The following is a 57,671-nucleotide window of genomic DNA, read 5'->3' as shown; positions in this document are numbered from 1 at the left end:
ACCAATATCGCCAGCGTGGATAATATGCGCCACCCCGGCAAGCCCTTGCTCAGCCTCGGGCCGCAGGAGCCCGTGGGTGTCCGAGACGATTCCAATCCGCAGCACTGTAGCATCCATCGATGCGCGCCGAACGGCATGTCCGACTAACTGGATCTCACATACTACGCCCCACTTCTGAGAGCCGGGTGACTTTGGCTGTCGCTGGATCTTTCTTGATCTCTCGGTGCACACGTCGTGCACACGCCGCACTCTTATCGATTGAAAAACTTGAACTTCTCGGTCCAATCCATCATGGGCGCCACAGAGAAGAGATAATCTCGCGATTTCAATTGGTTACCCCATCACCTTCCTCGCCCCCTATACTATTTTCGCGAAAATAGTATAGTCGGCAGGCGCGCGCGTGATCGTCTGGCCGTCCGTGACCGCGGCAGTACCCCCCACAAGGAGTCTCCAGGCCCAACTCCTCACGTCGCTGGCAGAGGGCATCGCCATTCTCCCCCGATCGACCCAGAACGCCCGATGCATTTGCGCGGGATCGCTGCGCATTGACGTCATTATGGAGGAACGGCAATCGAAAGAGCGGTGTCGATGAGGAGTGAGTCGGATTTCGACACCCCTATCCGATCGGACTTCTCCGCTACAGCGCGTAACCCACTATTTCGGAAGTCCTGCTTTCTTCTTGGAGGGCAGCGTGGCCGGCTCAGCAGCGCTTTGATAGTCCGCCAAACGCCGCCCTGTTGTGAAGCATTGGATCAACCTCCTGGACCCGGAGCTTCGCTGAAGAACTTGTCGAACTTTCCCTCCGCGCCTTCTGCTCGATGAGCCCTTCGGCGCCCTGGATGCGCAGACACGGGTCATCATGCAGCAAATCCTTACCAGCATGTGGCAACGGCTGAAAATCTCGGTCCTGTTTGTGACACATGACATCGACGAGGCGATTTTCCTGTCCGACCGCGTCTACTGCATGACGGCCCGGCCCGGCTCAATCAAGGCGGAAATTCCCATTCCACTTGAGCGGCCTCGCCAGCAATCGACGATGATGTCGTCGGAGTTTCTTGCGCTGAGACGCGGCCTGATGTCGTTGATTCGTGAGGAAAGCCTGAAAGCCATGGGGGCGAAATCAGTGACCAGGGTTTGCAGGGGCTCAATATTGACCTGCACGGGCAGTCCTTGGCTGACGTACTTTGAATAGTAGTTCCTAAAGAGAACCGTTCAGCGATCGAAAGCGCGGCGCACGGAGCGCCGATTGCCAAGTGCAGCGCGCCTATTTTATTGGCACGGCGCGTCATTCACATTTCGCACCCAAGCACAAGAATTGCATGGAACTGCCTTGGCTGGAGAGCGAGCGGGATAATGAACCTGATCAATCTGGACATACGGATGCTGCGTTCGCTGATGTCGGTCGTCGAGACCGGGAGCATCACGGAGACCGCACGGCGGCTGGGCCGTACACAACCCGCAATTACGCTTCAATTGCAACGGCTTGAGGAACTTACCGGAAAGGCCATCTTCATTCATGAAGGCCGGCGGCTGTTCCTGACGGCCGAGGGTGAGATGGTTCTGAGTTACGCGCGCTCCATCCTCGGATTTCACGACGAACTGCTGTCGCAGCTCACCTCGCCTGACATCGAGGGTCACGTTGTGCTTGGCACGCCCGATCTCTATGCGGCCTTCATGCTACCGTCGATCCTCAAGATCTTTCGCAAGGCCTTTCCGCGTGTGCAGCTCGAACTGAACTGCTCGCTTTCGACCCCGCTGGTCGGATGTGTGAAGCGCGGCGAAGTCGATATCGCCCTGGTCACCCGCATGAACGATTTTACCGGCGGACAGGTGGTACGTCAGGAGCAGTTGATCTGGATGACCGGCGAGCAATCCACGGCGCATAATGAAAAGCCGATCCCGCTTGCGCTGCTTCCGCCGGGCAACATTTTTCGTGACCATGCGATCGAACGGCTGGAAGCCTCGAAGCTCAGATGGCGCATCGCCTGCGTCAGCCACAGCGTCGGCGGCTTGCAGGCCGCGGCTTTTGCCGGCATGGCGGTGACCGTGCTGGGCCGCTCGGCGCTGGTTCGCAACATGCGCGAAATAGGCGCTGATGAAGGCCTGCCGCCGCTGCCGAAGGTCGATCTTCTGCTCTATAAATCGCCGAAGGCGACGTCCAAGGCTGCGAACGCCCTGCACGACTACCTCGCACATTACCTCAATCTCGATGACGAGCTGCTGCTGGGCAAAGAGCTCCCGCTATCCGCAGACGACAGCAGCGAAAGCCGGTCAACACATTTGGGGACGAAACTGAGTCCAGGGTCGCGCCCGCTCGAAAGCGGCCGCGATGCGCACGATCAGCCCCTCGTCGAGCCACGGCGCGATAATCTGAAGCCCAATCGGAAGCCCGTCGCTGTCGAAGCCGCAAGGAATCGTGGCGGCCGGCAGCCCGGTCAGATTTATCGGCCAAGAGAACGGCGACCAACCTAGGTGACGGTCGACGGCAACGCCGTCGATTTCATCGACTCCAAGTGCACCGGCCGGAAATGCCGTCACCGCAACCGTAGGCGTGACGATCGCATCGAGCTTGTCGAACATCTCCAGGAACGACGCACGCAGGCTGTTGCGGCGATAGCCGGCCTCGACATATTGGACGCCGCTGTAGGTTGCTCCCTTCGCCACGACATCGCGGTAGTCGCTATCTGATCCTGCCAGCGCGCCGGCATCGCGGGCCGCGACTGCTGCAGCCTGCTCCGTGTAAGCGATCGGCTTCAGAATCCGTTCCAGCATGTCAGGCTCGAAGTGAACGCAATCAGGAACGATGTTGGCGCCCAACGAAGCGAGTGTGTCGACCGCCGAATGAAAGGCGGTGCGCACGTCGGGTACCACCGCCGCATAGCCGAAGTCGGCGCTGCTAGCGATCCTGATTCCGTCGAGCCTGACCGGGGTCGCATCAAAGCTGCGCGCCGGCACCGGCAAACTCGCAGGATCGCGCAGATCGTGGCTCGCGATCACTTCCAGAAGCAGGGCTGCGTCGGCAACCGTGCGCGCGATCGGCCCGGTGTGCGCCAAAGACGCCCACGACGGTGGCGAGAAGCCGGGCGCTCTCGGGACCAACCCGAAGGTCGGCTTGATGCCGACCACGCCGCAAAACGAGGAAGGCACACGTACCGAGCCGACCCCGTCGGTGCCGATCGCAAGCGGACCGCATCCGGCGGCGACCGAGGCCGCGGCGCCGCCGCTGGATCCGCCGCTGGTCCGCTTCGTGTTCCAGGGATTGCGGGTGACGCCGGACACCGGACTGTCGGCCGTGAGTTTATAGCCGGATTCGCAGGTCGTGGTCTTGCAGGTGACGATCGCACCTGCCGCCTTGAGCGCTGCGACGACGGCGCCGTCGACGGTCGGCACTAGATCCTTGTTGGCAGGCGCGCCGCCAAGCGCGCGAACACCGGCGACATAGACGAGATCCTTGATGCTTACCGGCACCCCAGTCAATTTCCCCTGCGGTTGTCCGGAGGACCAGGCCGCCGTGGCGCGGTCAGCGGCGGCACGCGCCTGTTCGTATGCCGGGGTCACGACCACGTTGCAGGACGCATTGGTCAGCTCCAGCGCTGATATCACGTCCTCGATGACGTCTCGCGGCGTGAACCGCCTGGCGCGATAGCCCTCCAGCAATTCAACGGCCGACAGCCTCGCCAACGCATTGCCTTCCGTGGCGCCGTCGGCGCGGGCGCTTCCTGTCTTCACGGCAGCCTCACAAGGTCTGAAGAGCGGCCATCACGGCCTTCTTTGCCATCACTGTCACAAGATGCGCGCGGTATTCCGCGTCCGCATGAATATCGGAGCTGAGGTTTTCCGAACTCACCTTGATGACGGCGATTGCATCTGGCGTGAACGAACTTTCGAGTGCGGCTTCCATCGCGCCGATGCGAAATACGCCGGGGCCCGCTCCGGTCACCGCGACCCGGATCTTGCCTGCCTTCTGCGCCACGCAGACCCCGACCAGCGCATAGCGCGACGCGGGCGATTTGAATTTTGCGTAGCCGCCGGCAGAGGGAACGGGAAAGCGAACCGCGGTGATGATTTCTTCTGGTTCAAGGGCGGTCGCAAACAGTCCTTTGAAGAACGCATCTGCAGCGATCTCTCGACGATCGGTCACAATGGTTGCGTCGAGCGCGAGCACGGCGGCAGGATAGTCGGCCGAGGGATCGTTGTTGGCGACTGAACCACCGATCGTACCGCGGTTGCGAACCGCGGGGTCTCCGATGCCGGCGGCGAGACTGGCCAATAGTGGTACCTTGCTGCGGATTTCAGCGGACTCGGCAACGTCGACATGCCGCGTCATGGCGCCGATTGTCAGGACACCGTCTGTCACGGCGATGCCGAACATTTGCGGAATCTTCGACAGATCGACAAGCGCGGCCGGCGCGGCGAGCCTCTGCTTGATGGTCGGCAGCAGCGTCATTCCGCCAGCAAGCGGCACGCTATCGATGACACCGCCGAGCAGAGCCGACATTTCATAGAGTGTATTTGGCCTGTGAAATGCAAAGGACCTCATTGTTGCTTCCTCCTATTCCGCCGCCCGCGGCATGGCCGCATTCTGGATGACGCGCCAGATCCGGTTCGGCGTCGCCGGCATATCGACGTGCTGAACGCCAAGATGCGACAGCGCATCGACAACGGCGTTGATGACGGCCGCGGGCGAACCGATCGTGCCGACCTCGCCGCACCCCTTCACGCCCATCGGCGTGTGGGTGCACAGCGTAGAGTGGGTCTTGATGGTCATGTTAGGCAGATGATCGGCACGTGGCATGGTGTAATCCATGAATGACCCTGAAAGGAGCTGCCCGGAGATATCGTCGTAGACAGCATTCTCATACAGCGCCTGGCCGATGCCCTGGACGATGCCGCCATGCAGTTGGCCTTCGACAATCATCGGGTTGATCACGGTGCCGACGTCGTCGACCGCGGTATATTTCTCGAGCGTCACGGTGCCCGTCTCGGGATCGACCTCGACCTCGGCGATGTGACAGCCACCGGGATAGGTGAAATTGACCGGATCGTAATAGGCCTGCTCTTCCAGCCCAGGCTCCAGCACCTCCAGCGGATAATCATGCGGCACGTAAGCGGCACCGGCGATTTCCTGAAAGGTCTTTATGCGGTCGGTGCCCGCGACCGAGAACACTCCGGCCTTGAACTGGATATCCTGCTCGCCCGCCTCAAGCAGATGCGCGGCAATCTTCTTGCCCTTCACGACCACCTTGTCGCTGGCCTTTGCCAGCGCCGCTCCGCCAACCACCAGCGACCGCGAGCCGTAGGTGCCCATGCCGAACTGAACGCGGTCGGTGTCACCAAAAACGATGTCGACATTCTCGAAGGCGACGCCAAGTTTTTCCGACACGATCTGCGCAAAGGTGGTCTCGTGCCCCTGCCCGTGATTATGGGTTCCGATCAAAACCGTCACCTGCCCGGTCGGATGAACTCGGACGGTGGCGCTCTCGTAGAGGCCGCCGCGGGCCCCGAGGCGGCCTGCGAAGCGCGACGGCGCAAGGCCACAAGCCTCGACATAGGTGGAAAAGCCAAGACCGCGGAATTTGCCGTCGCGCTCCGACTTGGCCTTGCGTCCGGCAAATCCAGCGACATTCGCCGACGCAAGCGCGTCCTCAAGACAGCCCATGGGATCGCCGGAATCATATTCGACCAGCACGGGTGTCTGGTACGGATAGGATTCCTTGGGAATGATGTTGCGACGGCGCAGTTCGACGCGGTCGATCCCCATTTCCGCGGCCGCAACATCGACCAGACGCTCGACCACGAAGGTCGCTTCCGGTCGGCCCGCGCCGCGATAGGCGTCGACCGGCACGGTGTTGGTGAATACGACCTTCACATTGCAGTAGATCGCGGGCGTCATGTAGACGCCACTCAACAACGGACCATAGAGATTGGTCGGAATGTTGGGGCCAAACGTAGAGAGATAACCGCCCATATTGGCAAAGGTGACGACCTTTAGCGCCAAGAACTTTCCGTTCTGGTCGAGCGCTAATTCGGCCTCTGTGACGTGATCGCGGCCGTGCCGGTCGGAGACAAAACCTTCCGAACGATCCGCCACCCATTTCACCGGGCGGCCAACTTGCCTGGCGGCCCAGGTGATGACGGCCTCCTCGCCATAGTGAAACTGCTTGACGCCGAACCCGCCACCGACATCGGGGGCCACCACCCGCATTTTCTGCTCGGGGATTTTCAGCACCAGCGCGCTCATCAGGAAACGCACCACATGCGGAAACTGGCTGGTGGTCCACAGTGTGTAGTGGCCGGTTCCGCCATTATACTCGGCGATCGCCGCGCGCGGCTCCATCGGGTTGCCGATCAGGCGATTGTTGACGAGGCTGAGGCGCGCGACATGCGCCGCCCTCTTGAACGCGGTTGCGACGGCGGCCTTGTCACCGAGCTCCCAGTCGCAACACAGGTTGTTCGGCACGTCATCGAACAATTGCGGCGCGCCGGGACGAACGGCTTCAAGCACGCCGACCACTGCCGGCAGCACCGCATAGTCAATTACCACCGCTTCAGCGGCCGCGCGCGCTTGCTCCAGCGTATCGGCAACGACGAAGGCGATCATGTCGCCGACGAACCGTACCTTGCCCTGCGCCAGCATCGGAAACGGCGGCTCCTTCATCGGCAGGCCGTCGGCGCCGTGAATGCCCCAACCGCAGGGCAGCGACCCGAGCCCGTCCGCGGCAACGTCGTCGCCGGTCAGCACGGCCTGCACACCCGGCAGCGCCAGCGCTGGCGCCTTGTCGATGCCGCGGATCACCGCATGGCCGTGCGGGGAGCGGATGAATACGCCGAACGTCATGTCGGCCCGCTTGACGTCCGCGACATAATTGCCCCGGCCTGTCAGAAAGCGGAAGTCTTCCTTGCGGCGGGGTGCTGCGCCAATTCCGATCACGTTCGACATGGCTATTCTCCGATACCGGGCGCATGCATTGCAGCAGCGCCGGCCAGGACGGACGCCACGATGTTCTGATAGCCGGTGCAGCGGCAGATGTTGCCCTCGAGGCCGTGGCGGACCTCCGCTTCCGTCGGCGCCGGATTTTTCGTCGCCAGCGCCACCGCCGTCATCACCATGCCCGGCGTGCAGAAGCCGCATTGCAGGCCGTGATTTTGGTGAAACGCTTCCTGCATCGGATGCAGAGCGTTCGAACCACCCGGTCCCGACAGGCCTTCGATCGTCGTCAACATGCCCCCGTCGAGCATCGGCGCGAGCAAGGTGCAGCTCTTTACCGCCTCGCCGTTGAAGAGCACGACGCAGGCGCCGCACTGGCTGGTATCGCAGCCGACATGGGTTCCCGTCAGATTAAGGTTCTCGCGCAAGAGATCGGCGACCAGCGTCGATGGCTCGATGTCAACCGTCCGCGAGCGGCCGTTGAGCGTGAAACTGACTATCATGGGTGACCTCCCGTCATAGGCGACATCAGGCGAGAACACGGGCGCGGCCCGCCGACCACTTGGCCAGCAGGACGTCGCCCACATTGAAGGGATCGCGGAAAAAGGTTCGTTCCGGAACGTAGGCGACGAAATCCTCGTCAGGCACCGTGTCGAGCATCACCTTGACGAACGAGCCCTGATATTCGATTGCGGTTACCCGGCTCGGCAACGCCGTCGCGCCGTCGTCGGGGTTGTCGGCGTCGGCGCGCACCAATTCGATATCGTCGCGCCGCACCGCCAGATCGATGCGGTCGCCCACGGCAACCCGCACCTGGGCGCCCAGCCGAACCTGGATTCCGCTGCGGCTGGGCTGAGAGAGTACGACAAACCTGTCGCCGACCTTTTCGACCTTGCCCGAAAGCACATTCTGCCCGCCCAAGAACTCAGCAACATAGCGGTCGTGCGGATAGGCATAGACGTCGCGCGCCGGCCCGGTTTGCTTGATCTTGCCTTTTTCCATCACCACGACGATATCGGCGAGCGCAATCGCCTCGAGCTGGGTGTGCGTGACGTGAATGAAGGTGATCCCGAGCTCGCGCTGCATTCGCCGCAGCTCCTGCCGCATCTGCACGCGAAGCTGCTCGTCCAATGCGGACAGCGGTTCGTCGAGCAGCAGCACCCGCGGTTCCGTGATCGCCGCGCGCGCCAGTGCCACGCGCTGTTGCTGGCCGCCCGACAGATTGCCGGGCAAACGGTCGGCCAGTTCGGTCAGCCGCACCCTCTCCATCATGAGGTCGGCGACCTTATAGCGCTCGGCCTTCGACTGCCCGCGCACCCGCAGTGCAAATGCGATGTTGTCGCGAACGGTGAGATGCGGAAACAACGCGTAGGACTGGAACATCATCGCGGTGCGCCGCTCGACCGGCGCCATTCCTGCGACGTTCTCGCCGCCGATCACGATCTCGCCGGCGGTCGGCTCTTCGTGCCCGGCAATCATCCGCAGGATCGTGGTCTTGCCGCAACCGGACGGTCCAAGAAAGCAGCAATAGGCGCCGTCAGGAATCTTCAGATTGACGCCGTCGACCACGTTGGTGACGCCGTCATAGCTCTTGCAGAGACCTGCCAATTCGATATCGCCGGCCCCAGCGCGCATTCCAGACCTCAATGACCCGTCGCGCGCATGCCGCGGCGCTTGTTGATGACAATGATGGCGCCGATGCAGGCACCGATGATGATGAAGGACACGATCGTGGTGACAGTGCCCAGCGCATAGAGCGACGGCGAAGTGACGTTCAGCGTCATGCTCCAGATCTCCAGCGGCAAGGTATTGAGCGAGCCCGCGGTCTGCAGTGTGCGGGCGAATTCATCATAGGAGAGCGTGAAACCGAACAACGCGACCGCGACAAGGCCCGGCGCCAGCACAGGGATGACCACCAGCCTGATGATTTGCCAGCGGCTGGCGCCCAGGTCTCGCGCCGCCTCCTCCCATGCGCTGTTGAAGCGGGACATCACGGCGAACATCACGAGCACGCCAAACGGCAGCGTCCAGGACAATTGCGCACCGAGCGCGGACGTGTACCAGCTCGGGCTGATGCCGATCCACTGGAACAAGAGGCCAATGCCGAGGCCGAGCACCAATCCGGGCGCTACAAGGCTGCCGATCATCAGGTAGAACACTACCGTATCGCCAAGAAAGCGGCGGCGAAACGCCAGGCCGGCCATCAGTGAGACCACGAGTGTGATCACTGTGACCAGCGCCGCAAGCTTGATCGAGCGATCGAACGATCCCTTGACGTCGCCGGTGCGCACCTGCGTGAACAGATCGATGAACCAGTGCAGCGAGTGGCCCTTCATCGGAAACACCAGGCCGCCGCGGATATCCTGGAACGACAGGAGGTAGATGCAGATCATCGGGCCGTAGAGGGCAGCGACGTAGAGGATGAAGACGGTGGCGAGCGCGTAGAAGGTCCAGGGGTGACGGTCGCCGCGCGCGACCGCGGAAATCCGCCGCCTTCTGATCATTGGCATGTCAGCCTCGCCGAGAGCGACCGTCATTGCGTGATCTCCCGGCGGATATCGACGACGCGCAGGATGAGGGCGATCATGGCAATGAGAACGAGGGTGAGCAGCACGGCGCTCGCCGCCGCGGCCGGATATTGCAGCACGCCGACATTTTCGTAGAACGCGCTGACCACCGAGGCGGAACCGCCGCCGGACATCACCTTGACCACGAAGAAATCGCCCATCACGATCGAGATCACGAAGGTCGATCCGAGCGCAATGCCGCTCTTCGACATCGGAATGATGATATAACGCATCACGTCGAGCCGGCTGGCGCCGGCATCGAGCGCCGCCTCGACCACCCGCTTGTCGATGCGCGCCAGCGAATTGAAGATCGGCACCACCATGAAGATCGTCAGTTGGTGCACATAGGCGATGACGACTGCGAGCCCTGAATAGAGCAGCACTTCAAGGGGCTCCCGGATGACGCCGATGCCGAGCAGCGTCGAGTTGACCAGCCCTTCCTTTCCCAGCAGCGGAATCCAGGAAATCATCCGGATGATGTTCGACGTCCAGAACGGGATCGTGCAGATCAGAAAAAGGCCGATCGCGAGCAACTGGCTCCTGACGTGAAAGACCAGAAAGTATGCGACCGGGAATCCGATGATCAGCGTGAAAAGCCAGGTCAGGATCGCAAATTTGAGCGTCGTCACATAAAGAAGGAAGGTCTGCGCCGATGTGAGCACGTCGACGTGGTTCGATAGCGTAAGCGTCGGCAACAACCCACCGAAGCCATCGGTCTCGAAGAAGCTCGCGACCAGCACGACAAGGGTCGGCAGCAGGAAAAAGGGGACCAGCACCAGCATCAGCGGCGTGACGTATAGCCATGCACTCAAATTTGGTCGCTGCATCACCTGGCCTGACTGCTCTTCATTCTGGAACTCCGAACAACATTTTCCGCGCCGCCGACGCCCGTCCGGCGCCGGCAGGCCGATTGGCCTCAAGCGATCTTGAAATCGTTCCAACGCTTGTTCATGTAGGCCGCTTCATCCATCAGCGTGTTCCAGCAAGAGATGTTCTTGACCCGATCGAGGAATGAACCGCCGTCCCGCTTGGTGCCGGCCTTCTCCATCGGCACGCCATAGGGATCGTTGATGACCGATGGCGCAGGCTTGCCGTCGTACCAGAAGTCCCACTCCGCCGCGGTCAGGAACTTCTTGGCTGTCGACGGCACCGGGCTGTAATAACCGTAGCGGCCGACGAAGCCACCCTGCCAGCCCGACAGATACCAGTTGAGATATTCGTAGGCCGCATCGAGCTTCTTGCCGGTCAGGTGCTTCATCAGGCCCATGCCGTTGCACCAGCCGCGATAGCCTTCCTTGCCATTCTTGACGTTGACCGGCGCGTAGACACAGGGGATTTCCTTGACGCGGACAGCGGCAACCGCCGGTGACCACATCGACTGGATTACGACCTCGCCCGCCGCCATCAACTGCACCGACTGGTCGAAGGTGGTCCACGTCGCGCGGAACTGACCCGCCTTTTTCAGTTCAATCAGCTTGTCGCAGGTGAAATCGATCTCCTGCTTGGTCATGTTGCCTTTGTTGCCGTACTTGATCAGGCCGGCACTTTCGAAGCAGAGCGCAGCGTCCATGATGCCGATCGCCGGGACATCGAGGATCGCCGCCTTGCCCTTGAATTTCGGGTCGATCAGATCCTTCCATTCGGTCACCTCGCGACCGACAAGATCGGAACGATAGCCGATCGAGTCGGCGTTATAGACTTGCGGCAGGAAGGTCGCCCATTCAGTAACGCCATCATGCAACTCGGTTGCGTTAGGCTTTGCGATATACATCGCCTCATAGGGAGAAATGCCCTGCCGCGGAATCTTGTGGCCGTCGATTTCGCCCTTGGTGAAGATCGGCAGGATGTTGTCGAACTCCTTGATCTTCTTCACCTCGATACCCTGGATCACGCCGCGCTTGGCAGCGAGCTTGGCCTGCCATCCCTCGAGGTCGGCGATATCGACCGAGTCGGGCTGGCTGATGAAACGGTTGATCGCAGCCGACGTGTCGAGGTTCTGCATCGTGACCTTGAAGCCAAGGTCTTTTGCAGCCTGGTCGCCGATTGCCTTGACCACTGAATAGGAAACACCGACGTGCCGGAGTTCGATATCCTTGATCTCCTGCGCCCAGATGGTCGGAAATCCGCTGATAGCTTCGGATCCGAGCGCCACACCCGTCGCAGCCGCTCCAGCCTTGAGCAGCGCGCGTCTTGAAATGCCTTTCTTCTTCGCCGAGAGCGTGGGCGAAGAGCCTTTCGCGGCGCCATTGTCGTCATCGAACATCGTTTTCTCCGTTCGCGTTCATGGACCAGCTTGCTCTTCCAACCGGCTCGTTCGTTGCGCGACCGGGTTGATGACGAAGCGTAGCGACGGAGAAATCAGATTGTAAAATCGGAAGTTAAAATGCCGGGCATAAGGACGACTAATGGAAATCACAGCCTGCCCAATGTGGCGGCATGCCGATCTACAATTTGACCTTTACTTTGGAAGTACGGCCGGCCGCAGCCAGATCCAGATCCGACCCCGACAGAGGTATCTGCGACTCCCAGGACCTGGAGTGTCAGTAGTTGCTCCTTCTTCTTTCGATTGCGGGGACTGGCAGCGCCATATACTGGTGATTGTCTCTCAGCGACTTAAATGGCAACGTTTCTGCAGGAGTGACGTGCGTGACTGATATCTCGGCGACCAAGGATAGAATTCTCGATCCCCGGCTGAACTGGGCTGCGCTTTCCCAAGCGGAGCGCGACGCCGCCTATGATAACAATGCGGCGGTGAAGAACAGCGCAGCACTGATCGCGGAAAGAAACCAGTTGTCCGAAGCGCTTCGCGCCAGCCGTAGATCGTTTCTGGATCTGACGTATGGCGACCGCGAAAAGACGAAGATCGATCTCTATCCAGCCGCCGAGATGACAGCACCCTGCTTGGTGTTCCTGCACGGCGGTTACTGGCAGCGCAATTCGCGCGAAGTGTTTGCCATGCTGGTCGAAGGCGTCGCAGCGCACGGCTGGTCGGTTGCCATTCCCGGATATTCGTTGGCTCCCGACGCTTCGTTGACTGAGATCGTGACGGAGATATCCCTGTCGCTCGATTGGCTGGCCGAAAACGGAGCATCATACGGCATCGCCGGGCCCATCGTGCTCTCGGGCTGGTCGGCCGGCGCCCATCTCGTCGCAATGGCGCTCGATCACCCGCGCATCACGGCGGGACTGGCAATTTCCGGCGTATACGATCTCGCACCTATCCGCGATACGGGGCTGAACAATGCGCTGAAGCTGACCGACCAGGAAATCGCAAGTCTTTCGCCGCTTCGCCTGCCCGCCGTTCACAAGCGCCTCGACATCGCCTATGGCACGGCCGAACTGCCGGCACTGGTTTTCGATTCAATCCAGCTTCATGAAACTCGCGTAGCCGCGGGCGCGCCAGGCAGGCTTTGCCCGATCGAAGGCGCAGATCATTTCAGCATCCTCAGCGAGCTGCGGCGTCCTGACGGCGCGCTTGTCGATATCGCCCGCAAGCTCGTCCTATAGCCATTGCCTAAGTCATGGGCGACTTGATCGCGCCTGCATCCATCCAGACCTGGTCGTCCCTGATCTGGACCGGGTATAGCCGCAACGGCCGGCTCGGCCAGCCGTAGGAAATCTGGCCGTTACGGAGATCGAACGAGGCTGCGTGACGGGGACAGAACAGGCGTCCTCCTGACAGGTGTCCGAGACTGAGGTCAGCCTGTTCGTGCGGACACATCCGTTCGCAGGCTACCGCGCGTCCTTCGCTCCAGATCAGGATCAAATCGACGCCGGTCACGCGGATACAGACAATCGTTTGTGAAATCAGCCGACTAAGCCCGCAGACCGGCATCCATTGCTCGTTGCCTGACAACGCCGCCGTTTCGGGCCGCTCACCCGCCAAGATAGGCCTTTCGCACGTGCTCGTTCTCGATCATGTCGGCCCCTGATCCGGACAGAACGATGCGGCCACCTTCCAGCAGATAGGCGTGGTCGCACATCTCGAGCGCCGCAAACGCGTTCTGCTCCACCAGCAGCACCGTCGTTCCGGCATCGCGGATGCCGCGAATGATGGCAAAAGTCCGCTCGACGATGTTGGGCGCAAGCCCTAGCGAAGGCTCATCGAACATGATCAAGCGCGGCCGTGACATCAGCGCCCGGCCGATCGCCAGCATCTGTTGCTCGCCACCAGACAAGGTGCCGGCCGCCTGCCGCTTGCGGTCGGCGAGGCGCGGAAATTCGGCATAGATCCGGTCGCGGTCTGCCGATATCTCGGCGGCACTGCTGCGCAGATAGGCTCCCATGTCGAGATTTTCCTCGACCGTCATATGCGGAAATACCCGCCGTCCTTCCGGACAATGTGCGATCCCTGAGGCCACTACGCGCGGCGGCTTGGCGCCCGCAATGTCCTTGCCCTCGAACAGCATCGATCCCGAACGCGGCGCAACGAGCCCGGAGATCGCGCGAAGCGTGGTGCTCTTGCCGGCGCCGTTGGCGCCGATCAGGGCGACAAGCTGCCCAGCCTTGACCTCCAGCGAAATGCCGCGGAGAGCCGTGACCCCGCCATAGCTACACACCATCTCGCGGATCTCAAGCACGTGTCGCCCCCTGCCCGAGATAGGCTTCGATGACAGCCGGGTCGTTCCGGATCACGTCCGGCGGTCCCTCGGCAATGATCCGGCCGTAGTTCAGCACCACTATCCTATCCGAGACGCTCATCACCATCGGCATGTCGTGCTCGACCAGCAGGATGGTGACGCCGCGATCCCTGATGTTGCGGACCAACTGCACGAAGGTGTGAGTTTCCGAAGCGTTCATACCGGAGACAGGCTCGTCGAGCAGCAGCATCGATGGCTCGGCGGCAAGCGCAAGCGCCACGCCGACGAGACGCTGCTCGCCATAAGACAGCGAGCCTGCAAGATCGTGGGCGCGGCGTTCGAGACCAACCCATTCGACCAGTTCGCTGGCGCGCTCCCGCAAACGCCGCTGTGACGACAGGGCGCGCGGCAGGCCCAGAATGGCCTCGAGAAGGCTCACCTTCCCCTGGCGATGCAGCCCGATCAGCAGATTGTCGTAAACGGTGTCGTTCGGAAACACGCTGGTGCGCTGGAAGGTACGGATCAGTCCGAGTTCGGCGATCTGATGCGGCTTCCGTCCATTGAGTGCCGTCCCGCGATAGCTCACGGCGCCGTGGGTTGGATCCAGGAAACCGGTGACGACGTTGAAAGCCGTCGTCTTGCCGGCGCCGTTAGGCCCGATCAGGCTGACGATCTCGCCCTCGCCGACCGTAAAGTTCATGTCCGAGAGCGCAACGAGCCCGCCGAAGTGTACGGCAACCTTTTCTACCTTCAATGCGGTCGCAGCAGGCGTCATCACGCGTGCTCCTTGACGCTTCGCTCGGAAAAGGCGACCGGAGCAGCCTTTTCGGGCCGGCTCCGCCGTTTCGCAAATCGTAACGCCAGCGACGGAACGATGCCGCGCGGCAATACGAACAGGATGACGATTAGCACGCCACCATACGCGATCCATTGCGCCTCCGGTGCCATGATCGGACGCAGGAATACAGGCAACAGTCCGAAGATCATGCCGCCGACGACGGGACCGGCGAGCGACCCCTTGCCGCCGGTGATGACCATGATCACCATCGTCACCGTGTTGATGAAGGCGAACACCTCGGGATCGATGATCCGGATGTAGTGCGCGTAAAGACTGCCGGCTGCGCCCGCGATCCCGGCCGAGATCACCGCCGCCAGCGTGAGTGTCCTTGTCACGTCGATGCCAACGGATACCGCCAGCGTTTCGTTTTCCATCAGCCCGCGCATGGCGCGGCCGAAATGCGAATGGACCAGTCGCGAGATCAGCACGTAGGTCACGACCGCGACGGCAAGCACGAGGTAATAGTTCTGCAGCTTGGTGCGGAGGGTCAGATCTCCGAGACCCGGCAATCCGATCGTCATCAAGGGAACGTTGGTCAGCGCCAGCGGGCCCTGCGTCAGCTCAACCCAATTCAGCGCCACTAGGCGGACCACTTCGGCAAAGGAAATCGTCACGATCACGAAATAGGCGCCGCGAACGCGAAACGAGAGCAGCCCCACGAGATATCCGCATAATCCCGCAACGACGATGGCCAACACGAAGCCCACGATCGGCGGCCAGGGAGCGTGAACAATGCGAAAGCCGAAGGGCAAGCCCACATCGAAACCAAGTGAGGTCAATGCGCTGACATAAGCGCCAATGCCGAAGAACGCGATGTGACCGAGGCTGAGCTGACCGGTGAACCCAAGCAGCAGATTGAGGCTCATCGCTCCGATGATGAAGATGCCGGTCGTGATCAATGCGTTCATGAGATACGGATCGCGCAGCCAGAACGGCACCGATGCAAACGCGACGACCGAGAGAATGGCGAGTGCTGACTTCATCCGACGCGCTCCGAACGCGCGAAAAGTCCAGTCGGCTTGAAAATCAGAACCGCGATAATGATCAAGAAGCCCATGGCGTCGCGGTACCCCGACGAAACATAGCCCGCGCCCAGTTCCTCCGCCAAAGCCAGGATGAAGCCGCCAATGACCGCGCCGGTGATGTTGCCGAGCCCGCCGAGGATCACGATCGCGAACGCCTTGACGGCGGCGAGATCGCCCATCTGCGGGAAGATCACGTAGACGGGACCGAGCAGCGCGCCTGCCGCGGCGGCAAGGCTCGAACCGATCGCGAAGGTCGAAGTGTAGATCAGGTCGACATTGACGCCCATCAGCGAGGCGGTGTCCTGATCCTGAAACGTCGCCCGCATCGCACAGCCGAGCTTTGTCCTGTTGATCAGGAGATAGGTGACGACGATCAGCATCGCCGCCGCTGCGAGCACGAACAGCCGCAGCCAGGATACCGAGACCGGTCCCAGCACCAGCGGCGCCTCGGGAAACGGCGTCGTCACCGATTTGGCCACGCCACCCCAAATCCACAGCGCTCCGGACTGCATCGCGATCCAGGCGCCGATCATAACCAGCATGGTCGTGTCGATGTCGGAGCCGCGCAGCGGCCGCAGCAGGGTCAGCTCGATCGCCGCGCCAAGAAGCCAGCCGGCCAACACGGCGAGCGGCAGTGCCAGGAAGAAGTTAATCCCGAGCTGATGCACCACGATGAACATAATGTAGGCGCCGAACGTGTACAGCACCCCATGCGTGAAATTCACGACATTCATGATGCCGAAGATCAATGTCAGTCCGATGCCCAGCAGCGCATAAGTGCCGCCGAGCACCAGCATGTTGATCAGATGTTGCAAAAACTCGCTCAAGGTGGCTCCCGGATCCCTATGCCGGCGAGGGCCGCGGTCTGCCGCTGCCCCGCCGGTCAGTAACGTGACGTCAGAGCGTCTTCATGCCGATCTTGCCGTCGGTGATTTCGATGAGATAGACGTTGGGCTGGCTCTGGCCGCTTTCCTTGCCTTCGGGACCGGACTTGCGGAACACGATGTCGCCGTTCAGGCCCTTCACCTTGATATCCCACAGAGCCGCCTTGATCGCCGCAGGCTCCGCCTTGCCCGCCTTTTCGATCGCCGCTGCCGCGGTGCGAATACCGTCATAGCCACGAAAACTCTCGGTGCAGCCGGCGAAGTCGTAGCCGCGCTTCTTCCATTCGGCGATGAAGTAGTTGGTCGCTTCCGGGTTCGGCGTCTTGTCTGGGAACCAGGGCAGGAAGGTCGTCAGATGCATGGTACCGTTGGCCGCAGCACCGGCCTGCGCGATGATCTGATCCGGATTTTGCGAGCCGCCGGTGGTGATGATGCGCTTCTTGAGGCCGAGTGCGGCGGCCTGCTTGAAGATCAATGTGAGCTGGTCCACCGCTGTGGTCACGATGATGGTTTCGGAATCGGTGCCCTTCAGCTTGGAAAGCTGCGCGCTCATATCCTGGGCGCCCTGGTCCATGGTCTCGATGGCCCCGACCGCGATCCCCTTTTCCTTCATCATCTTGCTGAAGTCTTCAGCGGTGCCGCGACCCCAGTCATTGTTGATGACAAGGAAATCGACCTTCTTCAGTTCGAGCTTATCGACAATCCCCTTGAACGCCGCGGCCTCGATCGCCGACGGCGGCGAGATACGGAAAATATAGGGATTGCCGGTCGTGGTAATCTTGCCTGACGAGGAAGTCTCGACCACCATCGGCGTTTCGTATTCCATCAGCTTGGGCATCACGGCGAGCGTCAGGCTCGAGCCCCACGCCCCCATCAGGACCGGCACCTTGTCGCTGGTGATCAGCTTTTCGGCGACGGCGGCTGCTTCCGTTGGATTGCTCTTATTGTCCTCGATGACGAGCTCGAGCTTCTTGCCGAGAATGCCGCCCTTTGCGTTGATCTCATCGGCTGCGATCTTGGCTCCGTTGACGACGTAGGTACCGGACGCGGCGAATGCGCCGGTGAGCGGTTCATTAACACCAATTTTGATGGTTTGAGCTTCGGCGGCACCACTCAGCAAGGCGACCGCCAGCGCAATCGTTGGAACTAGTCTGAAAGTCGGTGTCATATGTTCTCCAATCTCACGCTGTTCATCTATTTGCAGTCCAAACCTCGTCGTTTCCGCATTGCGCGGAGACTTCGATCCATCACGTTGCTCCGTCATTCCTGGACGAAAAACGACCAACCCAACGCGCCACCTGCGCGCGCAAAAGACTGAAAATTAGCGCCATGCCGTTCAGCTCGGCCGCCGTGGCGTCGTCTGGTGACGTACCCGACAGGCGGCGGTCGAGATTGGCGGCGAACTCCGCGATCAATCGCGCCGCGAGATCGCGCACCAGCCCCGGCCTTCCGACCTGCGCCAGCATGCCCGTCAGCGTGTACCCGATGGAAAGATCGACCCGCGTTCCCTGCTTGATCGGCACCAGCCGATAGCGAATTTCGCCCTGCGTCGAGGACCGGCTGCGCCGGTCGCTGCCGATGCCGACGATGCGGCCGGACATATCGGTCGGATTTCGTTCGACGCGCGCGGCACCCAGAAATGTCGCGGCGATCGGACCGATCCTGACCCGAATCGCACCTTCAACGCGCTCCGGCTTCGGGGGCGTCGTCAACGACGCGCCGGGAAGGCACGCTGCGACGGCTGCGATGTCGTCAAACATCTCAAATACCTGCTCAGGCGGATGCGTGACGCTAAACTGTTGGTTCAGAACGGTGGCCGGGACGAAATCCGAAATCGAAGAAACCGAACGGGCCGCTTCAGGCGACGCTTGTTCGCTTGCTGCCGGCCAGACGCGTTCGGCGCGGTCCGCGCCATGATGCACGCTTCGACTCGAACCCACGGGACCCAGGATCTTACAGCCGCCGTCCGGTTCGGGCGCGATATCGCGAGCGCGCCGCGCTTCGATCACGGACTGCACCGCCCGCACGATACCGACATAGCCGGTACATCGGCACAGATTGCCGCTCAATCCGACGCGGATCAGGCGCTCGTCGGCTTGCGGCAGGCGCAGCACCAGATCGCGCGCGGAGACCAGCATTCCCGGCGTGCAATAGCCGCATTGCAGCGCATGCTCGCGGGTGAAGGCCGCGCGCAGTTCCGCCGTAACCTCGTCCTCATCGAGTCCTTCGATCGTGGTGACCTCTGCCCCTTCGCAGGCCACCGCATAGGTGATGCACGAACGCGCCGGCACGCCGTCGAGCAACACGGTGCACGCCCCGCAGACGCCGTGCTCGCAACCAAGATGGGTGCCGGTCAGATCCAGCTTCTCGCGAACGAAGTCTGCGAGGTGGGTGCGCGGCTCCGCAAGAGCCCGCACCGCGCGTTGGTTCACGGTGAGTGCAATCATGTTCATGCGGCGGCCTCGCTGACCGCTCGCTTGAGCACGTTCACATGAATATGCCGATGCGCAGCATTCGAGACGCCCGCTTTTGCCAGCAGGACATCAGCGACACGCGCATCGAAGCGACCCTTATAATCGCCGGCAATGCGTCCGCCGAACAGCTCTGCCGCACTTGTGATGACGATCGGCGCCGATTCGATCGCACCGATCACGACGCGGGCGGTCGCAGCGCTCGGATCGATCAGGATTGCGCCGATCGCATGCGCGAATTCGCCTGTCTTGCGACAGCTCTTGGCGTAGCCCCAGTGCGCCGATGCCGGCATCGCCGGGACGTGGATGGTCTCGACCATCTCGCCATCGCGTAGCGCTGATTCGAGCGCACCGACGATGAAGTCCTCCATCGTCACCATGCGCGCGCCTGAAAGGCTTCGCAGCGTCAATCGCGCACCCAGCGCCGAGAGCGCGGATACCCAGTCTGCCGCGGGATCGGCATGGCTGAGAGATCCGCCGACCGTGCCGCGATTACGCACGGCGCGGTAGGCGATGTTGCCGGCGACGCGCTGCATGGCGCCACGCGTGACGTCCGGAATACGTCCGTCCTCAATGTCGGCATGGGTGACACAGGCCCCAAGCACGAGTTCGTCGCCACGACGTTCGACCTGCTTGAGCTCGGCGAGACCGGAGATGTCGACGATCAGCTGCGGCTCCACCAGCCGCAGATTGAGCATCGGACCAAGCGACTGACCGCCGGCGATGATCTTGGCAGAAGCCTTGGCCTCGCCGAGCACGGCAAGTGCCGCCTGCAAGTCGCGTGGGCATTCGTAGCCGAAGGGCGCCGGTTTCATGCCGCCGGCCTTTCTGCGTCGCGCGCGGCCAGAACCGCCTCGACGACGCGATAGGGTGTAATCGGCGACTGCATCAGCTCAACGCCGAGCGGCCGCAGCGCGTCGTTGACGGCGTTGGCGATCGCGGCGGGCGGAGCGATCGCGCCGCCCTCGCCGATGCCCTTCACGCCGAACTGCGTATACGGCGACGGGGTCTCCATGTGATCGAGACGCGGCGTCGGCACTTCGGTGGGACCAGGCAGCAGATAGTCCGCGAGCGTCGTCGCCAGCGGCTGACCGGCGGCGTCGAACGGCATCTCCTCGTACAGCGCGGTGCCGATGCCCTGGGCCAGACCGCCATAGATCTGGCCGTCCACGACCATCGGATTGACGAGAACGCCGCCGTCCTCGACGATGACATAATCAAGGATCTCGACCTCTCCGAGATCCGGATCGACCGCGACGATCGCGGCATGCGCGGCATAGCTGAAGGTTCCGGTGTCGCGCTGCGGCTTGTAGCCTGCCGTGACCTCCAGTCCGCCGGGATCAACGTCAGCAGGCAGATCCTGCGGGCGGCGATACCAGGTATGGGCGATTTCCTTCAAGGTGACGCTGCCGTTGACGCCGCGAACTTCGCCGTTCTGCAGCACGACCGCAGCCGGATCGTGCTGCAACAACTTGGCACCGATGCGTCTGGCGCGCTCGCCCAGCTCACGACAGGCGGTTGCGACGGCGCCGCCCGCCATCACCATCGAGCGCGAGCCCCACGTGCCCGTGGAGTACGGCGTCATCGCCGTGTCGCCGAGGATGATGCGTACTTTGGCGACGTCGACACCCAGCATCTCATGAGCGACCTGCGCGAGCGTCGTCTCCATGCCCTGCCCATGCGAATGCACCCCGACCCGCAGTTCGAGGCCGCCGTCCGGTGTCAGGCGCGCGGACGCCTGTTCATGGCCGGGCACCATCGGGATGCCCCAGCCGGAATAGACCGACGTCCCATGCGCGGCCTGCTCGCAATAGATGGAGACGCCGACGCCGATCCGGCGTCCATCTGCCTCGCCCTTGCGCTGGCGTTCGCGCACGCCTTCGACGTCGATAGCTGCTAGGGCGCGTCGCATCGCCTCGGGATAATCGCCGCTGTCGAAGTGCTTGTTGGTGATGTTGTCGAACGGCATCTGCTCGGGCTGCACCAGATTGCGCAGCCGCACTTCGCCGGGCTCCAGTCCGGCTTCCGCGGCGACCAGATCGAGCATCAGTTCCAGCGCGAAGCAGACGCCGGTGCGGGCCACGCCGCGATAGGGCAGTATCGGACACTTGTTGGTGGCGACCGAAAACGTCCGGCAGCGATAGGCCGGCATCAAATAAGGTCCAGGCAGGATGCTGGCGACCTGCGCCGCCTCAAGGCACGCCGAGAACGGATAGGACGAGTAAGCGCCGGAATCGACGGTCGCTTCGCAGTCGATGCCCCGCAGCCGGCCGTCACGATCGGCATAGACGGTGATCCTGTAATGGTGCTCGCGACAGTTGGAGCTGGCGATGAGATGCTCGCGGCGATCCTCGGTCCAGCGCACCGGATGGCCGCGACGCATCGTTAGCCACGAAAGACAGACTTCTTCCGGCAGCAGGATTCCCTTGTGCCCGAAGCCGCCGCCGACATCAGGCGAAACGATCCGGATTCGGCCCTGCTCCATGCCGAGGCATTCGGCAAGGCCGCTGCGCGTGATGTGCGGCATCTGGGCCGAGGAATAGAGCGTGAGCTGGTCGAGACGGTGATCGAAGGTCGCGACCACGCCTCGCCCCTCGAGCGGCGACATACACTGCCGCGCAGTCGATATCTCGCGCGACACCTTGATCGGCGCATCGAGCGCCCCGGAGATGTCGACCTCGAAATTGGTTTCGAGAAAGACGTTGTCGCCCCAATGCTCATGCACCAGAGCCGAACCCGGCTCGCGCGCCCGTCGCATGTCGTGGACCGCGGGAAGCTCTTCGAGATCGAGCATCACCGCCGCCGCGATGTCCTCGGCTTCGGCGCGCGTCGGCGCCAGGCACATGGCGACGAGTTCTCCGACTTGACGCACTTTGCCAGTGGCGAGCACCGGCTGCTCGGAAATTTTGAAGCCCGGCAACCCTGAAACCGCGCGGATCGGATTGACGCCGGCGAGATCCGCCGCAGTGAAGACACTGCCGCGAAAACGTTCCGGCACATGGATGCCGCGGATCAGCGCATGCGCCAAAGGGCTGCGCACAAAAGCGACGTCCTGCAGCCCGGCAAGGCGAATGTCGGCCACGAACTGGCCGCGGCCCCGCATCAGCCGATCGTCTTCCTTCCGCGGCAGACGCGCGCCGACGCCTTGTCCGGCGCCCGCTCCGCCTGCGGAAGGAAACTCGCGCTCACTGCGCACGGTGACGTTCTCCCCGATCGAACTGGCGCTGACCTAGCTACGCCGCAACGGCCTGCGGCAGAATTGGCGCCACAGCGTCGTATCGCGCACCGGCGCGCAGGCAGAACTCAGGCTGCAGCAGACGCTCGGCGATGACTTCATTGTTCTCGTTGTCGCGAAGGACAAATCGTCCGGTTCGCTCCGTGATCACCGAGACGTCGGCGTCCCTGCCAACTTTGAGAGCGCCGATCTCGTCAGCACGGCCGAGCATCCTGGCCGGGTTGGAGGTGACCATCGGCACGACCTGTTCAAGCGTGAGCCCGAGCGCCATCATCGAACTCATCGCCTGGACCAGGCTAAACTTGGCCTGGCCGGCGAAGGGATGATTTTCGTCGTCCTCGTGTTGGTCCGGGGTGCCGGCAGGCGCCGGCACATGGGTGTTGTAACCGTGAATGTCCGCGCCGAGCGTGGTGGGAATAATTCCGGCGGCGATCGCTTTTTTGGCGAGACGATAGGAGAAATGACTGCCGTGACCGACGTCGACCTTCAAGCCGCGATCGAGCGCCGCCTGAATCACCGGATGCACTTCACCCTCACGGTTGACGAAGCCTCCCGGATGACGCGTGAACGGATGCGCCAGCACATCGCCTTCGCGCAACAAAGGAATTACGCGCGCTAAAATCGTATCGACGTCTTCGCCGTTGGTGCCGCTTTCGGGCAGGCCCCAGAGCTGGCCGAAATGCACATAGACCGGCAGATCGGCGCGGCGTCCGATCTCGGCCGCCATTTCGATGACGCGAATGCCCCAGCGCGCGAAACCGCCGATTTCCGCATGGGCCTTGATGCCGCGAACAATGTCGAGATTGGCCGTCGCCGCCTTCACTGTGGCGTCGATATCGACGCCTTCAGGACTATAGAGTTGCGGATAGTAATGACCCTCTAGCCCGCCCACCAGATAAGCCGACAGGAAGGCATAAACGCGCGACCTCGCAGGTTCGGCGACGAAGTGTCGGAAGCCCGGCAACGTCATGCAGGACGGACCGCCCTGATCGACCAATGTCGTCACGCCGGACTGCACGCCCACCATGTCGGCATTCATGCCGAAGCGGCCGGTGACATATTGATAGACATGCGCGTGGGTATCGATGAGGCCCGGCAATACCAGCTTGCCGCTCACGTCGATCACCTCTCTGGCGCTGGTCGGCAAAATGTCGCTCTGCACCGCCGCGATCTTGCCATTGCGAATGGCAACGTCCCTGATCCCGTCGATGCCGGAGGCCGGGCAGATCACGCGGCCGCCGCGCAGAAGCTGGTCGAAGGTGGCGCTGATCGACATGAACAATCTCTCCTGTCTTCGCCGGCGGCGTTACCCCGCCCTCACCAGAATACGAAGCATACTTCGTATTTTACAAGAGCAAACTTCATGCCATGATCTTCCCGTGGCGAAGGCCATCGAATCGAGCTAATCGCATCGATGTTCCGAGGCGGGGAGAGTGCGTTGCGGAAAGCAAAAAAGCGTCGTGGCGAGACCAGACATCGCCCCTGGCCGCTGTCAGAACGACCGGGCTTTCTGATCCGGCGGCTGCATCAGATCCATGTCGCGCTATTTCAGGAAGCATGCGGTGAATTCGAGATCACACCACTGCAATACAGCCTGCTTTCGGCGCTTGCGGTGCGGAAAACCGCCGATCAGACCACATTGGCGGCCGATATTGCGCTGGACAGGACGACGACGACCGGAGCGCTCAAGCGGCTGGCCGCCCGCAATTTCGTCGAGAGGGCCGTGGATGACGAGGACCGCCGCGCGCGGCTCTGTAAATTGAGCCCGGCAGGAGCGGCGCTTCTGGCAAAAATCGAGGCCTCGGCGCGGGCCGCGCACCGCGCAACGCTCGATAATTTAAGTGAACGGGAGCAAGCCGTATTCATCGACATGATGCAGCGCATCGTCGCGGCACACTCCAATCGCGAAAGCGCTACTGCCCTATTCGATTGAGTGCCACGGCATCATCTGCCGCCTTTTTAACTCGATCTGCATAATTTGTAATCACCCGAGACATGGCGCTGTATTCCATTGGACGACGCAGCGTAACGCCGCTGCAACCGATCGATCGAAAGCGGCTCTTGCGGGCCTCGTGGCAGTCATCAGGTCGCGAACGCAGCCAGCTCCGGCTCGATATGCGGCACAGCTTCGACCAGCTCGCGCGTGTAAGCGGTTTTCGGATTGTCGAACATCGCCCGGCTCTCGCCCTGCTCGACGATGCGGCCGTTTTGCAGCACGATGGTCCGATCGCACATCATGCGAACGACGTTGAGGTCGTGGCTGACAAAAAGGAAGGCCAAGTCATCCTCGCGGCGCAACCGGTCGAGCAGTTGCAGCACCACCGCCTGCACCGAAACGTCGAGCGCCGCCGTCGGCTCGTCCAGCACCAACAGGCGCGGCCGGCACGCGATGGCGCGGGCGATGCCGACACGGGCCTTCTGGCCGCCCGAGAGTTGATGCGGAAAGCGCGTCAGCAATTCGATCCCGAGTCCCACGCGCTGCGCGCACTCCTCCACCCGCTGCCGCAATGCGTCGCCCGGGCGCATGCCGCCAAGCCGCAGCAGCGGATGGGCGATGCAGTCAAAGGCGGTGAACCGCGGGTTGAGGCTGTCATTCGGATCCTGAAAGACGATCTGGATGTCCTTGCGAAACGACGACCGGTGAAAATCGCGGGCCGGGATATGGCCGATCGACTGTCCCTCGAACGCGATCTCCCCCTCGCTTGGATCGATTAGCCGGCAGATGATCCGCGACGTCGTGCTCTTGCCGGAACCGGATTCGCCGACCAGACCGACGCTCTCGCCGGCGCTGATCGTCATGGAAAAGTCTGCTACCGCCGCGGCGCCCTGATCGAACCGCTTTGCGAGTTTCTGCACCTCCAGCAGGGGAGGCGTACCCGGCGCAGGCCGCGGCCGGGACGCGACGTGCATCACAAGGTGCCGCCCCCGCTCCTCTTCCGGCACCAGGTCTGCGATCCGTGAATTCGCCGTGGGCGAAGCCGCCACCAGACGTCTGGTGTAGGGGTGCTGTGGTGCGCGGAAGAGAGTCTTCGGTTCGGCCTCCTCGACAAGCCGGCCCCGCTCCATCACCACGACGCGACGACAGTAGCGGGCGGCCAGACCGAGGTCATGGGTGATCAGGATCGTCGCCATGCCGCGCTCGGCCGCAATCCCGGTCAAAAGATCCATCACGACCTTTTGCGTCGTGACGTCGAGGCCGGTGGTCGGTTCGTCGGCGATTAAGAGCGCCGGGTTGCAGGAAATCGCCATGGCGATCATCACGCGCTGGCACATGCCGCCGGAGAGTTCGTGGGGGTAAGCGGCCATCCGCTTTTCGGGATCGCGAATTTGCACGGCGCGCAGCAGCTCCAGCGCCTGCGCGCGCGCTTCACCGCGGGGCATTCGCTTGTGGGCCGTGATCGCGTCGGCGATCTGGTCCCCGACGGCACGGATCGGATTGAGCGCTGCACGCGGGTTCTGGAAGATCATCGCCATCGCCGCGCCATGCAGATGGCGGAAATCACCCGCCGATATCCGCGTGATGTCCTGCCCGCGAAATCGGATGTCGCCCGCCGTGATCCGCCCGGCCGCATCGAGCAGGCGCGTAATCGCAAAGCCGGTGACCGATTTGCCCGAGCCGCTCTCGCCGACGAGGCCGAGCATCTCGCCCTCGCCGAGCGACAGCGTGACGCCGCGTACCGCCTCGACAAGCCCACGCCGTGTCGAGAAGGTGACGTGCAGGTCGCTTAAGGCCAGCAGCGATTTGGTCATGTTCGCATGCGGGGATCGAGAATATCGCGCACCCCGTCGCCGAGCAGGTTGAAGCACAGCACGGTCAGCATCAGCGCCAGGCCCGGAAAGGCGACCAGCCACCATTTGCCGGTGGAAATGAAGCGCGCGCCCTCCGCAACCATGATGCCCCATTCCGGCGTCGGCGGTTTGACGCCGAGGCCGATAAAGGAAAGTCCGGCGGCATTGAGGATCGCCCAGCCGAGATTGAGCGAGATCTGCACCGCCATGGCCGGCAGCACGTTCGGCAGCAGGAAGCGCAGCACGACCGAGAGGTGGCTGTCGCCGCAGGCGCGCGCCGCTTCGACCCAGCCGACATTGCGGCGGACATTCACCTCCGCCCGCGCAAAACGGATGTAGAACGGCAGATTGATGATGGCGGTCGCGATGACGATGTTCTCGACTCGATTGCCGAGCGCCGCGACCATCGCCATGGCCAGCACGAAAAGCGGGAAGGCCATCACGACGTCGACGAAGCGGCCGACGCCGCGATCGAGCCGGCCGCCGGTGTAGCCGCAAATCGCGCCGATGACGGCGCCGATGGCAAAGGAGATTCCGACTGCCGAGAGGGCGATGGTGAGATCGAGCCGTGCCGCGACGATCAGGCGGCTGAACACGTCGCGGCCGAGCTGATCCGTGCCGGCGATGTGCGCCGCGCTCGGCGGCATCAATGCTTGCGACACGTTCGAGACGATTGGATCATACGGCACGATCCACGGCCCGAAAATGGCGATGAGCGCAAGCAGGAAAACGCCGGCAGCGGCAACGGCGGTGAGCGGGTTTCCGCGCAGAATCCAGCCGGCATGGCGAAGCGACGCTGAGGTCATCCGATTGTCACCCGTGGATCGGCGATGCCATAAAGGATATCCACCAGCAGATTGACGATCACAAACACGGTGGCCATCAGCAGCACAAAACCCTGCACCGGGGCATAATCAGAAGAGAGCAACGCATCGAGCGCGTAGGAAGCGACGCCCGGCCAGGAGAACACTTTCTCCACCAGAACATTGGCGCCGAGCATGGTCGAAAACACGATGCCTGCGATGGTGATGACCGGCAGGATGGCGTTGCGCAGCGCATAGGTGACGACGACCCGCCACCAGGGAAGGCCCACGGAATGCGCGGTGCGTACGAAATCGCTGCCCAGTGAGACCAGCATCGAGGCCCGCGTGATGCGCGCCAGCGGCGCCACCACGAACAGCGCCATGCTCAGCGCCGGCAAGATCAGTTGCCTGAAGGCGGCCCACCATCCATCGAAGTCGCCGGCGAGCAGGAAGTCGATCAACAGGAAGCCGGTCCGCCTCGGTGGCAGTGACGCGAAGATATCGACCCGGCCGGTCGGGTCGGGCGCAAGCCCGAGCAGGTAATAGAAGACATAGATCAGCAACAGGCCCGAAACGAATGTCGGTACGCAGACGCCGAGTGCGCAGAAAAACCGGACGCCATGGTCGATGATGGAGCCCGGTCTCAGAGCTGCCAGCACACCGAGCGGCACAGCCGTCACCAGTGCGATCAGCAGCGCCGTCAGGGTGAGTTCCAGCGAGGCCGGCAGCCGCTCGCGGAGATCTTTGGTGACCAGTTGTCCGGTCATCATCGATCTGCCGAGATTGCCGCTGCCGACATCATAGAGATACAGCATCAGTTGTTCCGGCACCGGCTTGTTGAGGCCCATCTGCTTGCGGATGACCTCGATCTCCTCCTTGCCGGCATTCGGCCCGGAAGCGAAGAACACCGCCGGATCGCCCGGCAGCACCCGCATCAGCAGGAAGGTGAAGACGAGCACGCCGAAGAGCGCCGGCAGCGAGGACAGGAAGCGCCTGCCCGCCCGTATCACCGTTGCTCCAAACGCCGCCATGATACTGACCGTTATTTGCGATTGAGATCGCGATAATCGACCTGACGGTGGAACTGGTAAGTGTAGCCTTCAACCGAGGGCGCCATCACAGCGTCCTGGCTGGGCTGCCAGAGCGGTATCTGCGGTATCTCGCTGAAATGGATGGCGTTGAGCTTGATGCCGTCTTCCTCATACGTGGCGGCATCGGGTTCGAAACGGGCTTTCTGCGCGATCTCCACCAATTCCGGATTGTTGATCGATGAGTAATTCCAGCGCTGATTGCCGGTGTAGAAGTTGCGGTAGAAATAGTCGGTCGACGGCAGCCACGCGACAATGCCCTCAGTGAAGAAGGGAAGCTTCTTCTCATTGATCTGCGTCGACATCTGGGCGTCCGGCAGCTTCTGGATATCGACTTTGATGCCGATCTTGGCCAGCGATTCCTTCACCAGTGCCGCCATCGGTTCTGCGGTCGAGGCCTGGCCGACATTGAAACTGAACGTCGTCGAGAAGCCGTCAGGCAGGCCTGCTGCCTTCAGATATTCCTTGGCCTTTTCGAGGTCGAGCTTCACCGGCTGTGCGATTGGATAGGCGCCGCTCGATGGTTTGCCGTCCGCCCATGTCGCTCCGAACAGCGGCGAGCCGCGGCCGAACAGTGCCGCCTTGAACATGTCGTCGTAAGGCAAAGCAAACGCGATGGCGCGACGCACATTGACGTTGTCGAAGGGCGGGATCTGGTTATTCATCGAGACGAAGGTGACCGCATTGTATTGGGGCGTCGAGATCACCTTCAGCTTGCTCTTGGCCTCGAGCGATTGGACGTCGCTCGCCTGCAGATCGATGACGAGATCGGCGTCGCCGCGCTCGACCAGGTTGGCGCGCGTCGCCGGCTCCGGCACCGACTGCACGATCACGCGCTTGAAGAACGCCGATTTGTCGGCCGTGCCACGATTCCATGCCGCGTTGCGGCTCATGATCACCTGCTCGCCCGGCTTGAACGTTTCGATCTTGTAGGCGCCGCTGCCGGCCGTGTGCTCCTTCAGCCACGCCATGGCCCAGGGATCGTCTGCCGTCGCATGTTCCTTGGCGACCTTGGAGTTGATGATGATCGGATAGACGGTGGCGAGATTGGGCAAGGCCAGCTTGTCCGGCTTCGGCAGCGTTACCTCAACGGTCAGGGGATCGATCACCTTGAACTGGTCGGCTGACGTCATTGACCCCGTGAGGAGTTGTGCCTTGCCGAGGACCGGCGCCGTGACAACCCGGTCAAGCGACCATTTGACGTCTTCCGCTGTGACCGGCGTGCCGTCCTGGAACTTGGCATCCTTGCGCAGGCGAAATGTCATCTTCAGCCCGTCCGGGCTGACTTCATAGGATTCCGCCAACTCTCCCGTGATCTTGCTGAGGTCAAACACCCATTTGCCGTTGAGTTGTTTGCGGCCGAAGGAAACCAGCCGGTCATAGGTGCTGAGACTCACCGCAAAGGCTTCGCGGGTCGAACCCGGAATATTGGGATCAAGCGTGTTGACCGATGCTCCGGTCACGTAACGCAACGTTTCAGCGCGCGTTTGCGCCTGCACCGATCCAGCCGCCAATGAGAACACGATGGAGGCAACCAGCGAAAGCAGACGCCGGGATCCTGTAACGCTCATCGGACTTATCCCTGTTTTGCCAAGTTTGTTTTCTGAATGAGAACATCAACTTAAAAGCAAGGGATATGCCAACCGGACCCGCCGGAAGCACAAGCATAGTAGGTATGAGCCAAGCTCCCCAGCGTGATTCGAAGATCGTTCACCGTTTCTCGCGCGCGACCGGCGTTTGCCGCGCGACGACCGCCTGAGGCACGTCATACGCCTTGAACGACGCCCAATGCCGCTCGATGTCCGCGCGAAACAGCCCGCGCGTCAGCCCATGGATGAGCTTGGGCACAGCGGTGGTCATCGCATTGATCGACGAGCCTGAAGCACCGAAGCTCATGGTGGAGGCAATCGCGAAGACATGGATGTCCGCAATCCAGGGGGTTTCGCCGGCGACGCGCTCCATCAGCGCGTAGTCGTCAGCAAGATAGGGAAAACGCCCGAGACGCGGGCTGCGCTCGTCCGGCGGCGGCTGGTAGCGATCTGCCCAGGTCGCGATGTTGGCGTCACAGTTTTGCAGTTCGGGCCGGCCCGCAAAATTCATGTCGATTCCCGTGCCGCAAATCACGAAGTCGGCCGCTAACACACCCCGCGGCGTCTGCAATTCGACGCCGCAAGCCGTTTCCTTGACGGTTTCAATCGGCGCCCCCTCCTGCAAATGAAAGTTGGGGTGGCGGGCACAGCGATCGTAGGTCGCTTGCGGAAAACCTTCCCGCAACTCCAGGACGGCGCGCATGAAGCGCCAACGCCAGCCATCATCCAGATCACAAAAATGTCTAAGGAAGCCACGAAAGGTGAGCCAACGGTAGGGCTGGATAACCTGGATCTCGGCCCTGCGGCAAAACAGATGCACTTCAGCTGCGCCAGCCTCCAGTGCGGCCGCGGCATTGTCGAAGGCCGAGGCGCCGGCGCCGACCACAGCAACCCGCTTTCCGCGCAAGCCCGCGAGGTCGATCGGCTGCGCCGCGTGCACGCACACTGACGATGGCAAATGGCGCAACGGCTCCGGAACGGTCCAGTCGCCCATGCCTTCCTGTCCCGTCGCCAGCACAATCTTGCGCGCAAAGACTATGCCGGTGCCGTCGGCGGTCTGCACCTTGGCAGCGAGCAATCCACCGGACGCAGGCGAGATCTCGATAACCTCACAACCATTGCGCACCGGCAGGTCCAGAATGCGCCTGAACCAGAGCAGATATTCGGCCCAAAGCTCGCGCGAAATCAGGTCGAGATTTTGCCAATCCTCCTCGCCGAACCGTGCCTCGTGCCAGGACTGGTAGGTCAGGCTGGGAATATCAAGATCAGGCCCGGTGAAATGCTTCGGGCTACGCAGCGTGTGCATGCGGGCATAGGTGAGCCACGGACCTTCCCGTCCCTCCTCGGATTTGTCGAGCACAAGGATGTTGCTTACTTGCGAGCGCATCAGCCCAAACGCTGTTGCGAGACCCGATTGGCCGGCGCCTACCACGAGCACATCCAGTGCTGGTCTGTCGTCCGGCCCCAGCCTGGGTGTGAGCCACGCGGCATTCGGATGCGCAGTCTTCGCAAGATCAGCGCGAACCTGGGCTTCCAGAGCGATCAGGGCGCTATTCATGCCGCGAGCCAACCGCCATCGACCACCATCACGGTGCCGGTCGTAAAGGACGACGCATCGCTGGCAAGATGGAGCGCGGTCTCGGCCACCTCCTCCGCCCTGCCAAAGCGTTTCATGGCATGGCGGTCGCGCGATGCTTCGCGCACCAGCTCGGGATCGGCGTGGCGGGCGAAACTTCGCCGCAGCATCGGTGTGTCGATGGCGCCCGGCGCTATCGCATTGACCCGAATTCCATCCGTGGCGAAATCGAGCGCCATTGTCCGGGTCAGGCTGATGATCGCCCCCTTCGCGGCGATATAGGCGCTGTTGCCCCTGCCGCCGGCGATTGCGAGCTGCGATGCCAGCGTGATGATTGAACCGCCGCCTTGCCGCTGCATCTCCGGCACCGCCGCGCGCGACCAAAGCCAGGTGCCGCCGACATTGGTGCGGAACACCGCATCCCAATCGGCGGGATCGGTGGTCAACACTGTACCGCCGCAGGAAAAGCCGGCAGCAGCCATCAGCACATCCAGCCGGCCCCGTCGCGCCATGACACCGCCCACGGTGTCCTTCGCGAAATCGGCTTCGCTGACATCGCCGACGTGCATCGACGCTTCCCCTTTGGCGCCTTCGATCGCCACCAGTGTCTCCTGCAAGCCCGTGCGATCACGATCGACCAGCCCGACAAAGGCGCCTTCTTTCGCAAACAGCACCGCGCTGGCACGGCCGATGCCGGAGCCGGCGCCGGTCACGATCGCGGTCCGCCCTGCAAGTCTCATGTCAGGCTCCCCCTCGATGCGCCGTCCACCAACGGCTCAGATCGGCAGCCGACTCCGTGCAGCCGAACCGCGCGCGCCAGCCGAACTCTTTTGCTAAGCGCGCGACCGATAGCGGTGCCCGGTCGGCCGGACTATGTAGGTCGACCGTTGCCGCCTCGCCGGCACTAGTCAGGCGACAAACAAAGCCTGGATGCAACGCGGCAAGCTCCTGGCCCCATTTCAACGCCGGCCATTCCATGCCGGATGAAATGTTATAGAGCTGATGCTTCGGCTTCGCGGCCTCGATCAGCAATGTCACGGCCTCCGCAACATCCACGGCGTAGATCCAGTCCCTGACGCCCGGACGCGATAGCACGGCCTCATACCCCCCTTGCATCGCGGCGAGAATCTGCGCTTGCGGGCTTGGCGTGTCGCGCACGTCGTTGTTCCGCTCCCAGGGCCCGAACACGGCGCTCAGCCGCACGCTGATGATCTCCTGTTGCCAGAGACCGGCCAGGCGCGCAGCGACCTTCTCGGAAGCGAACTTGGTGATGGCGTAGAGTGAGGTCGGATCGCAGGGAGTCTCTTCATCAAGCAGCACGTTCCGGAATGCGCTCGTACCGTAGGCCGCCGCGGACGACAGATTGATGATGCGTCTGATACCAAAGCGCCGCGCTGCGATCAGGATCGGCGTCTGAGCCAGCAGGTTTACCCGCAGAATGGTCTCGGGATCGCTCGCCTCACGCGCCGGTCCGGCGGTGATCGCAGTCCCCAGAACGATGGCGTCATAACCAGTGGCGATTACCTTTTCCACGGTTTGACTATCCGTGACATCACCCTGGATAGCCGTCAGCCGGTCGCCGTGAGAGGCGAAATCTTTCCTTGCGTCAGGCGGCAAACCCGCGCGGTCGAACAACGTGACTGCATGACCGCGCGCCAGCAGTGCCGCGGCGATATTGAGCCCGACGAAACCGGCGCCGCCGAAGACAAGGATTCTCATCGTTCAATCCGACATTGCGGCGGACGGATCACAGCAGGCTCGCGCCAAAATTCTGCTCGGGATCCATGTCCGGCATCAGGCGCCCGGTCGGTTTCGCGGCCTCGCCCCCCGTGCGTGCGAGGAAACGCCCCGAGCCTGCTTCGACCGAACGCTTGCCATCTGCCACGATCACGCTCCCGCGCGACAGCACGGTGACAGGCCAGCCCCGCAGCTTGCGGCCGGAGAACGGCGTATAGCCCGCCAGATCATGCATTATCGCGTCGCTCAGCGTAACCTCGCGCGCCGGGTCCCAGATCGCGATGTCAGCATCGGCACCGACCGCGATCGAACCCTTGCGCGGATGCAAATTGTAGATCTTTGCCGGCGCGGTCGCGGTCAGTTCGACGAATTTTTCGAGGCCCAATCGGCCCTTCGAAACCATCGCGTCGAACAGCAGCGGCAAGCGGACTTCGAGGCCTGGCAGGCCATTCGCCACTTGCTTGAAATTAGGATTGGGGCCGGCGCGCAATTTACCCGTCTCGTCGAACCGGTACGGCGCGTGATCGGACGAAACGGTCTGGAGATCGCCGAGCGCAAGCGCCTGCCACAGCGCTTCCTGGTCGGCGGCGCGGCGCGGCGGCGGGCTGCACATCCATTTGGCGCCTTCCACGCCGGGCTTGTCGAGATCGTCGGCGGTGAGAAAGAGGTATTGGGGACAGGTCTCCGCGAACACCTTCAGCCCCTGCCCGCGTGCCTCGCGGATCACCCTGGCGCCTTCCGCCGTCGACACGTGAAAGATCATGATCGGCTGGTCGATCAGCGCGGCCATGCCTATCAGCCGGTTGAAGGCCTCGGCTTCCGAGACGCGGGCATGACTGATGGCGTGATATTTTGGATCGGTGTAGCCGCGCGCCAGCAGCCGCTTCACCATCCAGGAAATGATACCGTGGTTCTCGGCATGCGCACAGAGCATCGCGCCGCCCTCGCGCGCCGCGAGCAGAATGTCCAGAAGCGGCTCGTCGTCAATTTTCAGGCGATCATAGGTCATGAAAATCTTGATCGAGCCATGACCCTGCTTGATCAGCGCCGGCAGATCCGCTTCCAGCGTTTCCCTGGTCGGATCGGCGATGATCATGTGGAAGGCGTAGTCGATCACGGCACCCTTTCTCGCGAGCGCATGATACTCCTCCAGCACCTGGGGCAGCTTCATGCCGACGTGCTGGGCCGCGAACGGGATCACGGTGGTGGTGCCGCCGAAGGCCGCCGAGACAGTCGCGCTCTCAAACGTATCGGCATTGACAATGCCGGCGGCCGAAAGCTGCTCGATATGAGCGTGGCTGTCGACACCGCCGGGCAGAACCAGCTTGCCCCGCGCGTCGATCTCCCGCCGTGCTCCGGACAGCCCGCGTCCGATCGCGACGATCGTCTCGCCGGAAATCGCGACGTCGGCCTCGAACACGTCGCTTACGGTCGCGACGCGTCCGCCGCGAATGAGAAGGTCGTAGGCGGGCTCGGTCATGGCAAACTCCACAAGTATTGAGTCCTGAATCCTAAGTCCTGCGTTCACCGGATGAAAGCACAGATCGTGCCGTTACACTCCCTTGCGCTTTCGCAGCAGACAGTGGACCATGCATTGCTGGATGGCATGGTCATTGCTTCCATTGTCGTCTTGTTGCTCGCCGGTCCCGCTAGCTCGACCGACGCGTTATCCCGCGAGGAAAACATGATGTCCCGGCCGCGCATTCTCGTCATCAATCCCAATTCCAACCAGCTCGTTACGCAGGGCCTGGAGCAAGCCTTGAAGCCGCTCGGCTTTGAAGGCGGCCCGGAGATCGTCTGCGAGACGCTGACTGAGGGCCCTTACGGGATCGAGAGCCAGGCCGACGTCGATGGCGTGGCGATCCCGCTGCGCCGCCGCGTCGAAGGTGACAACCAATCGGCCGCCTTCGTCATTGCCTGCTACAGCGATCCGGGTCTGCATGTCTGCCGCGAAGCAACCGATCGGCCCGTGTTCGGCATCGCCGAATGCGGCGTGCTGACGGCGCTCGCGCGCGCTGAAACCTTCGGCGTCATTGCGATCGCACAGCGCTCGATCCGCCGCCACATCCGCTACCTCAGGCAGATGGGCTTGATGGATCGCCTGGCCAGGGAACGGCCACTCAACATGAGCGTGGCAGAGACAGCGTCCGGCGAAGGAACGCTCGCGAAAATGATCGAGGTCGGGCGCGCGCTCAAGGACGAAGATGGATCCGGCGCCATCGTGATGGGCTGTGCCGGCATGGCGCGTCACCGCCGGCCGCTGGAGCAGGCGCTCGGAATTCCCGTGATCGACCCGACCCAGGCGGCCGTGACCATGGCGCTGGGCACCGTGCAGTTTTCGCATCACTGACCTTGGCGGGGCGGTTCGGTCGGCGGAAGGAGATGCCGGACATCTAGTTTTCCGGAGGCGGCACCGCGCCGGTGCGGCTGGTAATCAGGCCGTAATGCTCAATGCGGCGGTGGAGCGCGAAATTGAAGATCGTGTTCTTGGCGAAAATGGTCGCGTCGAGATCGCAGGGGTGAACCAGGAGTTCGTCCTCTTCGGTCTTGGCCTCGACAACGATCTCGCCGTCAGGATCGACAATCAGGCTGCCGCCGATCAAGGGGTGGCCGTCCTCGACGCCAGCCTTCGCAACGCACACGACCCAGGTCGAGTTCTGGTAGGCACCGGCCTGCGCAGAGAGCCGGTTGTGGAACAGCCGCTTCGTCGGCCCCTCCTCGGGCTTCTCGGCATTGACCGAAGGCGTGTTGTAGCCGATCAGCACCATCTCGACACCTTGCAGGCCCATCACGCGATAGGTCTCCGGCCAGCGCCGGTCGTTGCAAACCGCCATGCCGAAAATGCCACCGAGCGCACGCCAGATGTTGAAGCCGAGATCGCCCGGCTCGAAGTAGCGCTTCTCCAGATGCTGGAACGCGCGTTTCGTGTCGAACTCCGAATGACCGGGCAGATGAACCTTGCGGTACTTGCCGACAGTTTTTCCGGACTTGTCGGTGAGAATGCAGGTGTTGAAGTGATGTCCATCCGGCGTCAGTTCGGCATAGCCAAAATTCATCGCGATCTTGTGGTCGGCGGCCCGTTCAAACAAAGGCTTTGTCGCCGCATTCGGCATCTCACGCTCGAACCAAGTATCAACCTCGGCCTGATCCTCCATGTACCAGCGCGGGAAAAACGTGGTGAGCGCGAGTTCCGGATAGACGATCAGGTCGGCGCCCTTCGCCTTGGCTTCATCCATCAGCGCGATCATGCGCTTGACAACGGCTTCGCGACTGTCGGCTTTCTGGATCGGGCCCAACTGGGCGGCGGCAACATTGATGACGCGCATGGATAACTTTCTGGATGCTTCCATTTGGAGCAGCGTTGCACGAAAATGAAGCTGTCTGCGAAGATCGGAGTCCTATCTGGCTCAATCGAGGCCAGCAGTTAAAGTTTTGGTCCACGCGAAGTCAATTCCAGAGACAGTCCGCGTGACGCACATCAGTTCTGTTCCGGCAGCACTTCGAGATGACACGCCACCCATTGGCCGCCTTCGGTCGTCCGAAGCTCCGGCTCTTCCATCCGGCAGCGATCGAACACGAATGGACACCTGGTGTGGAAGCGGCAGCCGCTGGGCGGATTGATCGGGCTCGGCACGTCGCCCTTGAGGATGATGGGGTTGCGAATGGCCCCGGGCTCCGGCACCGGCACGGCTGACAGCAGAGCCTTGGTGTAGGGATGCCTCGGCGCGGTGAAGATTTGCTGTCTTCCCGCCATCTCGACGATCTTGCCCAGATACATGACGGCGACACGGTGCGTCATGTGCTCGACAACAGCCAGATCGTGGCTGATGAAGAGCAGCGCGAGGCCGAACTCCCGCTGAAGATCCTGCAGCAGGTTGACGATTTGCGCTTTGACGGAGACATCGAGCGCCGAGACCGCCTCGTCGCAGACGATCAGTTCGGGTTCCGCAGCAAGCGCGCGGGCGATGCCGATGCGCTGGCGCTGGCCGCCCGAGAATTCGTGCGGCCGGCGGCCCAGCGCATCGCGCGGCAGGCGCACGGTGTCCATCAGCGCCGCAACCTTCGCCTCGAGCTCGGCGGCAGATTTGGCGAGGCCGAAATTGCGGATCGGCTCGGCCAGGATATCGCGGACGCGCATGCGCGGATTGAGGCTGGAGAACGGATCCTGGAACACCACCTGCACACGACGGCGCATGCTGCGCAGTCCTCCGGGCGAAAGGCCATCGATCCGCTGGCCATCCAGCACAACCTGGCCGGAGGTGATGTCGAACAGCCGCAGGATGGCCCGGCCAACCGTCGACTTGCCGCAGCCGGACTCGCCGACGAGAGACAGCGTCTCGCCGCGCTTGACTTCAAAGGACACGCCGTCCACCGCATAAACCCAGTTGGACTTGCGGCTGAACAGGTCGCCGCGGACCGGAAAATGCTTCTTGAGGTCGTTGACCTGGAGCAGCGGAGCGCTCATGCCGCGACCGCCTCCTTGCGCGCGTAATGGCAGGCGGCGATGTGGCCGGGTCCCTTTTCTTCGAGGCCCGGGGCAACCTGCCGACAGAGATCGGTCGCCAGCGAACAGCGCCCGGCGAAGACGCAGCCCTCGATCCGCCCCTTGAGGCTGGGCACTTGGCCGGGGATCTCGGCAAGCCGCTGCGCTGCACCTGATAGCGAGGAGCCGAGCTTAGGCACCGCGCCGAGCAAGCCCTGCGTATAGGGATGACGGGGGGAGCGGAACAGATCGATCACCGACGCCTCTTCAACCTTCCGGCCGGCATACATCACCATGACGCGCTCCGCGATTTCAGCGACGACGCCGAGATCATGGGTGATCAAAACGATCGCCGCGCCGACGCGGCGCTTGAGGTCCAGCATCAGCTGCAGGATCTGCGCCTGGATCGTGACGTCAAGCGCCGTGGTCGGCTCGTCGGCAATCAGCAGTTTGGGATTGCAGGCGAGCGCCATGGCGATCATCACCCGCTGCCGCATGCCGCCGGAGAGCTGATGCGGATATTCGCGCACGCGACGCGCCGGCTCCGGGATGCCAACCAATGTCAGCATCTCGATGGCGCGCGCCTCGGCCGCCTGCTTGTCGAGCCCCCGATGCATCCGCAGGGTCTCGCCGATCTGACGGCCGACCGTCAGCACCGGGTTCAGGCTTGTCATCGGCTCCTGGAAGATCATCGAGATGTCGTTGCCGCGGATGGCGCGCATCTCGCGTTCGGACAGTTGCAGCAGATCCTTGCCCTGGAACCGGATAGAACCTGCGATCTTGCCCGGGGGCTCGGCGATCAGCCGCATCAGCGACATCGAGGTGACCGATTTGCCGCAGCCGGATTCGCCGACGATGGCAAGCGTCTCGCCTTCATCGACATGGAAGGAGACTCCGTCGACCGCTCGATTGATACCCTCGGGCGTTCGAAAATGGGTCTGCAGATTATCGACTTCTAGCAATGCCATAGGATCAGAGACTCTTGGCCATTCGCGGATCGAGCGCATCACGCAGGCCGTCGCCGAGCAAGTTGACGGCGAGCACGGTGACAGACAGAAACGCGGCGGGAAAGAATACGATGTAGGGCTTGACCTGCCACAGCGCCCTGCCCTCGGCCATGATGTTGCCCCAGGACGGAATGGTGGGCGGCGTGCCGGCGCCGATGAAAGAGAGGATCGACTCCACGATCATGGCGCTGGCGCAGATATAGGTTGCCTGGACCAGCATCGGCGCCAGCGTGTTGGGCAGGATGTGCCGCAGGATGATCATTGGCGTTCTCGTGCCGGAGGCCGTGGCAGCGTCCACATAGGGCTGCTCGCGCAGCGACAGCACGACACTGCGCACCAGCCGCGAGACGCGCGGGATTTCAGCAACCGTGATGGCCAGGATGACGTTGCCGACGCTCGCGCGCGTCAGCGCCATCAGCGCGACGGCGAGCAGGATCGGCGGGATCGACATCAGCCCGTCCATGAATCGCATCAGGATGCCGTCCGCCCATCGCACGAAACCCGAGACCAGGCCGATGGCAAGACCGGCGATCGAGGACAGTAGTGCGACCGACAAGCCTACCGTGAGCGAGACCCGCGCCCCGTAAACCACGCGTGAATAGATGTCGCGGCCCAGCACGTCGGTGCCGAACCAAAAATCCGCAGACGGCAAGCGCGTGCGCTTGGCCGGCGCAAGCGCGGTCGGATCGACGGTCCCGAGCCAGGGCGCGAATATCCCGACCAATACGAGGCAGAGCAGCAAGGCGCCGCCAAGCGCAACTGTCGGATGATTGCGCAGGAAGCCGAGGACACCGCGCCGGATTGCCACCGGCACCAGCAGGTCCGGCAGTTGAGGCGCAATGACGAGACCCGGCGGCACCGGTGCCGCGCTTGATGTGGAGATGCTCAATAGCGGATCCTCGGATCGACCAGGGTGTAGGTGACATCGACCATCAAGTTGACGAGCACGTAGAGGAAGCTGAATAGCAGCACGATGCCTTGGATAACCGGGTAATCGCGGCGCAAAATCGCATCGATCGTCAGCCGGCCAAGGCCTGGAATGGCGAACACGCTTTCGGTCACCACCGCGCCGCCGATCAGTAGCGCAATGCCGATGCCGATCACCGTCACGATCGGAACGGCCGCGTTTTTCAGCGCATGAACGAACAGGATGTTGCGCTGGCCGAGGCCTTTGGCGCGGGCGGTGCGGACATAATCCTGCTGCAGCACCTCGAGCATGGAGGCTCGGGTGATGCGCGCGATCAGCGCGATGTAGACGGAGCCTAAGGCCAGGGCGGGAAGAATGAGGTTCTGCAGCCATGGCCAAAGGCCTGCCGCCAACGGCGTGTAGCCCTGCACCGGAAGCCATTCGAACTGCAGCGCAAATACGTAGGCGAGCACGTAGCCGACGACAAAGACGGGGAGCGAGAAGGCGAACACGGCGAACGCCATGATGGTGCGGTCCACCCAGCTTCCCGCCTTCCACGCCGCCACCACGCCGAGCGGCACCGCGACAAGGATAGTCAGGACGAGCGTAAGCGCCATCAGCGAGAACGTCGGCTCGATGCGCTGCGCGATCATCGAGGCGACCGGCAGGTTGGTAAAGATCGAGGTGCCGAGATCGCCATGCAGGATATGCCAGAGCCAGGTCCCGAACTGGACCAGAAACGGCCGGTCAAGGCCGAGGCCCTGGCGTATGCGCTCAACGTCGGCGGGGCTGGCCTGATCGCCCGCGATCACCGCCGCCGGATCGCCCGGCGCGATATAGAGCAGACTGAAGACGAACAGCGCGACGATCCCCATCACGGGCAAGGTCGAGAGAATGCGCCGGAGGATGTATGAGATCATGTGGGTTTACTGTGCCGTCATGCGGTCTTCGACACGCCCCAGAAGAAGGGCAGCGGCCCCTTGGCGATACCGGAGACGTTCTTGCGCCATGCCGTGTAGCTCAGGAAGAAGCCGGTCGGCGCATAGACAACATCCTCGAGCGCCGCTTTGTTGAGGCGCTTGACCGCAACCTTCTCCTCATCGAGATTTTTGGCGTCGAACCATGCCGTGACTTCCTTTTCCACGTCCTCGCTCGTGGGCCAGCCAAACCACGCCTTGTCGCCATTGGCGCGAATGGCGTTATAGGCGGCGGGACTGATGCAGTCCGCGCCGGCGTGCCAGGTGTGAAACATTCCCCAGCCGCCCTGGCCTGGGGGCGTTTTCTGAGCGCGGCGGGAGCCCACCGTGCCCCAATCGGTCGCAACGAAGTCGACATTCATTCCGATTTGCTTCAACAGATCGGCAGTGACATCGCCCTGCGCCTTGGTGATCGGTTGATCCTGCGCCACGACGCAGGTGACCGGCTGGCCTGAATAGCCGCTCTCGGCCAGCAGCTTCTTTGCCATTGCGAGATCGCGCTTGCCCTTCAGTATCTCGCCGCCCTCTTCTGTGTAGAGCGGCGTTTCCGGCGTGAAGAATCCCGGCAGCGGCTTCCAGAGCGCGGTATCGTCGCCGACCAGCGCGCGCATGTAGTCTTCCTGGCTCAACGCCGCGAGCACGGCACGTCGTACCTTCACATTGTTGAAGGGCGGATGCAGGTGGTTCATCCGGAACGAACCGATGTTGCCTAGAGGATCGGCGATATCGACGTTGATGTTGCGGTTCTTCTTGAGCGACGGCACAAGATCGGTGATGGGACTCTCCCACCAATCGACCTCGCCATTCTGAAGTGCTGCCGCCGCCGTCGCAGGATCCGGGATCACCACCCATTCGATACGGTCGACCAGCATCTGCTTGCCGCCGGCGAGCCAGGACGTCTTCTCCTGCCGCGGCGTGTAATCGGCAAACTTCTCGAACACCGCCTTGGCGCCGGGCACCCATTCGCCCTTTGCGAATTTCATCGGGCCCGAGCCGACATATTCGGGGATCTGCTTGAACGGGTCAGTTTGGGCGATGCGCTCCGGCATGACGAACGCGCAGGGCGTGCTGTTCTTGCCCAATGCCAGCAGCATCTTCGGATAAGGCGACTTCAGCGCCCATTTGAAGGTCCGGTCATCGACGGCGGTCAGCTCGTTCTGGATCGCCTTGATCATCAGGCCCATGGGATCGCGCGCCGACCAGCGCGCGAGACTCGCCACCACATCCTTGCTGAGCACCGGCTCGCCATCGTGGAACTTCAATCCCGGCCTGAGCCGAAAGGTCCAGACCAGACCGTCATCGGACACCGCCTCGGACTCGACCATCTGACGCTGCGGCTGCAGCGTGGCGTCGAGGCCATAGAGGGTGTCCCACACCAACGCGGCGGCGTTTCGCACGACGTACTGGGTCCCCCAAATCGGATCGAAGTTCGCGAGGTTGGCCTGCGGGACAAAGCGCAAGGTGCGCGCGGCGGCACCTTGGGAAAGCGCCGGCATCGAAAGGCCGCCCGTCGCCGCCAGGCCGCCTACTCCGGCCAATCCCTTCAACACAGTCCTGCGATCCATGAAGCTCTCCCTGTCTTCGGGTTGTCATGGCGGTTTCGGCCAATTCATTGGCCCAAGGTTCGATGCCGCATGAGGTGAAACAGGCCAGTCAAACCGATGCCAATCAGTCTCCTTTTGCTTGCAAGCGGTATGCCAGCACGGCCTGCTCATCCATCGGTTCTGCCTAACCTTTCGGTCACTCCTTCGGGTGCCACCACCGACCGGCGATGACGACGCCTTCGGACATGATCTTGCGGTCGCCGATCAGGTGCTCGCCGACGACGTCGACATAGTCGAACTGGCCTTGCTGGACCGAGATGAGGGTCGCATCTCCGGCGCTTCCCGGCTTCAGGCTGCCGAGCTCGGGGCGCCGCAGCGCCATCGCCGCATTCACCGTCGAGGCCGCGACCACATCGGGGAGCGGCATGCCCATGCACAGAAACTTGGACATCGTCGTTACCTGATCAAAGGCCGGCCCGTCGATGCACAGGGCATGGACATCTGAGGAAATGGTGTCTGGATAGAAGCCGTTGGCGAGCATCGCGCGGGCCGTCTTGAAGGCGAATGAGCCTTTACCGTGGCCGATGTCGAACAACACGCCACGTTCGCGTGCCTCCAGCACCACCCTCTTCACCGTTCCTTGCGCGGTGGCGGGCGTATTGGGAAACGGCCGGAACGCGTGCGTGAGTACGTCGCCCGGACGCAGGCGGGCGAGCACCTCCTCGTAGCTCGGTGGCGGATGGTCGATATGCGCCATCAGAGGCATGCCGACCTCTTCAGCGACCTCGAGCGCGATGTCGAGCGGCACGATTCCCGAGGTGCCCGAGGCGTGGAGCCCGACCCGCACCTTGATGCCGACGATGAGGTCGCGGTTTTGCTCGGCCACCTTGACGGCGTCGATCGGGTTCATCAGGCGCATCTCCTCGCTCTCGCCGACCATGACCCGATGCGAGAAGCCGTAGATGCCGGCGTGGGAGACGTGCAGATAGGCCAGAATGCGGACCTGGCTCGGCTCGATGACGTGCTTGCGGAAGCCTACGAAATTACCGGGACCGGCGCTGCCGGTGTCGACCGCCGTGGTGACGCCGGAGGTGCGGCAGAACTCCTCGGCGTCGATGCCGAGCGAGGTGCCGCCCCAATAGACGTGGGTGTGCAGATCGATCAGACCGGGGGTGACGATGTAACCCGATACGTCGCGCACATCGGTTCTAGGATCGGCCTTGAGCCCGCTTCCGATCATGGCCACCTTGCCGCCAGCGAAGGCGACATCCGTCACGGCATCGAGCTTCTGGGAGGGGTCGATCACCCGGCCGCCGCGCAGGATCAAATCGATAGGCATTGCAATCTCCTGACAGTGCGTGTGCCGACCAGCGGTCAGCCATTGAAGGCCGCCCGGGCTTCCGGCAAGTCCCAGATTTTGCCGATCGCCGCGTTCGCGGCCGACATTATCGAGGTCTCGTCGCCGTGAATGTATCGACCGGCATTTATCAGCACACGCCCATCGACGATCACCTGATCGACGTTGGCGCGGTTGCCGAGCGCGACCAGCCCGCGTCGTGGATCGGACAATGGTTGCAAATGGGGATGGGTCAGGTCGACGACGGTGAGGTCGGCGGTAGCACCCGGCGCGATCGTCCCAAGGTCCGGCCGCTTGATGACCGCCGCCGCGGTTGCCGTGACCGATTCGATCAGCTCTGGTGCATTGGCTACATCGGCGCGAGCGGAAGCAATCTTGGAGATCATCGACGCCGCGTTGAGTTCGCCGAGGAGGTCCATGTTGTAGCCGTCGGTTCCGACCACCGTCCGGACACCGTGCTCCGCGAAACGGCCGAACGCCGCGGTAACGCCTGAGCGCGCAAACACGCGCGGGCAGTTCAGCACCGTGGCGCCCCTCGCCGCCATCAGCTTCAAATCGCCATCGGTGCTTGCGATGCAGTGCGCGGCCAGAAGATCAGGCGCCAGCAGACCAAGCCAGTCGAGATACTCGGCCGGCGTGCGTCCACCGTGACGGCTCCCGATCGTCGCAACTTCGGCCTGGCTTTGCGCGAGATGGGTGGTGATGGGAACATCGAGTTCGCGTGCGCGGGCGGCACACGCCCGCAGCAGATCCGGACCACAGGTGTCGGTTGCGTGCGGGCTCATCGCAAGGCCGATCCGGCGGTCGCCGCGTCCATTCCAGCGATTATATAGCGCGTTCCAGGTGTCCATATCGCCCTGGCCATCCTCGCCCGCGTAATGCACCACGCCATCAGGACCCGCCTTGGCATCCGAGGTCGAAAACAAATACGGCGCACCGTAGAAGCGGATTCCCATTTCCTCGGCGGCGTCGAACATCTCCGGAATAGTGTTGCGGAATGGCTCCATCACAGTGGTGGTGCCGCCCTTCAGCAATTGCAAAATGCCGAGCCGCGCGATGGCGAGCCGCTCCGACGGCGACAACACGTCGGCGCCGCGCTTGGTTAGCGGCAGCAGCACCGTATAGACGATGCTCTGATTGTTCCGGCGACCATTGCCGTCCTCCGTATGCGTCCGGGCGACGGCTTCGCTGAAGCAATGGTTGTGCAGGTTCAGAAGTCCGGGCAGCACGAACCGGCCCGGCCTGTCGAAGACCTCGGTGGCCGACGGTCGGTCGCTCGTGATGGCGGCGATCCGCTTGCCTTCCAGCAACACCCAGTGATCGCGCAGCACCTCCTGCGCGCCATCCCTGCGCGACAACACATAGCTGCCAAAAATGGCGATCGTGCTCATGCCGGCTTCACATTCCAGAACACGGCCGTGCCGTCGAGGATGCCGGTAATGTTCGATTGGTACGCGGTCGGTTGCTTGTACTGACCGATCGGGAAGTAGGGAATTTCCTCGAACGACAACGCCTGGATATCGCGGCAGATGCGCTGCTGTTCGGCAAGATTGCCGGCAGCGAGCCACTGGCTCCGTAGTGCCCCCATCTTCTCGCTTTTGTACCAACCAGCCACTTTGCTGTCACCGCGCAGATTCGAATTTCCGGCCGGGTTCAGCCAATCGATGCCTTGCCAGTTGCCGACGCCGGCGCTCCAGCCGCCCTGGGCGACGGGATCCTTTTTCAACTGCCGCTGCAGCACCACGCCGAAATCCAGTCCGGCATATTCGACGTTCATGCCGGCCTGCTGCAGCATGTCGGCTGCGATGTCGCCGAGCGGCTTTTGTGCAACGGAATTGGTGGCACCAACAGCACCACCTTCTCACCATTGTAACCGGCGGCCTTCAGATCGGCCTTGACCTTGGCCATGTCGCGCGGCCCGCGGAACACATTGAGGCCTACATCGCTCGCCATCGGTGTACCCGGTGCAAAGAAGCCGATCGGCGAGGATTGATGGGCGGGATCATCGCCCGCAACCGCCGTCATGAAGGCAGACTGGTCGATCGCGCCCAACAGCGCGCGGCGGATGGCGGGATTGTCGAACGGCGGCTGCAGGTGGTTCACACGCAACATGCAGGTGTAACCCCGCGGATCGAGGATCCGCGTGGTGATGCCGCCAGTACGCTTCAGCACCGGCAACAGGTCATGCGGCGTAGTTTCCTGCCAATCCTGCTCGCGCGTTTGCAGGGCAGCCACCCCCGTTGCCGCATCTGGCATCGTCGTCCAGACCACGCGGTCGTAATGAACGATCTTGGGGCCGGCGGTCCAATCGGGTTTGCCGTCCTGACGGGGCAGATAACGATCGAAACGGGCGTACACGTTGCGCGCGCCCTGCACGCGCTGATCCGCCACGAAGCGGAAAGGACCGCTGCCCACGACCTCGGCTAGCGGCTTGAATGGATCCTGGCTCGCCAGCCGCTCCGGCATCATGAACGGCGCCTGGATCGCGGCCTTGCCGAGCGCCGCGGGCAGCAGAGGGAACGGCCTGCTCAGCCGAAAACGTATAGTGCGGTCATCAGGTGCCGACAATTGGTCCGTTGCGGCCATCAGCTCGGCGCCGAACCCGTCGCGGGCCGCCCAGCGGCGAATGCTCGCGACGCAATCGCGCGCCAAGACCCGCTCGCCGTCGTGCCATAGCAGGCCCTCGCGCAACGTCAGGTCCCATTGGCGCTCGTCGTTGGACACGACATGTCCGGACGCCATCTGAGGCGAGACCTCGAGCGCCGAATTCATGCCGTAGAGCGTATCGTAGACCATGAAGCCATGATTTCGGGAGACCTGCGCCGTGGAGTAGATTGGATCGATGAAAGTCAGGTCGATCACCGGAATAAAGCGCAGCGTCGTCTGCGACTGCGCCCGCAGGATTTCCGGCAGCGACAACGCCGGCGCGGCGGCAGCGGCCTTTAACAGTGAACGACGGGAAACGAGCATCGATTACTCCTCGAACGATATGTGGTCCGCACGACACTCAGATGGTCGCCGCTTCGTGGCTTCTGAAATTCGCCGCGATCGCCTCTCCGGTTGTGATCCACAGATCGGGGCAGGATTTGGCATAGATGAGAAATTCCCGCAGCAGCCGAAGCCGCATCGGACGACCGCTGCATTGCGGATGCAGCACGGTCGTGACCATCGCGCCCCAATCCCTGACCTCATCAAGCTCGTCTTTCCAGATCGAGAGCACGTGCTCCTTCGGAAAGATCGGCCGCGGGCTGAATCGGGCGGACAGTCCGTGCATCCAGTCGTCATAGCTTGCAGTCACCGGAAGCTCGATCGTGCCCGGCCTGCCATCGGCAAGGCGATGTCGGTAAGGCCGCACGTCGTCGCGAAATGATGAGGTGTAGATGATGCCGTGGCGCACCAGCGCCACACGCAGCTCTTCGGTGAATTCGCCGTAAGGCGCGCGATAGCCGATGGGCTTGACGCCAAGCCGGCGCTTCAGCGCCTCAAAACCCCGCTCCAGTTCCTCCTCGATCCAGGGATCGCCCGGATCCGGCAGCAGATGGTGATAGCCGTGATGGCCGATCTCATGGCCGGCCTTGAGGATGGCCTCCGCCATCGCCGGATGCGCTTCCACCGACCAGCCGGTGATGAAGAAGGTCGCCTTCAGATCAAGCTGATCGAGCAGTTCCAAGAGTTTTGGCGTGCCGACGCGCGCCTCATAGCCGCCATAGCTCATCGTGATGAGGCGCTGGGCGTGAGCTGCGTCCTTGCTGGTCCAAGCGCTCTCCGCGTCCACGTCGAAGGAGAGGAACATCGCTGACGTATGGCGTTTGGGCCACGGGTAGTTCGGGGCCGGCGGCGCGGTGTTCGCGGGCATGAGCGGAATGCTCGCAAGTGCTTTACTGTCCAGCATTGATCGTCGCCTTCTCTACGCCGTAGTCGGTCAATTTCCACTTCGCAAGCAAAGCACGGTAGGTGCCGTCCGCGATCAAGGAGTCTAGGGCCTCCACGACCGCTTGCTGCAACACCTTCTCCTTGACGCCCAACGCAAGTCCGGTGAACTGGGTGGCGAAGATGTCGCCGATCGGGACATAGGTACCCGGCTCAAGTTCCATCATGTAGGGTAGCGTCTCGCCACCCTGGACGGCCGCGTCGATCCGTCCCTGCCTTAGTTGGGTCCGGGCGTCGGCCGATCCTTCGGTGCCGACGAATTGAATCGGGTTGCCGCCGCAATTGGCTTCGCTCCAGGTGGCGATCAGCTTCGGAAAGGACGTGCGCCGGCTGGCCCCGACCTTCTTCCCGCAAAACGCGATCGTGTCCTTGAACTCGGCGGCGCGCGATTGCTGCACGAAGAACCGGGGCCCGTTGCGGAGATAGTCGACAAAGGTCGCCGTGTCCTGCCGGCTAGCCATATCCGTCATGCCGGACAGGATCGCATCCACCCTCCCCGTCGAAATCGCAGGCATCATCTGGTCGAAACTGGTTTGCTGCCAGTCGATCTTGACGCCGAGCCTCTTGCCGAGCGCCTCGCCAAGCTCGACGTCGAAACCAGTCAGCGTGTTGGTCGCGGGGTCGCGGAATTCCAGCGGCGGATAATTCGGTACGATGGCAACCTTGATGCTGCCCTGCCTGGCAATTTCCGGAGGCAGTTCGATCGCCATGGCTGAAGTGATAGCGGCGCAAGCGAGCGCGGCAGCGAGAAAACATTTCATCATGACAATTGCCCCATCAGATCACCGCGGAAAGAAAAGATTGAGTACGTACTTCACGGGGCTTGCCCAGAACCTCCGCTGCAGGCCCGGACTCCACGATTACGCCATGGTCCATATAGACGACCGTATCCGCTACCTCTCGCGCGAAGCCGAGCTCGTGCGTCACCACCATCATCGTCATGCCGCTGTGGGCAAGCTCCTTCATGACGGTGAGCACCTCTCCGACCAGCTCCGGATCGAGTGCACTCGTCGGCTCGTCGAACAGCATCAGCATCGGCTTCATGGCGAGCGCGCGGGCAATCGCCACGCGCTGCTGCTGCCCGCCGGAAAGCTGTGAGGGATAGGCATTAACTTTCGCCGCTAGCCCGACGCGGCCGAGAAGCTCCATCGCCTCCGTCCGCGCCTCCTCGCGGCTACGGCCCTGCACCTGCACCGGACCTTCGGTGATATTTTCAAGCGCGGTCTTGTGCGGGAACAGGTTGAAGCGCTGAAACACCATTCCGGTCTTCAGGCGCTGGCGCGCGATCTGCCGGTCGGTGAGGCGATGCAATCGCCCACCCTCTTCTCTTACGCCCAACAACTCGCCATCCAGCCAGATGCCGCCGCTGTCGATCGGCGTAAGCTGATTGATGCAACGCAGGAGCGTTGTCTTGCCTGATCCCGACGCCCCGATCAGGCAAAGCACCTCGCCTGCCCAGACGTCCAGCGAGATACGATTCAGGGCCCGAAACTCCCCGAAATTCTTGCCGACCGAACGGATAGCAACGAGGGGCTGGGTCATCGGGTGATCTGCAACGTGCCACGCGCGAAACGTCGCTCGAGAAGCATTTGCAGCGGCGTCAAGATCGACACCACGAGCAGATACCAGGAGCCGGCGACGATCAGGAGTTCGATTACGCGTGAATTCGCGTAGTAGATATTCTCAGCGTTGTGCAGCACCTCCGGATACTGAATGACGCTTGCCAGCGACGTGGCCTTCACCATGCCGATAAATTCGTTGCCGAGCGGAGGGATTACGACCCGCATCGCCTGCGGCAGGATGATCCGGCGCAGCGCGCGCAGCCGTCCCATGCCGACCGCCTGGGCGGCCTCATATTGTCCGACGTCGACCGACAGTATGCCCGCCCGCATCACCTCGGACGTGTAGGCGCCCTGATTGATGCCGAGGCCGAGTAGCGCTGATAGAAACGGCGTCATGACATCCACCGCCCGGGCCGACCAAAGGCCCGGAATCCCGATCGTCGGAAACACCAGCGCGAGGTTGAACCACAACAATAGCTGCAGGATCAGCGGCGTGCCGCGGAACAGCCACGTATAGCCGGCGGCGACGGACGCCAGAACCGGATTGGACGAGAGCCTCATGATTGCGACGACGACACCCAAGACGACGCCGAGCGCCATCGCAAGCACCGCCATCACCATGGTGTTGGTGATTCCTTCAAGGATCACCTTCGCAGTCAGGAAGCGGCTGACATAGGTCCATTCGATCTGGCCGTTGACGAAGGCTCGACCGATCGCAGCCAGTACGACGAGAATCGCTGCCGCAGCGAGCCATCGCTGCCAATGAACCTGACGCGCGATCGTCATCCCCGAAATATCGGGAAAACCCTCCGCTAGCGTGGGCGCTGCTCTCATTGCGTGGACGCATTCATCATCGGTTGGGCCACCGCGTTCGCGCCCAATCCGTACTTGTCGAGAATGGCCTTGTAGGAGCCGTCAGCGATCATAGCTGCGAGGTGTTGCGTCACCACCTCGCGGAGCGCCACGTCGTCTTTCCGGAACATGATGCCCTGATAGCCGGTGGCGAACGGCTCTCCGATGACACGGTACTTCCCCGCCTCCTGCTGCTGGGCGTAGGGCAGCGTCTCGGTGCCTTGCACCGCGGCATCGATGCGGCCCTGCTTGAGCTGGTTGCGGACATCGATGCTGTTCTCACCCGGAACATATTGCACGGCGGGCTTGCCATTCGCCTCGCAATTCTGCTTGCTCCATTTCTCGATCTCGACCGGGAAGCTGGTGCTGCGTGTCGTTCCAACCTTCTTGCCGCAGAGATCGATGGGGGACTTCGCCGCATTCTCCGTCAGGACGAAGAACTGCGGGCCCGTCGCGAGATAGTCGATGAAATCGGCGGTCTCACGCCGCGAGCTGCGGTCCGAAATGCCGCTGATGATGAAATCGGCGCGCTTGGTTTGCAATGAGGGAATAAGCTCGGCGAACGGCGTTTCGCTCCAGACGATCTTCACGCCCAGCCGCTTCGCGATTTCGTTGGCGAGATCGATGTCGAGCCCGACGAGCTGATTTGTCGTGGGATCACGATATTCCATGGGGGCGTAGGTCGAATTGACCGTCAACCGCAACGTGCCCGCCTGCTTGATCGATTCCGGCAGTTCGGCAGCTTGTGCAGATCTAATGGCGAGGAGCGCGGCGAACCCAAGAAACAATGAGAGATGTGTCATATCAGCTCCTTTGGCCCGCGCCACGACTGGCTGCTTGATGTTTAGTCGCATCGAATGCGGCCGGTTCGATAACGCCGGCACGCTCTGTGATCGCTGTGTATTGCTGGGGCCGCCGGTGCGCGGCGAAATTGAACATCTTGTCCTTGCCCTGGCGGCAGAGATCGAGGTCGAGGTCCGCTACGACAATTTCGTCTGCGAGCGTTTGCGCTTCGGCGACGATCCGGCCATTGGGATCCACGATGCAGGAGCCCCCGATCAGTCCGGAGCCATCCTCGTTTCCCGCCTTGGCGACCGCGATCGCCCAGGTGGCGTTCATGTAGGCGTTGGCCTGAGTCACGAGCTGGGAATGGAAGGTGCGCAGCGCCGCGTCTTCAGAGACGCCGCCATTTGGATCGTAAGCCGCGGAGTTGTAGCCGACGCAAACCAGTTCGACGCCCTGCAGGCCCAGCACGCGCCAGGCTTCCGGCCAGCGGCGATCATTGCAGATCATCATGCCCATGATTGCGTGGCGCCAGTTCGGTCCCGCCCTGAAGGCAGGAAAGCCCAGATCGCCATATTCGAAATAGCGCTTTTCGAGCTGCTGGTGGGATGCGCCGGCGCGCGGCTCGACCGAACCCGGCAAATGCACTTTGCGATAGCGGCCGAGAATCTCGCCGTCGCTATCGACCAGGATCGAACAGTTGAAGCGCCGACCGTCCGACGTCAGTTCGGCGTAACCGACGTAGAAGCCGATGCCGAGCACCCGGGCGTGATCGAACAAGGGCTGCACGGCCGGATTCGGCATACCGCGTTCGAAGTAATCATCGAGTGCGTCGCCTTCGATGAGCCATCGCGGGAAAAAAGTCGTGAACGCCAGTTCGGGAAAAACAACCAGTGTTGCGCCGTGCGCGGCCGCCTCCTCCAGCAACGCCAACATCCGGCCGAGCGTATGCTCTCGCGAATCCGTTTTTTGCGTCGGCCCCATCTGGGCGGCGGCGCCGCGGAGAACTCGAACCAACATTGCCTCCAAACTGAGCGGACTGCTTACTCAAGAGGCGGATGATCCCGCTCCGATAGCGCTCCGATGCAGGGATGATTACGCGGAAGCGCAGCCCTAAACGCAATCACTCGTGCTATGATATTTTCAGCGAGACAATAACCGGTAGTTATATGAACCTGCGCCAATTGGAGATCCTGCGTGCGGTTATCCGTCATCGGACCACGGTCGCGGCGGCCGACGAACTGGCGCTGTCGCAACCGGCGATCAGCAACGCGCTGAAGACGATGGAGGCGCAGGCGGGCTTCGCGCTATTCGAGCGTGTCAACAACCGACTGTTCCCGACATCAGAGGCGATGGCGCTCTACAAGGAAAGTGAAGCGATCTTTGCGCTCCACGCCAAACTCGAAAATCGCGTGCGCGACTTGAGGGAGTCCCGCTCGGGACTTCTGTCCATCGTGGCGACGCCGCCGCTGGCCTACAGCATCATTCCGCGCGCTTTGTCGGATTTCCTGCGCCGCCGTCAGCAGACGCGCGTCTTCTTCGATGTAAGGCGCTACGAGGGAATCATCGACGGCGTGTCGAGCAGGGTTGCAGAGCTCGGCTTCGCGCTCGGACTGTCGCATCATCCCGGCATTGCACATGAGGTGGTTCATACCGGCGAAATGGTCTGCGTCCTGCCGCCGAACCATCCGCTGGCCGAACGACCGGTCATTTCCGCGTCCGATCTTGTCGGCTTGCCCTTCATCGGGCTGGAGCGCGGCACGCGATTGGGCGAGGCCGTGCGCGAGAGCTTTGCGCAAGCCGGCGCGCCGTTCCAGCCAAGCGTCGAGGTGCGATACTGCAATACGGCCTGCGTGCTCGCTTCCGCTGGCGTGGGCGCGGCGGTCGTCGATCCGTTTTCACCGCGCCAGAGCGGCGGCCAAGGCCTGATCGTTCGGCCTTTCACGCCCAAGACGGTCGCTATTGCCTATATGCTGTGGTCTGAGGCGGAGCCGTTATCACGCCTTGCCAAGGCATTTTTGAATGAAGTCCGGCAAGCGAGCCGCTCGCTGGACCGAGATGTATCTTGAGCGTTGCCGGGCCTGAGGCTGCTCAGAACGTTCGTCCTAGGATTTTCTTTGATCTCCCGGTGCACACATCGTGCACACACAGCCTTCTTGAAAAACTTAAAGTCTCACTGCCAGCTATTGTTGAGAAAGCCGCAGCGCGTTCGTTAATGCAGACAGCGCAGCCGGCTGATGGTGACGGCTGGGGTAATACATGAAGAAGCCGGGAATTGGCGGCGTCCAGTCCTCTAACACACGAATAAGGCGCCGCTTCGCGAGATACTCTGCGACTTGCTCTTCATATGCGAGTCCTAGGCCGGCGCCAGCGAGTGCCGCCTGAATTACCAGGTGGGTATCATCGATTATGAGTGGGCCGTTCACGCCGATCGTAACCGTCTTTCGGCCTTGCTCGAACTCCCACCGATATGGACCGCCCGGAAGACGCAAACCTATGCATCGATGATCGTTTAGATCCTTTGGCTTCCGAGGAATGTTTCGTGATGCAAAATAACCAGGCGATCCGACCACCGCCAATCGCAGCTCCTTCGTGACCCGCACCGCGATCATGTCCTTTTGAATATACTCGCCGAGTTGAATACCGGCATCGAACTCGCCCGCAACGAGGTCTACAGGGCCAGTGACAGTAACAACGTCAAGGACGATGTCGGGGTAGGCCTCGGCGAATGCCGTGAGCCGGGGTAACAATACCATCACAGCAGCCGACCGGGACATTACAATTCGAAGGCGTCCGGCAGGTCGGTGCCGAACGCTTCGGGCATTGTTGATAGCACGCGTAATTTGGTCGAGTGCCGGAGCCAATTCTTTCAGAAGAGCAGCCCCTGCAGCGGTTGGCGCGACGCTCTTGGTCGTCCGAGCAAGAAGCTGCAACCCGAGCCGTTGCTCAAGTCCCCGAATCGTGTGGCTCAGGGCAGACTGAGATACACCAATCTTTGCCGCGGCCCGCGTAAAGCTTCGTTCACTGGCGACGGTTGCAAACGTAGCGAGGTCGTTCAGTTCGTGCTTCATGATTCATGAATATCGCTCATAATCCCATGCTATGCAACACGACTAGTTTCATAAACCACTTTGTCCTAGTTTTGGCCAACGACGAGAAGCGGCAACTTTCCGCACCTTTGTGGCCGGCTTGACGTTCGGCGCAGGTAACTGGGCCTGAGAGTTTCGCTGTAACAACTTGAGCGCCTGTAGCCGGCGATCTCAGTCTTCATCTGAAGAACGCAACTTAGACTAACGGGCTTTTAGGAGAGCAGAATGTTCAAAATGGATCGACGAGCATTTTTGAGCCGATCTGCCAGCGCAGCTTTTGGAGCCACCCTCGTCAGCGCTCCCGGTTTGATGCTTGGAGATCGGTCGATCAGCCATGCGCAGTCTCCTACCGTTCCAAATAACAACCTCATGGATAACAACCTTATGGATACCGATGCTCGTGCCTTGCGCGCTCTAGCGCAGACCTATTTCGACGGGGCGTATGAAATGGATGCAGATAAATTTGCTACGATATTTCACCCATCCAGTTCCGTGACCAAGGTCGGCGACGATGGCAATGTGAGCGTGACGCCCATTGCGACGTGGCTAGCAGCCGTCCGGAACCTGAAAGCTCCGAAACAACAGGGTTTGGAGCGCCACGATCAGATCCTATCGATAGATGTTGAAGGAGAGCTCGCACTCGTGAAGTTGAAATTGCAGATTCCGCCACGTTACTTCACCGACATGTTGTCATGCCTAAAGGTCAACGGAACCTGGAAGATCGCTCAGAAAGTGATGACTTCGAAAGCTTGACGGCTTCGGTGCCGTTTTTAAAAGTGAATCACACGCTTGGCAGGTTGTCCGTGGAAGTTCTCTCACAAAGCGCCAACACCTTGGGCTGCGCTTCGGGATCATGGAGGATCTGGTCACTCTCTGATGGATATGTCGACCTGCCCGCCGAATCCCTCAAGCATCCTAACAACAAAATATGCAGGCAGACCGAATCGCCTCAGCGGAACGATTCGCTAGTTCGATTGCCGGTCAACTGCTTCCTATTTGACCGCTCTGGCATGGACCGCGTCTTGATTGATTGTGGAGCTGGCGGGAGTTGGGATCCGTCCATGGGTCACCTCGTGGAGGTGATGGCGGAGGCAGGCATCGACACGTCATCGATCACTATGATCGCCCTCACTCATGCCCATGGCGACCACATCAATGGTCTCCTAATGCCTGACGGTCGACGGGCATTTAACGGCCTGAGGAAGATTGTGATAGCGCAAGACGCCGTTGAGGAGTTTCTTGCCGAGCCAGAGCTAGAGCAGTTTCGTCCAATTCTTGTCCCAATTAACGGAGGAGACCGGCTGGCCGATCATTTACTGGCAGTAGCGATACCTGGGCATGCTCGAGGCCATATGGGTTATCTCCTCAACACTGACGAGGACGATGTCCTATTCTGCGGCGACCTTATCCACGTTCCCGCTGCACAGTTTTCCTGTCCCGAGCTTACCTGGGCCTACGACGATGACGAAGCCACGGCGAGAGCTAGTCGGATCAAGTTGCTCAAAGACACCGCGCACACGCATACATGGCTGGCTGGCGCTCACCTTGATCGACCAGGCATTGGTAGAATAGTTGCGGAAAAGCAGGGATTTGCATTTATTCCGATCGTGTAGCCGCAGTGAGCCGGCCGGCCGTCGCTAATGCCGGCTCGACACCTACGCTGACCGCAGGGCGCATGATCAGATCGGGTTTAACTTTGCAGTCGAAGCAAAGCCCCACACAAGACAGCTAACGAAGGCTCGTCAACCGCGCACCGGCACCCTCGCCTGGATACGCGCTTTGTGTGCCTCGCCAAACGAGATTGCCCTGCGTCCCGAACGTAGTGAACATCTTTCGCGCCTCATCGCCGTCCGGAGACGCGACGGCGCTCGGCTATCACCTGCCTGGCCTCATCCGCCGTCATTTGGCCAGCGCCCAGAACCTGGTAGGCGCTGTCCGGATTTTGAGACTGTTGCTCATTCACATCGCCTCGCCGCTCCTGCTGCTCGTCTTGATTGACCGGTGCGTCGCCACCGCCGCCGCCGAAGCCGAGCACCTCGACGATGATGACGGAGGGCTGCTGGCCTCCACCGGATTGCGTTACATCCTTCGCCGCGTCGATAGCCGCCTTCTGGCTGGCGTCGCCGCCCTCGAGCTTCAAGGGAGTGGTCGAACTCTCTTTCGCCGGCAAGCCTTTGACTTCACCTGAGACCTGGAAATTGTTCGCATTCAGCACAAAGAGGGCCCCAATGTAGAGATTGCCGCTAACCCGCACGCCGGCATCGCCGGCATTCACCGTGCCCTCTGGCGCGATCAGATGGACGTCGCCCTCCTCCACGCCGGTGAAGCCGACGATGGTGCCGATGCCACTGCCGGAAATGTCGGCCTTCTCCAGAATGCGCGTCACCGCGTCGATATCGGTCTGGACCTCCGGCGCCGACGGCACGCGGGCGGTCTTGGCGCCGCGGCCGGCGTCGATATCACCCACCGTTGACCAGATGATCTCGTCGCCACCGCCAAAGGTGAGAATGCGCGAGCGGTTCACAACGACATTGTTACGGGCGAAGATATTGATGTCGCCATAGCCCAACGTCACCAGGCCGTAGCCCGACGGAGCTTCCTTGCCCAACGCCGCCACCTGCAAGCCGCCACCGGGGGTGAGCACTTCAACATTGCCACCCGCCATGGTGCGGAACAGGGCGTTGCCGATCGCAACATCACCCTTCCAGTCATTGCCCGGGAACAACGTCTGGATCGCCGTGTAACCGCGATTGTAACCGCCGTTGCGCGGCAGACCGTCCGTGCCCACCTCGTTCTGATCCTTACCGGCTTCGCGCAACTCCTGCATGTAGACCTGCCGTACGAAGCGTTCACGGGTCAGCATTGGCAGGCTCTGGAACCTGGCCCAGGCATCCTGCGGCGTCAGGGTCTCGCCCGTCACATCTTTGACGAAGGAGACAAGACCAGAGCGGATTTTATGCGACTGTCCGGACTTGCGGAGTTCGTAAGCGTCGGTGAAGTAGATTGGCACGATTGTGCCGTCCGCCAGGGTTGTCCTCAGATAGTCCGGCATCGCCGCGACGTTCGACGGATCGAGATAGGCCGCCAGAAACGCGTCATAAGACGGCTGTTTGCCTTTCAAACCCGCCATCACGGTGATGGCCGCGCTCTCATCTGGCAGACCGAAGATCTGCGAGAAATCGACTGGCCGGTTGTTCTTATCGTAGGCGCGATTGCCAACTGTCATGATATGCAATTCGGGCGCATAGACGTCGCGCCCGGCGCTCACCGCAACGGCACCGGGCCCTTGCGCGTAAATCGAACCATAGATCGGCCCCCCGACGATGTCGTTACCGGCCTCGACGAGCGATACGTCGGTCGGATGGATGTTGCGCAAATTGTAATTGATGTTGCGGATATCCGTGCCGGCGCGGAACCAGGTCTGCTCGTTCGCCGTAATGGCGGCCGTGGCGATCGAGACGCCCGAGCTATAGGTGGTGCCGATGATCGAGCCGTTTAAGGCATAGATGCGGCTTGGCTCGTAGTCGTTCTCGTTCGGCAGATGCGCGGGATTGCTCAGATTATAGAGGTGCAGAGCGTGCGGTGTGAAGCCCGGCCCTCCGATGGGATTCGTCAAGACACTATGCATCCCACTGAGGTTGACGTGCACGAGGGTGGTTCCGGCGACCGGCTCGAACGGCGAAGGGATCATCGCGGGCGTGGCGCGGCTCATGAGGATCGAGCCAACAAGAACGTCGTCCGCGGCGATAATCCGCAGCTCCGGGCTGCTGCCCGGCAGCGTGTAAAGCGTCGGCACCAAGCCCGTCGTCGTGTTGTACTGCGACTCGTTGATCACCGAGCCGTTCAACGCAGCGATGCGCAGCTTCGACGGATAGATGTTGCCGGCGAAGTTGTTGACGTTGGTCCACGCCTCTGAGGCTCCGCCCGTCGAGTTCAGGTCCTTGGACAGATAGCTCGTTTGGCCGACCAGGATCACGTCGCCGCCGGTCGAGGTGAGACTCAGCGCCGTGCGATCTGTCTGGCCGCTCATGAAGTTGAACTCATGGATTTCCCCCTTACCGACCATCAGC

At 62.1% G+C, this 57,671-nt stretch carries 49 protein-coding genes and 3 pseudogenes (2 of these 52 only partly in view); 8 read left to right on the top strand and 44 right to left on the bottom strand.

Translation table 11 applies throughout. The features are described from left to right. Positions 1 to 117, bottom strand: the beginning of a protein-coding gene (locus KJQ96_RS04545) for a metallophosphoesterase family protein (protein ID WP_213285488.1). It extends 363 nt beyond the left edge of the window; the window shows 117 of its 480 coding nt (coding positions 1-117); it begins with the start codon at positions 115 to 117; its stop codon lies beyond the left edge, outside the window. Between the two features lie 682 nt (positions 118 to 799). Here KJQ96_RS04545 and KJQ96_RS04540 point away from each other — a divergent pair. Then, a pseudogene (locus KJQ96_RS04540) lies at positions 800 to 1,188 on the top strand (ABC transporter ATP-binding protein); the annotation flags it as partial. Between the two features lie 165 nt (positions 1,189 to 1,353). Beyond that, positions 1,354 to 2,184 (top strand): annotated as a pseudogene (locus KJQ96_RS04535) (LysR substrate-binding domain-containing protein); the annotation flags it as partial. Between the two features lie 87 nt (positions 2,185 to 2,271). Here the strand turns inward: KJQ96_RS04535 and KJQ96_RS04530 are convergent. From KJQ96_RS04530 to KJQ96_RS04495, 8 genes are all read right to left on the bottom strand, one after another. Continuing rightward, entirely contained in the window at positions 2,272 to 3,729 is a 1,458-nt protein-coding gene (locus KJQ96_RS04530) for an amidase family protein (RefSeq protein WP_309142362.1), read from the bottom strand. 7 nt (positions 3,730 to 3,736) lie between these two features. Next, positions 3,737 to 4,540 carry a xanthine dehydrogenase family protein subunit M gene (locus tag KJQ96_RS04525; protein ID WP_213285487.1) on the bottom strand — a complete coding sequence of 268 codons (804 nt, stop codon included), beginning with the start codon at positions 4,538 to 4,540 and terminating at the stop codon, positions 3,737 to 3,739. A gap of 12 nt (positions 4,541 to 4,552) precedes the next feature. Continuing rightward, positions 4,553 to 6,940, bottom strand: coding sequence for a xanthine dehydrogenase family protein molybdopterin-binding subunit (locus KJQ96_RS04520; RefSeq protein WP_213285486.1), 2,388 nt, complete (start codon positions 6,938 to 6,940; stop codon positions 4,553 to 4,555). Between the two features lie 2 nt (positions 6,941 to 6,942). After that, on the bottom strand, positions 6,943 to 7,431 hold the full coding sequence (locus KJQ96_RS04515) for a (2Fe-2S)-binding protein (RefSeq protein ID WP_213285485.1): 489 nt from the start codon (positions 7,429 to 7,431) through the stop codon (positions 6,943 to 6,945). A 25-nt stretch (positions 7,432 to 7,456) separates the two neighbouring features. After that, entirely contained in the window at positions 7,457 to 8,563 is a 1,107-nt protein-coding gene (locus KJQ96_RS04510; RefSeq protein WP_213285484.1) for an ABC transporter ATP-binding protein, read from the bottom strand. 8 nt (positions 8,564 to 8,571) lie between these two features. Beyond that, complete coding sequence (locus KJQ96_RS04505) at positions 8,572 to 9,432, bottom strand: ABC transporter permease (RefSeq protein ID WP_375293136.1); 861 nt, start codon at positions 9,430 to 9,432, stop codon at positions 8,572 to 8,574. 29 nt (positions 9,433 to 9,461) lie between these two features. Beyond that, positions 9,462 to 10,322 (bottom strand): ABC transporter permease, encoded by an 861-nt coding sequence (locus KJQ96_RS04500; protein ID WP_213285482.1) that lies wholly within the window; start codon positions 10,320 to 10,322, stop codon positions 9,462 to 9,464. Positions 10,323 to 10,411: 89 nt separating this feature from the next. Further along, the gene (locus KJQ96_RS04495; RefSeq protein WP_213285481.1) at positions 10,412 to 11,758 is read right to left on the bottom strand and encodes a PotD/PotF family extracellular solute-binding protein; all 1,347 of its coding nucleotides are present in this window, start codon (positions 11,756 to 11,758) and stop codon (positions 10,412 to 10,414) included. A 383-nt stretch (positions 11,759 to 12,141) separates the two neighbouring features. Between KJQ96_RS04495 and KJQ96_RS04490 the strand changes: the two genes are divergently transcribed. Next, positions 12,142 to 13,002: an alpha/beta hydrolase gene (locus tag KJQ96_RS04490; protein ID WP_213285480.1), complete on the top strand. Its 861-nt coding sequence runs from the start codon at positions 12,142 to 12,144 to the stop codon at positions 13,000 to 13,002. A 7-nt stretch (positions 13,003 to 13,009) separates the two neighbouring features. On the opposite strand, the gene KJQ96_RS04485 is transcribed toward KJQ96_RS04490, so the two are convergent. From KJQ96_RS04485 to KJQ96_RS04440, 10 genes are all read right to left on the bottom strand, one after another. After that, positions 13,010 to 13,381: a Rieske (2Fe-2S) protein gene (locus KJQ96_RS04485; protein ID WP_249733717.1), complete on the bottom strand. Its 372-nt coding sequence runs from the start codon at positions 13,379 to 13,381 to the stop codon at positions 13,010 to 13,012. After that, positions 13,371 to 14,075 carry an ABC transporter ATP-binding protein gene (locus KJQ96_RS04480; RefSeq protein WP_213285479.1) on the bottom strand — a complete coding sequence of 235 codons (705 nt, stop codon included), beginning with the start codon at positions 14,073 to 14,075 and terminating at the stop codon, positions 13,371 to 13,373. The genes KJQ96_RS04485 and KJQ96_RS04480 overlap by 11 nt, the downstream gene beginning before the upstream one ends. Next, complete coding sequence (locus tag KJQ96_RS04475) at positions 14,068 to 14,850, bottom strand: ABC transporter ATP-binding protein (protein ID WP_213285478.1); 783 nt, start codon at positions 14,848 to 14,850, stop codon at positions 14,068 to 14,070. The genes KJQ96_RS04480 and KJQ96_RS04475 overlap by 8 nt, the downstream gene beginning before the upstream one ends. Next, positions 14,850 to 15,896, bottom strand: coding sequence for a branched-chain amino acid ABC transporter permease (locus tag KJQ96_RS04470; RefSeq protein WP_213285477.1), 1,047 nt, complete (start codon positions 15,894 to 15,896; stop codon positions 14,850 to 14,852). Before KJQ96_RS04470 ends, KJQ96_RS04475 begins: the two co-directional genes overlap by 1 nt. Next, positions 15,893 to 16,765, bottom strand: a complete 873-nt coding sequence (locus KJQ96_RS04465; protein WP_213285476.1) for a branched-chain amino acid ABC transporter permease — start codon at positions 16,763 to 16,765, stop codon at positions 15,893 to 15,895. Before KJQ96_RS04465 ends, KJQ96_RS04470 begins: the two co-directional genes overlap by 4 nt. Before the next feature lie 70 nt (positions 16,766 to 16,835). Continuing rightward, entirely contained in the window at positions 16,836 to 17,990 is a 1,155-nt protein-coding gene (locus KJQ96_RS04460; protein WP_213285475.1) for an ABC transporter substrate-binding protein, read from the bottom strand. Positions 17,991 to 18,069: 79 nt separating this feature from the next. Beyond that, positions 18,070 to 19,275, bottom strand: coding sequence for a 2Fe-2S iron-sulfur cluster-binding protein (locus tag KJQ96_RS04455; RefSeq protein ID WP_213285474.1), 1,206 nt, complete (start codon positions 19,273 to 19,275; stop codon positions 18,070 to 18,072). Beyond that, positions 19,272 to 20,108, bottom strand: a complete 837-nt coding sequence (locus KJQ96_RS04450; RefSeq protein WP_213285473.1) for a xanthine dehydrogenase family protein subunit M — start codon at positions 20,106 to 20,108, stop codon at positions 19,272 to 19,274. The genes KJQ96_RS04455 and KJQ96_RS04450 overlap by 4 nt, the downstream gene beginning before the upstream one ends. Continuing rightward, positions 20,105 to 22,396 carry a xanthine dehydrogenase family protein molybdopterin-binding subunit gene (locus tag KJQ96_RS04445; protein WP_249733748.1) on the bottom strand — a complete coding sequence of 764 codons (2,292 nt, stop codon included), beginning with the start codon at positions 22,394 to 22,396 and terminating at the stop codon, positions 20,105 to 20,107. Before KJQ96_RS04445 ends, KJQ96_RS04450 begins: the two co-directional genes overlap by 4 nt. A gap of 130 nt (positions 22,397 to 22,526) precedes the next feature. Then, entirely contained in the window at positions 22,527 to 23,804 is a 1,278-nt protein-coding gene (locus KJQ96_RS04440; RefSeq protein WP_213285471.1) for an amidohydrolase/deacetylase family metallohydrolase, read from the bottom strand. Between the two features lie 162 nt (positions 23,805 to 23,966). On the opposite strand from KJQ96_RS04440, the gene KJQ96_RS04435 reads away from it, so the two are divergent. Next, positions 23,967 to 24,461 (top strand): MarR family winged helix-turn-helix transcriptional regulator, encoded by a 495-nt coding sequence (locus KJQ96_RS04435; RefSeq protein ID WP_249733716.1) that lies wholly within the window; start codon positions 23,967 to 23,969, stop codon positions 24,459 to 24,461. A gap of 149 nt (positions 24,462 to 24,610) precedes the next feature. On the opposite strand, the gene nikE is transcribed toward KJQ96_RS04435, so the two are convergent. The 8 genes from nikE to hydA form a co-directional block, all read right to left on the bottom strand. Continuing rightward, positions 24,611 to 26,278 carry an ABC transporter ATP-binding protein gene (gene nikE, locus KJQ96_RS04430; RefSeq protein ID WP_213285469.1) on the bottom strand — a complete coding sequence of 556 codons (1,668 nt, stop codon included), beginning with the start codon at positions 26,276 to 26,278 and terminating at the stop codon, positions 24,611 to 24,613. Then, on the bottom strand, positions 26,275 to 27,123 hold the full coding sequence (locus KJQ96_RS04425; protein WP_213285468.1) for an ABC transporter permease: 849 nt from the start codon (positions 27,121 to 27,123) through the stop codon (positions 26,275 to 26,277). Before KJQ96_RS04425 ends, nikE begins: the two co-directional genes overlap by 4 nt. Further along, a complete protein-coding gene (locus tag KJQ96_RS04420) occupies positions 27,120 to 28,151 on the bottom strand; it encodes an ABC transporter permease (RefSeq protein ID WP_213285467.1) in 1,032 nt (343 codons plus the stop codon). Before KJQ96_RS04420 ends, KJQ96_RS04425 begins: the two co-directional genes overlap by 4 nt. An 11-nt stretch (positions 28,152 to 28,162) precedes the next feature. Continuing rightward, a complete protein-coding gene (locus KJQ96_RS04415; RefSeq protein ID WP_213285466.1) occupies positions 28,163 to 29,779 on the bottom strand; it encodes an ABC transporter substrate-binding protein in 1,617 nt (538 codons plus the stop codon). A 139-nt stretch (positions 29,780 to 29,918) separates the two neighbouring features. Continuing rightward, on the bottom strand, positions 29,919 to 31,355 hold the full coding sequence (locus KJQ96_RS04410) for an NAD(P)-binding domain-containing protein (RefSeq protein WP_213285465.1): 1,437 nt from the start codon (positions 31,353 to 31,355) through the stop codon (positions 29,919 to 29,921). Beyond that, positions 31,352 to 32,113, bottom strand: coding sequence for an SDR family oxidoreductase (locus KJQ96_RS04405; protein ID WP_213285464.1), 762 nt, complete (start codon positions 32,111 to 32,113; stop codon positions 31,352 to 31,354). The genes KJQ96_RS04410 and KJQ96_RS04405 overlap by 4 nt, the downstream gene beginning before the upstream one ends. A gap of 1 nt (position 32,114) precedes the next feature. Continuing rightward, positions 32,115 to 33,092 carry an NAD(P)-dependent oxidoreductase gene (locus KJQ96_RS04400; RefSeq protein WP_213285463.1) on the bottom strand — a complete coding sequence of 326 codons (978 nt, stop codon included), beginning with the start codon at positions 33,090 to 33,092 and terminating at the stop codon, positions 32,115 to 32,117. 28 nt (positions 33,093 to 33,120) lie between these two features. Further along, positions 33,121 to 34,590, bottom strand: a complete 1,470-nt coding sequence (gene hydA, locus KJQ96_RS04395) for a dihydropyrimidinase (RefSeq protein WP_213285462.1) — start codon at positions 34,588 to 34,590, stop codon at positions 33,121 to 33,123. 207 nt (positions 34,591 to 34,797) lie between these two features. Here hydA and KJQ96_RS04390 point away from each other — a divergent pair, with 207 nt between their 5' ends. Continuing rightward, positions 34,798 to 35,460, top strand: coding sequence for an aspartate/glutamate racemase family protein (locus KJQ96_RS04390; RefSeq protein WP_213285521.1), 663 nt, complete (start codon positions 34,798 to 34,800; stop codon positions 35,458 to 35,460). Between the two features lie 43 nt (positions 35,461 to 35,503). On the opposite strand, the gene KJQ96_RS04385 is transcribed toward KJQ96_RS04390, so the two are convergent. The 15 genes and pseudogenes from KJQ96_RS04385 to KJQ96_RS04315 form a co-directional block, all read right to left on the bottom strand. Further along, positions 35,504 to 36,436, bottom strand: coding sequence for an N-carbamoyl-D-amino-acid hydrolase (locus tag KJQ96_RS04385; protein WP_213285461.1), 933 nt, complete (start codon positions 36,434 to 36,436; stop codon positions 35,504 to 35,506). A 152-nt stretch (positions 36,437 to 36,588) separates the two neighbouring features. Beyond that, positions 36,589 to 37,575, bottom strand: coding sequence for an ABC transporter ATP-binding protein (locus KJQ96_RS04380; protein ID WP_213285460.1), 987 nt, complete (start codon positions 37,573 to 37,575; stop codon positions 36,589 to 36,591). Continuing rightward, complete coding sequence (locus tag KJQ96_RS04375) at positions 37,572 to 38,561, bottom strand: ABC transporter ATP-binding protein (RefSeq protein ID WP_213285459.1); 990 nt, start codon at positions 38,559 to 38,561, stop codon at positions 37,572 to 37,574. Before KJQ96_RS04375 ends, KJQ96_RS04380 begins: the two co-directional genes overlap by 4 nt. Before the next feature lie 4 nt (positions 38,562 to 38,565). After that, positions 38,566 to 39,489: an ABC transporter permease gene (locus KJQ96_RS04370; RefSeq protein ID WP_213285458.1), complete on the bottom strand. Its 924-nt coding sequence runs from the start codon at positions 39,487 to 39,489 to the stop codon at positions 38,566 to 38,568. Further along, a complete protein-coding gene (locus KJQ96_RS04365) occupies positions 39,486 to 40,427 on the bottom strand; it encodes an ABC transporter permease (protein ID WP_213285457.1) in 942 nt (313 codons plus the stop codon). Before KJQ96_RS04365 ends, KJQ96_RS04370 begins: the two co-directional genes overlap by 4 nt. Before the next feature lie 17 nt (positions 40,428 to 40,444). Then, positions 40,445 to 42,049, bottom strand: a complete 1,605-nt coding sequence (locus KJQ96_RS04360; protein ID WP_213285456.1) for an ABC transporter substrate-binding protein — start codon at positions 42,047 to 42,049, stop codon at positions 40,445 to 40,447. A gap of 175 nt (positions 42,050 to 42,224) precedes the next feature. Continuing rightward, the gene (locus KJQ96_RS04355) at positions 42,225 to 43,367 is read right to left on the bottom strand and encodes an amidohydrolase/deacetylase family metallohydrolase (RefSeq protein ID WP_213285455.1); all 1,143 of its coding nucleotides are present in this window, start codon (positions 43,365 to 43,367) and stop codon (positions 42,225 to 42,227) included. A 35-nt stretch (positions 43,368 to 43,402) separates the two neighbouring features. Continuing rightward, positions 43,403 to 44,776 carry an amidohydrolase family protein gene (locus KJQ96_RS04350; protein ID WP_213285454.1) on the bottom strand — a complete coding sequence of 458 codons (1,374 nt, stop codon included), beginning with the start codon at positions 44,774 to 44,776 and terminating at the stop codon, positions 43,403 to 43,405. Then, positions 44,773 to 46,355, bottom strand: a pseudogene (locus KJQ96_RS04345) (ABC transporter substrate-binding protein). Before KJQ96_RS04345 ends, KJQ96_RS04350 begins: the two are co-directional and overlap by 4 nt. A gap of 37 nt (positions 46,356 to 46,392) precedes the next feature. After that, entirely contained in the window at positions 46,393 to 47,277 is an 885-nt protein-coding gene (locus KJQ96_RS04340; RefSeq protein WP_213285453.1) for a polysaccharide deacetylase, read from the bottom strand. Further along, positions 47,264 to 48,079, bottom strand: coding sequence for an ABC transporter substrate-binding protein (locus tag KJQ96_RS04335; protein ID WP_213285452.1), 816 nt, complete (start codon positions 48,077 to 48,079; stop codon positions 47,264 to 47,266). Before KJQ96_RS04335 ends, KJQ96_RS04340 begins: the two co-directional genes overlap by 14 nt. A 13-nt stretch (positions 48,080 to 48,092) precedes the next feature. Next, positions 48,093 to 48,857, bottom strand: a complete 765-nt coding sequence (locus KJQ96_RS04330; protein WP_213285451.1) for an amino acid ABC transporter ATP-binding protein — start codon at positions 48,855 to 48,857, stop codon at positions 48,093 to 48,095. Further along, on the bottom strand, positions 48,854 to 49,711 hold the full coding sequence (locus KJQ96_RS04325; RefSeq protein WP_213285450.1) for an amino acid ABC transporter permease: 858 nt from the start codon (positions 49,709 to 49,711) through the stop codon (positions 48,854 to 48,856). The genes KJQ96_RS04330 and KJQ96_RS04325 overlap by 4 nt, the downstream gene beginning before the upstream one ends. Beyond that, complete coding sequence (locus KJQ96_RS04320; protein ID WP_213285449.1) at positions 49,708 to 50,532, bottom strand: ABC transporter substrate-binding protein; 825 nt, start codon at positions 50,530 to 50,532, stop codon at positions 49,708 to 49,710. The genes KJQ96_RS04325 and KJQ96_RS04320 overlap by 4 nt, the downstream gene beginning before the upstream one ends. 1 nt (position 50,533) lies before the next feature. Then, the gene (locus KJQ96_RS04315) at positions 50,534 to 51,496 is read right to left on the bottom strand and encodes an N-carbamoyl-D-amino-acid hydrolase (protein ID WP_213285520.1); all 963 of its coding nucleotides are present in this window, start codon (positions 51,494 to 51,496) and stop codon (positions 50,534 to 50,536) included. Between the two features lie 185 nt (positions 51,497 to 51,681). Here KJQ96_RS04315 and KJQ96_RS04310 point away from each other — a divergent pair, with 185 nt between their 5' ends. Then, complete coding sequence (locus tag KJQ96_RS04310; RefSeq protein WP_213285448.1) at positions 51,682 to 52,581, top strand: LysR family transcriptional regulator; 900 nt, start codon at positions 51,682 to 51,684, stop codon at positions 52,579 to 52,581. A gap of 114 nt (positions 52,582 to 52,695) precedes the next feature. Here KJQ96_RS04310 and KJQ96_RS04305 read toward each other — a convergent pair whose 3' ends face one another. After that, positions 52,696 to 53,583 carry a LysR family transcriptional regulator gene (locus KJQ96_RS04305; protein ID WP_213285447.1) on the bottom strand — a complete coding sequence of 296 codons (888 nt, stop codon included), beginning with the start codon at positions 53,581 to 53,583 and terminating at the stop codon, positions 52,696 to 52,698. Between the two features lie 243 nt (positions 53,584 to 53,826). On the opposite strand from KJQ96_RS04305, the gene KJQ96_RS04300 reads away from it, so the two are divergent. After that, complete coding sequence (locus KJQ96_RS04300) at positions 53,827 to 54,354, top strand: nuclear transport factor 2 family protein (RefSeq protein WP_249733715.1); 528 nt, start codon at positions 53,827 to 53,829, stop codon at positions 54,352 to 54,354. Further along, a complete protein-coding gene (locus KJQ96_RS04295) occupies positions 54,294 to 55,214 on the top strand; it encodes an MBL fold metallo-hydrolase (protein ID WP_213285446.1) in 921 nt (306 codons plus the stop codon). The genes KJQ96_RS04300 and KJQ96_RS04295 overlap by 61 nt, the downstream gene beginning before the upstream one ends. A 227-nt stretch (positions 55,215 to 55,441) precedes the next feature. Here KJQ96_RS04295 and KJQ96_RS04290 read toward each other — a convergent pair whose 3' ends face one another. Then, positions 55,442 to 57,671, bottom strand: the 3' portion of a protein-coding gene (locus tag KJQ96_RS04290) for a filamentous haemagglutinin family protein (protein WP_213285445.1). The gene runs 9,437 nt beyond the window's last position; 2,230 of the gene's 11,667 nt are visible here — the last part of the coding sequence; the start codon falls outside the window, past its right edge; its stop codon occupies positions 55,442 to 55,444.

This window comes from Bradyrhizobium sp. sGM-13, assembly GCF_018398875.1.
Taxonomy (GTDB): Bacteria; Pseudomonadota; Alphaproteobacteria; order Rhizobiales; family Xanthobacteraceae; genus Bradyrhizobium.
Note: the sequence above shows the minus strand (reverse complement) of the source record. Positions and strands in the feature narration are given on the sequence as shown.

Excerpts from the sequence above, each read along its gene's own strand:
- KJQ96_RS04525 (WP_213285487.1), bottom strand. The coding sequence starts at position 4,540 with ATGAGGTCCTTTGCATTTCACAGGCCAAATACACTCTATGAAATGTCG.
- KJQ96_RS04520 (WP_213285486.1), bottom strand. The coding sequence starts at position 6,940 with ATGTCGAACGTGATCGGAATTGGCGCAGCACCCCGCCGCAAGGAAGAC.
- KJQ96_RS04515 (WP_213285485.1), bottom strand. The coding sequence starts at position 7,431 with ATGATAGTCAGTTTCACGCTCAACGGCCGCTCGCGGACGGTTGACATC.
- KJQ96_RS04510 (WP_213285484.1), bottom strand. The coding sequence starts at position 8,563 with ATGCGCGCTGGGGCCGGCGATATCGAATTGGCAGGTCTCTGCAAGAGC.
- KJQ96_RS04505 (WP_375293136.1), bottom strand. The coding sequence starts at position 9,432 with ATGATCAGAAGGCGGCGGATTTCCGCGGTCGCGCGCGGCGACCGTCAC.
- KJQ96_RS04500 (WP_213285482.1), bottom strand. The coding sequence starts at position 10,322 with ATGCAGCGACCAAATTTGAGTGCATGGCTATACGTCACGCCGCTGATG.
- KJQ96_RS04495 (WP_213285481.1), bottom strand. The coding sequence starts at position 11,758 with ATGTTCGATGACGACAATGGCGCCGCGAAAGGCTCTTCGCCCACGCTC.
- KJQ96_RS04475 (WP_213285478.1), bottom strand. The coding sequence starts at position 14,850 with ATGACGCCTGCTGCGACCGCATTGAAGGTAGAAAAGGTTGCCGTACAC.
- KJQ96_RS04470 (WP_213285477.1), bottom strand. The coding sequence starts at position 15,896 with ATGAAGTCAGCACTCGCCATTCTCTCGGTCGTCGCGTTTGCATCGGTG.
- KJQ96_RS04460 (WP_213285475.1), bottom strand. The coding sequence starts at position 17,990 with ATGACACCGACTTTCAGACTAGTTCCAACGATTGCGCTGGCGGTCGCC.
- KJQ96_RS04455 (WP_213285474.1), bottom strand. The coding sequence starts at position 19,275 with ATGAACATGATTGCACTCACCGTGAACCAACGCGCGGTGCGGGCTCTT.
- KJQ96_RS04450 (WP_213285473.1), bottom strand. The coding sequence starts at position 20,108 with ATGAAACCGGCGCCCTTCGGCTACGAATGCCCACGCGACTTGCAGGCG.
- KJQ96_RS04445 (WP_249733748.1), bottom strand. The coding sequence starts at position 22,396 with ATGCGGGGCCGCGGCCAGTTCGTGGCCGACATTCGCCTTGCCGGGCTG.
- KJQ96_RS04440 (WP_213285471.1), bottom strand. The coding sequence starts at position 23,804 with ATGTCGATCAGCGCCACCTTCGACCAGCTTCTGCGCGGCGGCCGCGTG.
- nikE (WP_213285469.1), bottom strand. The coding sequence starts at position 26,278 with ATGACCAAATCGCTGCTGGCCTTAAGCGACCTGCACGTCACCTTCTCG.
- KJQ96_RS04425 (WP_213285468.1), bottom strand. The coding sequence starts at position 27,123 with ATGACCTCAGCGTCGCTTCGCCATGCCGGCTGGATTCTGCGCGGAAAC.
- KJQ96_RS04420 (WP_213285467.1), bottom strand. The coding sequence starts at position 28,151 with ATGGCGGCGTTTGGAGCAACGGTGATACGGGCGGGCAGGCGCTTCCTG.
- KJQ96_RS04415 (WP_213285466.1), bottom strand. The coding sequence starts at position 29,779 with ATGAGCGTTACAGGATCCCGGCGTCTGCTTTCGCTGGTTGCCTCCATC.
- KJQ96_RS04410 (WP_213285465.1), bottom strand. The coding sequence starts at position 31,355 with ATGAATAGCGCCCTGATCGCTCTGGAAGCCCAGGTTCGCGCTGATCTT.
- KJQ96_RS04405 (WP_213285464.1), bottom strand. The coding sequence starts at position 32,113 with ATGAGACTTGCAGGGCGGACCGCGATCGTGACCGGCGCCGGCTCCGGC.
- KJQ96_RS04400 (WP_213285463.1), bottom strand. The coding sequence starts at position 33,092 with ATGAGAATCCTTGTCTTCGGCGGCGCCGGTTTCGTCGGGCTCAATATC.
- hydA (WP_213285462.1), bottom strand. The coding sequence starts at position 34,590 with ATGACCGAGCCCGCCTACGACCTTCTCATTCGCGGCGGACGCGTCGCG.
- KJQ96_RS04390 (WP_213285521.1), top strand. The coding sequence starts at position 34,798 with ATGTCCCGGCCGCGCATTCTCGTCATCAATCCCAATTCCAACCAGCTC.
- KJQ96_RS04385 (WP_213285461.1), bottom strand. The coding sequence starts at position 36,436 with ATGCGCGTCATCAATGTTGCCGCCGCCCAGTTGGGCCCGATCCAGAAA.
- KJQ96_RS04380 (WP_213285460.1), bottom strand. The coding sequence starts at position 37,575 with ATGAGCGCTCCGCTGCTCCAGGTCAACGACCTCAAGAAGCATTTTCCG.
- KJQ96_RS04375 (WP_213285459.1), bottom strand. The coding sequence starts at position 38,561 with ATGGCATTGCTAGAAGTCGATAATCTGCAGACCCATTTTCGAACGCCC.
- KJQ96_RS04365 (WP_213285457.1), bottom strand. The coding sequence starts at position 40,427 with ATGATCTCATACATCCTCCGGCGCATTCTCTCGACCTTGCCCGTGATG.
- KJQ96_RS04360 (WP_213285456.1), bottom strand. The coding sequence starts at position 42,049 with ATGGATCGCAGGACTGTGTTGAAGGGATTGGCCGGAGTAGGCGGCCTG.
- KJQ96_RS04355 (WP_213285455.1), bottom strand. The coding sequence starts at position 43,367 with ATGCCTATCGATTTGATCCTGCGCGGCGGCCGGGTGATCGACCCCTCC.
- KJQ96_RS04350 (WP_213285454.1), bottom strand. The coding sequence starts at position 44,776 with ATGAGCACGATCGCCATTTTTGGCAGCTATGTGTTGTCGCGCAGGGAT.
- KJQ96_RS04340 (WP_213285453.1), bottom strand. The coding sequence starts at position 47,277 with ATGCTGGACAGTAAAGCACTTGCGAGCATTCCGCTCATGCCCGCGAAC.
- KJQ96_RS04335 (WP_213285452.1), bottom strand. The coding sequence starts at position 48,079 with ATGATGAAATGTTTTCTCGCTGCCGCGCTCGCTTGCGCCGCTATCACT.
- KJQ96_RS04330 (WP_213285451.1), bottom strand. The coding sequence starts at position 48,857 with ATGACCCAGCCCCTCGTTGCTATCCGTTCGGTCGGCAAGAATTTCGGG.
- KJQ96_RS04325 (WP_213285450.1), bottom strand. The coding sequence starts at position 49,711 with ATGAGAGCAGCGCCCACGCTAGCGGAGGGTTTTCCCGATATTTCGGGG.
- KJQ96_RS04320 (WP_213285449.1), bottom strand. The coding sequence starts at position 50,532 with ATGACACATCTCTCATTGTTTCTTGGGTTCGCCGCGCTCCTCGCCATT.
- KJQ96_RS04315 (WP_213285520.1), bottom strand. The coding sequence starts at position 51,496 with ATGGGGCCGACGCAAAAAACGGATTCGCGAGAGCATACGCTCGGCCGG.
- KJQ96_RS04310 (WP_213285448.1), top strand. The coding sequence starts at position 51,682 with ATGAACCTGCGCCAATTGGAGATCCTGCGTGCGGTTATCCGTCATCGG.
- KJQ96_RS04305 (WP_213285447.1), bottom strand. The coding sequence starts at position 53,583 with ATGAAGCACGAACTGAACGACCTCGCTACGTTTGCAACCGTCGCCAGT.
- KJQ96_RS04300 (WP_249733715.1), top strand. The coding sequence starts at position 53,827 with ATGTTCAAAATGGATCGACGAGCATTTTTGAGCCGATCTGCCAGCGCA.
- KJQ96_RS04295 (WP_213285446.1), top strand. The coding sequence starts at position 54,294 with ATGCCTAAAGGTCAACGGAACCTGGAAGATCGCTCAGAAAGTGATGAC.